We start from the raw sequence: 57,671 nt of genomic DNA on the forward strand, positions 1-57,671 counted from the left end.
TCATTAAACCATTCTAATGTGTTATTAATTGACTGTCAGAATGGATAGTATGAAATGTGATCAGAGATCGGTTTTTTAATCCTGATAATGGGGAATCTATTATATTAAATGCCAGAAAATCACGATAAGGATGGAGATATTATTTCCTTACGCCAGCCATGATTCTTTCAGTTTTTGCGTGATGGCCTCTGGCAATCGGGCCAGGGCAAGCTGCCACGATGAAAAGGCCAGTAGAAAATTTCATCATTAAAAGTAAGAGGTCGTAATGAAAGATTTTTTAAAGCAGGTAAAAAACGCAATGCTATACTGATATTGGAAGAGAAAATGTCAGGAAAAACGAGTTTTAAGCTGATAAAGGAGGTGACGAAATAATAGTATTAACCTAATAACAAGAATATGAGATTATATTAAAACCTTTTACAGGATTAACCAGATTAAGCAAATCGGCATCGATTAATGCCATATTTTTAACAGGGACAGAATGGTTAAAAACAGCTTATTCCTTTTCATCTTTAATCCATTCCTCATATCGCTCAGATGTTTTTTCATTATCAAAAAAATCATTATCCGGATCGACCAACCGACTTTTATAAAGTGAATCCAAAACGGCACTACCCAATTGGCTGTTAGTTATATCAGGAGATAAGATATGGTTATCTTCTAAAGGATTTAAATGCAAAGCACGATAATCGGAATAATTTATTATGTGAATCTACCATATAAAATGGTAAATTAATTTAATTCATATCTTTTAAATAAAATAGATTTAAAAATATATAGTTTCATAAGTTTTTGTAGCCCGGATAATATGGAGTTAAGCCATTGTAAATTTGGCAAAAACCTACCTAATAATCCGGGCATGGATTTTTATTATTTTTTTTAGACAAAAATCTTCCGGTCGATCCGATAGAAAATAATCGTATCTCCCTGATTAAGTCTTTATTTTCAAAAAAGAAGTTCTCACTAATTTACTAAAACCAGACTCTATTCTTTGGCCGACGCAATATTACTGCAAATTCTTTGCTAATCGTTCATTTAAGTTATCTGGAGGTAAAGTGAAAGCCTCTTTATTGCGTACTACTAAAAGAATGTGTAGTACCTAATTTTATTTTTCCCTGGTGTTGGGCAGATTTTGTTATCGGGAATAGCACTCGCTTTATTGGAGGTAAAGTTTGTGCAACCCGAAGTACTGTTCGAAACAGTATTCGCTTGATCATTGAGCGGTCGGCGGCATTTAGCGCGGTACGTAACGAAATCTCAACGGCTTCATTAGCATATGTCCGCATTTGTTGTTCATAATCTGAAATCGCCTTGATTAACTCTTCATGACCAGATGCTACGCGAGCCAGCGTCTGCGTGAGTAAAAGTGCGTCTCGAAGCGCTATGTTTGCTCCCATTCCTACCATTGGCGTCATGTTGTGAATAGCGTCGCCAAGTAGAGTGACAGCGCTGGAGCGCCAGGGTAAGAGATGCTCCATACTGCGTAACGGAATCACAGAGATGTTTTCCATATCACTCTGCTTAATCAGGGTATGCAGGTTTGGGTCCCATGAAGCAATACGGGAGCGGATCAGATCACACAGAGATTCAGCAGGAAAGTCAGTAATCGTATTCGGATAGCTATTCGTTGCTGCTGCATAGGCCCACATGACAAAATCACCAATTTCTGTCGATGTGGCTTTTACTTGAGTATTGATCGGAGCACGCCATAGAGAGACAAACAATCCACCAGGGCTTTTAGGCACAATATTGTTGGGCGATCCATCCAGCAAATATGGAGGTAATGAGGCAGCAAGAGCCGGAGTAAGTCGTACACGTCCAACGGTGAGAGTGACACCAATATCAAGCCTTTTTATCGCGGGGAGGTACTGCTTGCGTACTTTTGAATTGCTTCCATCCGCACCAATAAGAACATCAACATCTTCGTGACTTCCATCGGTGAAAAAAAGCCTGACTTTACCGTTTTGCATGTGTTCATAACGCTCGAACGTTTTGTTCCATTGAACGGTATCTGAGAGCCCCTCGTTTAGTACTTCTATAAGTTCAGATCGGCTGATTGACATCCGATCTTCGGTAATGATCTGTCCATCCTCCTGATGAATATCTCTCTGAGCTGCGAGAAGAAGACGCAGATGCTCATCATAGAATCTTGTCTGTCCACCAACAGGCTTTGAAATCTTTTGAAAGGTTAGCCAGTTGGTTTCCGGGAGGCATTCCTGCATTGCTTGTTGGCCGAATGTATCGACGTAAATTCCATAACCGGGAAGTATGGATAACGTAGCAGAGCCTCGTTCATAGACTTTCACCTTTATTCCGTTTTTGCGCAAGCCATGTGCCAGGCATGCTCCACCAATCCCTGAACCAATTATTCCAACGTTCATTTCTTTTTTCTCCATAAGTAGTACGATGTGATTCTGAAAGAATCATGGTGACTGTAGCTGGCCAGGACCATTTGATCACAGCCATCGGGTTGTGTTACTGCTATAGTCTTAATAATAGTATACCGTACCGTTCGGTACCAATAAAAATTTAGGTTTTTTTACATGACAAATCCACCTAAAGCCCAAACAGATCACAAAAGAACCCGTTCGTACTCTAGAATTTCAGGAGAACGAGTTAACGAGCTGTTAAAAATTGCTGCTCAAGTATTTGCAGAACGGGGTTTTGATGGTGCCAGTATCAATGAGATGGCGAAACGTGCTAATGCTTCGAAGGGAACCTATTATAGCCGATTCCCTTCTAAAGAAGAGCTGTTAGTCGCTGTTGTTAAGCAGAGAATAGAAGAAGTTGAAGGCGGTCTGGACAAGACCATGAATCCCGAACCAGATATTGGGAAAGCGTTAACCATTTTTGCAGAGGAAGTTTTCACGGTAATTCTTTCAGAAGCAATGATTGCGAATTACCGGGTGGTAACCCTGGAGGCTCAACGTTTTCCGCAACTAGGTAAAATCTATTATGAAAAGGGGGTCAAAAAGATAGTAGATTTTCTTGTCGAATATCTGGTACGAAAGGTGAAGGAGGGAAAATTGAACATAGCAGACCCAAAAATCTCCGCAGAGGTGTTTATCGATGGCATCATTGGAACGCCAAGGCTTAAGGCTACTTTGGGCATTGGTTTACCTACGCCAGAGGAGAAATCTCAGCGAATTGCCATCGCTGTTCAGTCATTTCTCGCTGCATATGGTACTGCCTCATGTGATAGCACTTCTTCATCATGATAGTCGCGCTGTAGTAAACCAGAAATTATCGTAGGAATAGCGTTGAATGAAGGGCCTGCCTGTTATCAGGTAGGTCTCTTTGCTGAGTTAAGAAAGCGGTTTAAATATAGACATAGACGAGACGCTTTGGCGTCTTTTTTGCTCTTGTGTGCTGGATTGATTGGCGATGGCTATATTTCTTTTGTAGGTAAATAGTTTACAATGTAAATAACTCGTTGTTTTTCTTTGATTAGAGTCTAAATTTGTCATAATTAAAATTAACTCATGAGAATGTTCTGAAGGTGGGTATGTTGATATGGTAAAAAGAGCGATAAAGCCACTGTGTATTTCGGTTATTTGTAGCGCATCAATAATAGCTGGATATGCTTTAGCTAATCATCAGAATAGGCTTATTGAAGGTGATATTCAAAATCTGCCAAAAATGCAGATTGAAAAGATATCTGAGATAACCACGCCTGAACAAGTACAAATTCAAACTACTACAATTTCAGAAACAGAACGTCGTAAAACGCTGCGAAGCTGGATACCCGCCCAAATTAAGCCCGTTTTCTTTGACCGGTTGGTTAATTTGTACTCCTCTAACCAGATGCAACCTTTGTGGCAAGATAAAATCGCGGTTCAACGCTTTGAACAACAACTTTCAGAACTTGCATTGGCTGGGTTTCAGCCGCAATTTGGTCAATGGCTGATTGAACTCAATGATGCTCAATTGAGCCAGATGGGACGTGATCTCATCTTATCGGATGCTATGCTAGGTTATTTACAATTTGTCTCAGATGTCGGCCATCAGGGCCAAAGCTGGCTCTATCGCACTATTCCATACAAAATACCATACAAAATTGTATTACCTTCACCAGTCGTTATAGATCAGTGGCAGCAAGCTATTATCGATCACAATGTGGCCGCTTATGTCGCAGCACTGGCACCACAACATCCTCAATATGAAAATATGCGTAAGGAGATGATGAAACAACTGGCTGATAGTAAACCGTGGTCACAGCTTGCTAACAAAAGTGCGCTAAAACCGGGACAGAGTAGCTCTGATGTCGCTGTGTTGAGGGAAATACTTATTCGTCTTGGTATGTTGAGCGAACTGACAACTCAATCAGATCATATCTACGATCCTGAATTGGTGACTGCGGTAAAAAATTTCCAGCATTGGCAAGGGTTGGCACCGGATGGCGTAATCGGTAAACGCACAAGGAATTGGCTAAATACTTCAGCTCAAACCAGAGCAGGATTGATGGCGCTTAATATCCAGCGTTTACGTATTATCCCAGGAGATGTGTCCACAGGAATTATGGTCAATATTCCCGATTATTCATTGCATTATTATCTTAATGATCAGGAAGTGTTGAGCTCGAAAGTGATCGTTGGTCGCCCAAGCCGTAAGACACCCATTATGAGTAGTGTGTTGAATAATGTGGTGATTAATCCTCCCTGGAGTGTGCCAACTAGTCTGGCAAGAAAAGATATCGCACCACGGGCGGTTGATGATCCCGGATATTTTCAACAGCGAGGATACGTTATCTTTTCAAATTGGCGTGCTGATGCCAGTGTAATCGACCCTTACACTATTGATTGGAGCGTGATTACGCCTGCTAACTTTCCTTATCGAATATGGCAAGCTCCGGGGCCGACTAACTCATTAGGTCGTTATAAATTTAATATGCCAAATTCTGATGCTATCTATTTGCATGATACGCCGAACCATAGTCTGTTTAACAAAGATATCAGAGCGATCAGTTCTGGTTGTGTACGGGTTAACAAGGCTTCAGAATTAGCAAGTATGTTATTGGAAGATGTAGGTTGGCATCAGAGTAGAGTGAATAATACCCTGAAACAGGGCAATACCGTTTATGTTAACATCCCACAGCGTATTCCAGTTTATTTGTATTATTTAACTGCTTGGGTAGATGAGCAGGGGGTACCTCAGTACCGTACCGATATTTATGACTACGACAATAGTGTGAGACAAGGCTCCCAGTTTTTGTCAAAGTTGTTACCTTTACAAAACTAAACGCAACTAATTTTTATTATTAATTGTCATAGTGACCAGTGACCAGTGACCAGTGACCAATTGCCTGTTGGCCTATTTTTTCCATAATTTGGGTAGATGTTTCTTCATGGATATAATCGATCATAATCGCCGCAAGTGGCTTGGTGCAGGAGCCGCTGCTTTAGGCTTGAGTTTGTTGCCGGGGCATACTTTTGCGACTCTAGCCACTCCACGCCCACGAATTTTACGTTTTGACAACTTACATACGGGTGAAACGATCAAAGCTGAGTTTTTTGACGGCTATCGTTACAACAAAGAAGAGCTGGCTCGCTTGGATCATTTGTTTCGGGATTACCGTCAAAATAGAGTTAAAACGATCGATCCTAAATTATTTGATCAGATTTATTTGCTGCAAATGATGATGGGTATTAATAAGCCTGTACAACTCATTTCTGGTTACCGTTCACTGGTAACCAACAATCAGTTGCGCAAGCAAAGTAAAGGCGTGGCTAAACAGAGTTACCATACTCGCGGGCGGGCGATGGATTTTCATATTGAAGGTATTGAGCTTAGTCGTATCTGTAAGGCTGCTCTGAAAATGAAAGCAGGAGGGGTAGGATACTATCCACACAGTAATTTCGTTCATATTGATACAGGTCCCGTCAGGACGTGGTAATCTGGTGAGTAACTATTTTGTTTTGACTATGGAGTAAATGAAATAATGAAATACCAAATTATTCCTGTTACTGCTTTTATGCAGAATTGTACCCTTATTTGGAACGAAGAGAGTAAGGAAGCGGCAGTTGTTGATCCGGGCGGTGAAGCAGAAAAACTGATCGCCGAGATAGAACGTCGTGGCCTGAAATTGACCCAGATTTTATTGACTCATGGTCATTTTGACCATGTTGGTGCAACGGCGGAAGTCGCTAAGCATTTTAATGTGCCGATCTACGGACCACAGCAGGAAGATGCTTTCTGGATCGAAGGCTTGCAAGCTCAAAGTCGGATGTTTGGCATTGAAGAATGCCCATCATTTGAACCTGATCGCTGGTTAAATGAAGGTGATGAGCTGCGGGTGGGGGGCGTTGATTTATCTGTATTGCACTGTCCGGGGCATACACCGGGGCATGTTGTGTTTGTGAATCATGCAGATAAGCTGATTTATATGGGAGATGTTCTATTTAAAGGGGGAGTTGGGCGTAGTGACTTTCCACGCGGTAATCACCGGCAGTTAATTAACTCAATTAAAGATAAACTGCTGCCACTTGGTGATGATTATGAATTTATTCCAGGGCACGGGCCAATGTCGACGCTAGGTTATGAGCGGCAGACTAATCCATTTTTACAGGATGAAGTACCAAGTTGGTGATGTGACGTAACGTTATAGTCAATAAGTGTCAATCTGAGGGCTGGCTGATAGTTGTTTGATAGCAACTATAATTGATTGGAGACTTCAATTAGATTTTGATCCGGATCACGGACATAATGGCTCCGTTTGCTCCGGTACGTTTAACCGGCCCTTCAAGGATTTCAACTTTAATATTGTTGCAGATGTTGAATAATCTCATCCATAGACGATAAGCTGATAAAACATAAATCAGCAGAACCGGGCAGTGGTGTTTGAGCTATAAGAGTCATATCGCAATTGTGTCGGACGTCGAATCTTCTAAATGATAAAAGCCGCTGAAATTCAGCGACTTTTTCATAAGATAAATATTAACTTAGAGTACTGCAACAATAGCTTCACATAATGGAGCCATATTTTCCAACGTCAAGCCAGCAACGTTAATACGACCGGAACTGACAGCGTATATACCAAATTCCTCACGCAGACGTTCTACTTGTTCTTTTGTCAGGCCACTGAATGAGAACATACCATTTTGGCTAATGATAAAGCTGAAATCCTGTTTTGCCCCTTTTTCCTGCAAAGTATTGACAAACAGTTGACGCATACGCTGAATACGTTCGCGCATGGTGGTCAGTTCCTGTTCCCAAGCTGCTTTCAGATCTTCATCTGACAAAATGGTGGTGACAACAGATGCACCATGAGCAGGTGGGTTGGAATAGTTAGCACGGATAATCGCTTTAGCCTGGCTAAATGCTTTTTCTGCTGTATCACCGTCACTAGCAACAATAGTACAGGCGCCGACACGTTCATTGTACAGGCCAAAGTTTTTGGAGTAAGAGCTGGCAACAATCAGTTCATCATGATTTTTCGCAAAAATACGTAGGCCTTCTGCGTCTTCGTTTAGGCCCTTGGCAAATCCTTGATAAGCGAAATCAAAAATAGGCAACCAGCCTTTCTCCGCAGACATTTCCGCCAGTTTGGCCCATTGTGCCGGGGTTGGATCGATGCCCGTCGGATTGTGGCAGCAGCCGTGGAACAAAACAACATCACCTGCTTGAGTTTCAGCCAGGCTTGCCAGCATGCCTTCGAAATTCAGCGTGTGTTTTTCAGTGTCATAGTATTTATATTCACAGACTTCCAGGCCAGCGGCGGAAAAAACGTTTTTATGGTTTGGCCAGGTTGGGTTGCTAATCCAAACTCGTTTAGCGTTAGTCTGTTTGGCAATGAAATCCGCAGCAATACGTAAAGCACCTGTACCGCCAGGGCTTTGTGCTGTGCGGGCACGTTTATCTGTGACGACTGGGTGATCTTTGCCAAACAGTAATTCCTGAGTTACGCGGCCAAATTCAGCTAAACCGCTAATCGGCAGATAATTCTTTGTTGTTTCGTTTTCCAGTAAATATTGTTCAGCTTTTTTAACACTGGTCAGGACAGGGGTTTTTCCTGTTTCATCTTTATAGACACCGATACCAAGGTTGATTTTATTTGTACGAGGATCAGAACGGAAACTATCGGCTAAGCCAAGAATAGGGTCGGCAGGCGCTGCGGTAATTTTCTCAAACATGTTTGTAATTCCAAAGCTCAGAGTTAAGCTCAAAAGGGTAGTCAGGTTAACGTTGCTAAAACAGTTTGCCAACTATTTGTCGTAAAAAGAAGATAATCTTGTGAGGCAGTTTGCGGAGTGAGAAAAAGTTGGAATAGTAGAGAGAAAACATAAGGCTAAAAAAGCAGCACATAAGCGCTGCTTTCTTTTCGTGATGCTTAACTTGTTCAGCTAAATCTATTTATTAACAGAGTAATTAGAACTGATAAACCATACCTACGCCAACAACGTTGTCAGTGCTGATACCTGTTGTTTTGGTGAGTTCATTGCTATCCAGCAGGTTGATTTTGTAATCAATATAGGTAGTCAGGTTTTTGTTGAAGTAGTAGTAACTACCAACAGAGATATATTTTACCAGATCGCGATTGTCGGATTCTTTCCCATCATGCTCAAGGTCACCGAACAGATTTTTACCTCTAGACTGAACGTATGCCAGAGATGGACGTAAACCGAAGTCGAACTGATATTGGGCGGTCAATTCGATGTTCTGGGTTTTGTTAGCGATATTTTCCATATTCTCTCTACCAACTTTTCCACCGAAGCGGGTCATGTTACGGGTTTCACCGTACATAGCAGCCAGGTAGATATTGTTAGCATCGTACTTGGCACCGATGTTCCATGCTTCAGCGCGATCACCTAAGGCAGTAGAACCTTCGTTTTTATCAATATTATAGGCAGTTTTTTGTGCAGAAGTACGGGCAGAGTTAGAGTATGCACCACCGACGCTGATACCATAACCTACGTCATAGGTTGCAGCGAAACCGTAGCCATCACCGTTGTCTTTGCGGACTTCACGGCTGTTAGCTGTGTTGTTGCTGTTCTCACCTTGATATTGTAGAGCAAAATTCAGGCCATCGACCAGACCGAAGAAATCGGTATTACGGTAAGTTAACAGACCAGTAGAACGGGCAGTCATGAAGTTATCAGTCTGCGCCATTGAGTCACCACCGAATACTGGCAACACGTCGGTCCAAGCGTTGACTTCATAAACTGCACCATAGTTACGGCCATAGTTCATTGAACCGTAGTCGGACAGTTTCAAACCAGCGAAAGCCAGACGAGTTTTAGTTTCTTCGTCAGTACCTTCTGCACGGTTACCTTTGATATTGTATTCCCAACGGCCAAAACCGGTCAGTTGGTCATTAACTTGAGTTTCGCCTTTGATGCCCAGACGGGCAAAGGAGTTATCGCCATCTTCGCCGCTTTTGTTGTTAGCGAATTTGTGCTGGACTTCAACTTTACCGTACAGATCCAGTTTGTTGCCGTCTTTGTTATAAATTTCAGCCGCATTTGCTGCGCTAGCAGCTAACAGAGCTGGGATTACTACTGCAAGAACATTGCGTTTCATCATTATTATTACCCTCATTGGTGTTATTCGGACACCTGCCACTGCCAAAAATAATTCTTTAAAAATCTACGGAACTATTTGTGAGAGTTTAGTGTCGTCTGTTTCGCTGTCAAGTGTTTCATTGGTTGTTATTTTTATCCACTCACAAAATGCTATAAAAAAGAAAATTTAGTAAAAATGTGAAACAAAGTGTTTCAAAATGTAAATATGAGATTATTTTTTAATCTCTGGTTGGTCCAGTTGATCAAAAAAATGAAAAATGACTCGCAGTCAGTGGCGGAAGAAAATTACCTGTTGATCTTAATAAAAAGAGTAAAATTGGTGTTTATTTCGCCAATCATATTTCTTATATGTAACTTACTGATATGCTTGTCGATGTGTTATATACCATTTTTTGACAGATACCTGATAATGATTATTCTTGAAAAAAGGGGTGCTCACTTTAAGTGAGCACCATAACATATTAATTGGATTTTCTATTAATCTACCTAATTTATTTCAGACCGTCAGAATTGATATACCAAACCTACGCCCACAGCGTTATTCGTGTTGACGTCGAGATATTTGGTGAAGTGGGTGTCATGTACTAAGTTGATTTTGTAATCAACATAGGCAGACAAACTTTTGTTAAAATTATAATAAGAACCAATAGAGATATATTTTACCCAGTCCTGATGAGTGAAAAAAGTTGTTCCCCTGGATTGAACATATGCCAGAGATGGGCGCAGGCCAGAATCCAACTGATATTGGGCAGTTAATTCGATATTACGCGTTTTGGCAGAGACAATACCTTGGTAGCCAAAAGAGGTCATATTGTGAGTTTCGCCATACATGGCAGCCAAATATAGGTTGTTTGCATCATATTTGGCACCAACGTTCCATGCCTCAGCCCTTTCACCGCGAGCGACAGATGTCACGAGCCTTTCATGTGTAATAGGGCGGTCAGAATTGGAGTAGGCTCCTCCTAAGCTGATACCATTACCGATATCATAAGTCATAGAGAGGCCGAAACCGTCGCCGTTACTACCCCCGTTGGGCTTGACGATATCACCGCGCTTACGATATGAGTTGCGGCCGTTTTTATTGTCTTCGTCGTTCTTACCTTGGTATTGCAGGGCGAAGTTCAGACCATCAACCAGGCCAAAGAAATCCGTATTACGGTAAGTCAGGACACCGGTAGCACGATTAGTCATGTAGGTGTCAGCCAGCGACATGGAGTCAGCACCGAATACTGGCAGTACATCAGTCCAGGCATTGACGTCATAGAGAACACCGTAATTACGGCCGTAGTCCAGAGAACCATATTTAGCCCATTTTAGACCAGCGAAACCTAAACGGGTTTGATTACCTTCGGAATTGTTTGCCTCAGCTTTGTTAGCTTGAATATTGTATTCCCAACGACCATAACCGGTCAGTTGGTCATTGATTTGGGTTTCACCTCTGAAACCCAGACGAACATAGCTTGCATCACCATCCTCACTATAGGTAGGGTCTGTATCTGATTTTTCGGTAATTTTGGCGAATTGATGACGTGCATCAACTTTGCCATAGAGATCCAGTTTATTACCGTTTTTGTTATAAATTTCAGCGGCATTTGCTATACCAGCAGTTAATAGTGCTGGAATGACCACGGAAAGGATACTACCCTTCATTATTGTTACCTTCATTTAATTACTATCGTTAATGACCAGTATTGGTGTTATTCGGACATCTGTTACTGACAGAAATAATTCCTTTAAGAAACTCGTTGAAATTATTTATGAAAATATTGTGTTGTCCGATTCGGGGCACAGTTTTTCATTAGTCGTGGATTTTATCCATCATTAAATTGATACAAAGTGACGGTTTTTGTAATAAAGTGAAAATAATATATTGCAAAATGTAAATGTAATAGAATTTTTGATCGTGTATTGAATTGGAAGAATAAAAAAAGCCAGCTTTTGCTGGCTTTATACATAATCATTTTTTAATGTTTATTTACGTATTCATTAGAAGTTTGCGCTTCTTGGCGTGCGCGGGAATGGGATGACATCACGTACATTTGGCACGCCAGTCACGTAAGCAACCAGACGTTCAAAGCCCAGTCCGAACCCGGAGTGAGGTACGGTGCCATAACGACGTAGATCACGGTACCACCAATAATCTTCTTTATTAAGCCCCATCTCTTCCATACGCTTATCCAGCATATCCAGGCGTTCTTCACGCTGTGAGCCACCGATAATTTCGCCAATGCCTGGTGCAAGCACATCCATTGCCGCGACAGTTTTACCGTCGTCGTTCATTCGCATATAGAAGGCTTTAATATCTTTTGGATAGTTTTTCACGACAACCGGAGCTTGGAAATGTTTCTCTGCCAGATAACGTTCATGTTCCGAAGAAAGGTCAACTCCCCAGAAGACTGGATTTTCAAATTTCTGGCCGCAGTTTTGCAGAATTTCAATGGCATCGGTGTAATCAAGTTGAGCAAAGTCAGAATTAATAAATTTTTCCAGGCGGGTGATAACATCTTTATCTACGCGTTCAGCGAAGAATTGTAGATCGTCAGCGCGCTCTGCCAATGCAGCTTTGAAAACATATTTCAGCATCTTTTCAGCTAGTGAGGCGGCATCGTTGAGGTTGGCGAAGGCAATTTCCGGTTCAAGCATCCAGAATTCTGCCAGATGGCGGCTGGTATTAGAGTTTTCAGCACGAAAAGTCGGGCCGAATGTGTAAACTTTGCTTAATGCACAAGCGTATGCTTCACCGTTCAATTGGCCGGATACAGTCAGAAAAGCTTCACGGCCGAAAAAATCTTGGTTGAAATCCACTCCACCGTTGTCAGTTAAAGGCAGGTTTTGCAGATCCAGTGTGGAGACGCGGAACATCTCGCCAGCGCCTTCTGTATCAGCCGCCGTGATCAATGGGGTAGAAACCCAGAAGTAGCCATTTTCGTGGAAGAAACGGTGTAGCGCTTGAGCAAGAGTATGGCGCATACGGGCAACAGCACCGATCAGGTTAGTGCGTGGACGCAGGTGAGCCACTTCACGCAGGTATTCAATGCTATGGCGTTTAGCCGCCATTGGATAGGTGTCGGGATCTTCAACCATACCGATCACCACGACTTTCGTCGCTTGCAATTCAAAGCTCTGCCCTTGACCTTGGGAAGCAACAACCGTTCCTGTCACTTCGACAGAACAGCCGGTAGTTAAATGCAGAACTTCATCCTGATAATTGGGTAAATTATTATTAACGACGGCCTGTAATGGATTAAAGCAGGAACCGTCATAGACGGTGAGGAAAGAGATGCCAGCTTTAGAATCTCTCCTTGTACGTATCCAGCCGCGAACGGTGATTTCACTATCAACCGCAACCCGGCCTTGCAGTACGTCGACTACAGGCGCTACGCTCATAGATTTCTCTCTTCTTTATCAGTTCAAGTTTATGAAAATGAATATCCCCACAAGGGGCAACTTATTCTATGTTACTTGCCCTGTTTCAGGAAACAAGGGGAAATCATCAATTTAAACGGTGAAATAGTAGAGAAAGAGTGCTTTTCAGATGTGCTGCTGCCTTATCTGCCAACAGCACAGTGGTATTTCTGAATGAAATCTGGGTTAACAAGCTTGTTTAACTTGGGGTATATCAAAAGCGGCACGTAGCCTGTTAACAAACTCGTTATCCTCACAAATGGTTTTACCAGGGCTGTCTGAAAGCTTTGCGACTGGTTTGCCATTACACTCGACAAGTTTGATGACGATGTTCAGTGGCTTAACCCCTGGAATATTGCAGGTGAGTTGTGTACCGATACCGAAAATCAGGTTTATTCTGTTGTGGAAATGACGATAGAGCGCTAGCGCTTTTTGGAAGTCCAAGCTGTCAGAGAACACTAGGGTCTTCGTCATTGGGTCGATCCCCAGTTTTTGATAGTGGGCGATCGCTTTTTCACCCCATTGAACGGGATCACCCGAATCATGGCGTAAGCCTTGATAATTTTTGGCAAACTGGGCATCAAAGTCCCGCAGGAAAGCGTCCATTGTAATGCAGTCAGTCAAGGCAATACCTAATTGGTTAGGATATTCTTTCAGCCAATTCTGTAATGCTTCTCGTTGGCTGCCAGCCAGATCCGGGCTGATTTGCTGATGAGCTTGAAACCACTCATGCGCTTGTGTTCCAACAGGAGGGAGCCCAAGCTGTTGTGCAAGTTGGTAATTGCTAGTGCCAATCAGATAAGGGAAATGCTGTTGTAGATCACTGACGACAGCGTGTTGAACACGGTGTGAGAAGCGACGGCGTGTACCGAAATCCATCAGTTTGAAACTGGAGAGATCGATTCTTTCATTTTCAGCATTTTGATAGAACAGTTTGATCAACTTGCGTAGCTGGTTGACTGCATTTTCCACTGCGTTATCTGGTAAGTGATGACGATGAATTAATTCACTGATTAACGCCAGTAATGGGACTTCCCACATAATCACTTCATGCCATAATCCTGAAATATGGATAGCTAATTGACCACCATTTGTAACAGAAATATTGACTTGCTGTGGATTAAAACGAAAGGTTTTTAACCAGCCCAGATAATCAGCCTTGAAAAAAGGCAGACTGGAAAGGTAATTAAATTCAGTATCGGTTAATGCCAGATCAGCCATCATATTAACTTGATGACGTAATTCTGTGGCATATTCACCTAGCAGTTCGTCGCCGCGGCAGCGAAACTCAGCAACAACAGGAATGTGGCTGTAGCGGTGGTACACTGCTTGTTGCATATGAAGTTTATAAGCGTCAGTATCAAGCAGTGATTTAATAATTGGAGTAGCGTCTAATGTCATAGCGCGTTATGCATCCTCACGGAGCGTATTCGTATTAGCTAAATCGATGAAGTTGGAAGAGTATACCGGGATTATTTTGTTATTGAAGTCACATAATGTCATATAGTTCACCAAAATATCGAAGCTAAAGAGAGTCTTTGGTTAAATGTTATCATGTTATTTGATCATTAAGTGATAACAAGCACCAGAGAGTAAACATATTCCTTACATAACATCATACTCGTTCTTAATGAATGTTAAACGCCAGAAGGTGCGTTTCCCTCTTGAAATTCAACCTCTTTCTATGGCAGCGTAAGACCTGGTATTGAATTAATTCTATCAGGCATGAAACAAAAAGGTTTCTTATGACACAACAGCGACAAGCTAAGTACCGCCGGGATTATCGCGTTCCCGACTATACGATTTCTGATATTGAACTCGATTTTAATCTTGATGCCGATAACACGGAAATCACCGCAATCAGCCAGATAAAACGTCTGAGTCACGAAATAACGCCATTAGTGTTGGATGGTGAAGACTTGACACTGAAAAGTCTTCATGTGAATGGTCAACCGTGGGCGCATTACCGTGAACAGGAGGGGGCGCTAGTCATTGAGCAGTTGCCGGCTCAGTTCACTTTGAAAATTGTCAATGAGATCCATCCATCGAAAAATACGGCGCTGGAAGGCTTGTATGTTTCTGGTGATGCACTTTGTACTCAGTGTGAAGCAGAAGGGTTTCGTCACATTACTTACTATCTCGATCGGCCTGATGTATTGGCTCGTTTTACAACGCGTATTACAGCCGATAAAGCCAAGTATCCGTACCTGCTTTCAAACGGTAACCGGGTTGAGCAGGGAGAAACCGATGATGGGCGTCATTGGGTGAAATGGCAAGATCCATTCCCAAAACCATGTTATCTGTTTGCTCTGGTCGCGGGTGATTTTGATGTGTTGCGCGATACTTTTACGACGCGTAGTGGCCGTGAAGTTGCATTGGAGTTGTTTGTTGATCGTGGCAATCTCGATCGGGCTGATTGGGCAATGACTTCCCTGAAAAATGCGATGAAGTGGGATGAAACCCGTTTTGGCCTTGAGTATGACCTCGATATTTATATGATTGTTGCGGTGGATTTCTTTAATATGGGCGCTATGGAGAATAAAGGGCTGAATGTCTTTAACTCCAAATATGTGCTGGCAAAATCTGAAACTGCGACTGATAAAGATTACCTTAATATAGAAGCGGTGATCGGCCACGAGTATTTCCATAACTGGACCGGGAATCGCATTACTTGTCGCGATTGGTTCCAACTGAGTTTAAAAGAGGGATTGACGGTATTCCGTGATCAGGAATTTAGCTCTGATCTTGGCTCTCGTTCTGTTAATCGTATTAATAATGTGCGTGTTATGCGTTCGGCACAGTTTGCAGAAGATGCCAGCCCAATGGCCCATCCAATTCGCCCGGATAAAGTGATTGAGATGAATAATTTCTATACCCTGACTGTGTATGAGAAGGGCGCGGAAGTTATCCGTATGATTCATACCCTGCTAGGCGAAGAGCAATTCCAGGCAGGGATGCAGCTTTATATCCATCGTCATGATGGTAGTGCTGCAACATGTGATGATTTTGTTCAGGCAATGGAAGATGCATCAAATGTGGATTTGTCACTTTTCCGCCGCTGGTATAGCCAGTCTGGTACACCAGTATTAACAGTCCGCGATGAATATGATGCAGAAAAGCAGCAATATAAGTTGCATGTCAGCCAGATGACACCACCTATCGCCGATCAAAAAGAGCAGCAGCCTCTGCATATTCCCCTGGATATTGAGCTTTATGACAGCAAAGGTCATGTGATTCCGTTACGTTATGATGGTCAACCGGTTCACCATGTATTGAATGTGACTAACGCAGAGCAGACGTTTGTATTTGATGATGTGCCATCACTGCCGGTTCCCTCTTTATTACGGGAATTCTCAGCACCAGTGAAACTGGATTACAAATTCAGTGATCAGCAATTGGCATTCTTGATGAAACACGCCCGCAATGCGTTTTCACGTTGGGATGCGGCTCAGTCGTTGATGGCAAACTATATCAAACTGAATATTATCCGTTACCAGCAGAAGCAGCCGATCGAACTGCCAATGCATGTAGTGGATGCTTTCCGCGCGGTGTTATTGGATAACGATATTGATCCGGCTTTGGCGGCTCATATTCTGGCTTTACCATCAGAAAGTGAGATAGCAGAACTGTTTACGATTATTGATCCTAAAGCGATTCATGAAGTTTTGGATGCAATCACCCGTACTTTGGCTCAGGAAATGGCTGATGAATTTGCGGTGGTTTATAACGCTATCAATATCGGTGCATATCGCGTCGCTCATCAGGATATTGCTAAGCGCTCTCTGCGTAATATTTGTCTCTATTATCTGGCTTTTGGTCATCAAGAGCAGGCTGATAAAGTGGTATCAAATCAATATCATCAATCTGACAATATGACCGATGCACTGGCGGCATTATCTGGCGCGGTGCTGGCAGAGTTACCTTGCTGTGATCAACTCATGGCGGAGTTTGATGAACAATGGCATCAGGATGGCCTGGTGATGGATAAATGGTTTAGCTTACAGGCAAGTAGCCCGGCGGCAGATATTCTGGCTAATGTACGCAACCTTCTGAATCATCGTTCATTTAGTATGAGTAACCCAAACCGGGTGCGTGCTCTGATTGGGACATTTGTTAACAATCCGGTTGCATTCCATGCTGAAGATGGCACGGGTTACCAATTCCTGATGGAAATTTTGACTGATCTTAACAGCCGTAACCCACAGGTTGCTTCCCGTTTAATTGAACCGCTGATTCGTCTGAAACGTTATGATGAAAAACGTCAAAACATGATGCGTAGTGCGTTGGAGCAGTTAAAAGGATTGGAAAATCTGTCTGGTGATCTGTTTGAAAAAATTACCAAGGCATTAGAAAGCTGATATACCCAATGGATTTCAAGATGCATCGCGACGGCAAGGGAGCGAATCCCCAGGAGCATAGGTAACTATGTGACTGGGGTGAGTGAAAGCAGCCAACAAAGCAGCAACTTGAAAGATAACGGGTATAACTATTTATCGGGCTAATGGTTATTGGCCCGATATTATTTCTGACTTACTTTTTCCGGATAATAAATTTCTTCACTTATTATGGATACACATACAGCAGTTAAGGCACTCAAAGCGTCTGGTTTTAACGATGAGCAGTCTGAAAAAATCGTTGAAGTTATTACAGAACTGCAAAACATAAGTGTTGTCACCAAAGCAGATCTAACAGTTGCTACTGAGAGCATTAAAACCGATATTGGTACTATAAAAACAGATTTAGATTGGATTAAGAAACTGACATTAGCAGTTGGTATTGCTGTTGTTATTGCGGCATTGAAATATATTTTTATTGGTTGATGCTTATACCTATGGTATGAAAATTGCCCAAGGTATTAAAGAGCATCCATTGGTTTGCTCTCCTTTGAGTTGTTTGAGAGAAGAAAAGTATCTTGGGCAAGAAATGCCAACGATTATAGTCACCAATGTATTCTTGCTATACCAATGCATTTCTCCCGACTTTCACTCGCAACATATGGGAGAAATTTGCTTCTAATTAGCATATTTCTGTAGATTCAGCCCATGTTATTCGGTTACCCTACTTGCCGAAATGTTTTGGAGATTAAAAATGCGCGTTTTTTAGCTCAAAAACCTCCAAATGGTACATGAATGTGTATAGAAACATGTGTAGTTTAATGTTTATAAATTAATTAATGGGTTTAGAATTATGTGCTACCCACTAGTCAGGAAAGCGTTGTTCCAGCTTGATCCGGAACGGGCACACGAATTAACCTTCCGCCAGCTCAAACGTATTATTGGTAGTCCTTTCGAATTTCTTATCCATCAGTCAGTTGCTACAAAACCCGTTACTTGTATGGGACTGTCATTTAAAAATCCTCTTGGTCTGGCCGCGGGCCTTGATAAAGATGGCGATTGTATTGATGCATTTGGTGCAATGGGATTTGGTTTTATTGAAATTGGTACTGTAACCCCACGAGCTCAGGCAGGAAACGATAAACCCAGATTATTCCGTATTGTTGAAGCTGAGGGGCTAATTAACCGCATGGGTTTCAATAATCTTGGTGTTGATAACCTGGTGGAAAATGTCAAAAAGGCAAAATATGGCGGAGTTATTGGGATCAATATTGGTAAAAATAAAGATACACCAGTAGAACATGGGAAAGATGATTATTTAATCTGCATGGATAAAATTTATCCTCACGCCGGCTATATTGCGATTAATATCTCTTCACCAAACACTCCGGGTTTAAGAACACTGCAATACGGCGAAGCGTTGGATGATCTATTATCTGCGATTAAAAATAAACAGGGTGAACTTCAGCAAAAATACCAAAAATATATCCCTGTTGCGGTAAAAATCGCACCGGATCTTTCTGAAGAAGAGTTGATTCAAATTGCAGATAGTTTAATTCGTCATAATATTGATGGTGCTATTGCCACTAATACAACGTTAGATAAGAGATTAGTTGAAGGGCTTAACTATTGCCAACAAGCTGGTGGGTTAAGTGGCCGACCGGTTCAGTTACGTAGTACAGAAGTTATTCGTCAGCTCTCTCAAGAATTAAGAGGTAAAATTCCTATTATCGGTGTTGGCGGAATAGATTCACTCACCGCAGCCAGAGAAAAAATAGCAGCGGGGGCTTCTTTAATACAGATTTTCTCTGGATTTATCTATCATGGTCCAAAATTAATCAAAGATATCGTCAATCATATCTAAATCTTGTTGTTAATTTATCATTGGGGGTTTATTTTTGCCCCCAACTCGTCTATATTCATTCTGATCACCTAAATTTTATCTGTATCTTCGCATATCTCTTAATTATGGCAGGACTTATTTCACTGAATAGCGGGCAAGTTATTTACAATCTGTTTGGCGATGTAAACTTTCCTGGCATAAAAGGATAACTCATGAACATTAAACCCGATGACCAATGGCGCTGGTATTTTGATGCTGACCATGACCGTGTCATGCTCGATCTGTCTAATGGTATGGTTTTTCGTTCCTGTTTTCCTGCTAAGATGCTGATACCCCATGCAATGGGAGAAACTTCGTTTTCTGTAGAAGATGCGACGCTTTATTATTGTTTTGAAGAACAGACACGCCGAATTAATATTTCAGATGAATCCAGGGCTGAATTAGTTCTTAATGCGTTAGTGGCTTTCCGCTTTATTAAACCACAGATGCCAAGAAGCTGGTATTTTTCCCGGTTTGCCATGATAGAAAAGCCAGTACAAGGAGAACTGATTCAGGTACAGCTCCAGGATTGCGGGACAGGTGCTATATTCTTAGTAGTAGAGGCTGGGGATAGTGCGAGCCTTTGTCTGCTAGCTCAACCGCAATTGACGTTATCTGATCGGGTAATGAATTTTTGCGATCCAATTAAGATTATGAATGATCGATTGATGCCATTTGTGGAACCTATTTATATGCCAATTTATGGCACTGCGATTTGATTTGGGTTTAAGATCCCATTGTTCTGTGATTTCCAAGCGTAAAGACACTTTTTGAAAATAGAGCGACAAGTCAGAAGATAATCACGGTTTTTAATTGAAAAAATTGTTCTTTATCATTTGAGGAAATGTTATCGCATTCACATCTTCCCATCTGATTATGAGTAAGTCACTTTTTTCTTGTATTCTAAAATCTCCTGTTGGCTATTATCACAGAAACTAGCCTCTTATATGTAATAGCTATAGCTCGCTCATTTGAAGCAGGCGTGAAAAATAGAATAAGAAGCATTTTTATAATTTCCTCCCCCTCTGGATAACATGAGTTCCGAGATGGGGAGGAGAGATAATGAAGTTAATTAGCACGATTTTCGAGGATTAATTGTTCTGCATGGTGGGATATTGCTGCTAATGCGTCGTGACTGGAGTAATCGTCTTGGACGATTTGTGCGCGTTGTTTAAACAAGTTTGTACGTAGCATATTTTCCACTGTTTGCTTAAGCTGAGATTCAGTAGGTCGTGCTGTATCCAGATTTATACCGCATCCAGCCCATACGACGCGAAACGCTGTTTCCTGTTTGCCTTCTCCTGTATCGGCAATAAGCACTGGTGTACCGTGGTTAAGGGCATAATTAATGGTTCCGTAACCCCCGTTGGATATTAGCAATGAAGCTTTTGGTAGCCAGTGCTCAAATGAGATAAATTCTTCGATACGTGCGTTGTCGGGTATGTTTTCTGGCCGTATTTCTACTGATCTACCACCGGTAGTTGCTAATACACGGACGGGTAATGTAGCCAGTGCCCGCAATGTGGGGAAAACTAACTGGTTTAGATCGGTATTAGACATGGTACCTTGGGTGACTATAACCAATGGGCGTGGATCACCTTCTTCCCATAATTGAGGTGATTCTGTTATCGGTGCGGGGTTGGGGAGTGGGCCAATAAAATGGACTGTATCAGGCAATCCTTCTCGTGGGTATTCAAATGCCAGGGTTGAAAGTTGCAAAAAGCGATCAGAGCCCAAAATGACTTCATCGTTGAAAAATCGGGTTAACGTAGCGCATCCTGACTGCGCTAATGCATCATTGAAGCTATCCTGCACTTCGGTGATTAGTTGTCGGGTTTCCTCATCCACGAGTTGTTCATGTGTCAATTCTGATGGTAATAGTGCGGGTGGGATACGTGGCCCCCAGAAAATTGAATCTTTCGAAGAGTAAGCTAGAGGCGTTATGCCAATTATGATAACGGGAAGGCGATGAGCTTTTTCTTTTTGCAGCAGTGGCAATATGCCATAAAAGCAATTCTCAGCTATAAGTAATTCTGCTTGCTGTTCATGGATGATTTGTTGTAGTTGGCGGTTGAGGAATGGGATTGGACTACAGAAGAAATCTTTAAACGCGAGTGCCATTTGCAGATTTCCTGGCTGAAGGTGCGCTCGGTCAGGAAAACGTTGCTTTAAGTGGCGGTAATCAAAGTCTATTTGCTCATCAAAAGGGATAAATTGTGCGTTTAAAGCTTCTACTTGTTGGCGAAATAACGCGCCAGTGAAGACAGTTACCTGATGTCCTTGTGTTATCAGTGATTGAGTTACCTTTAACATCGGATAGACATGCCCGGGTGTTGCAACCGCTGCAATGACAATTCGTGCCATAACTTGCTCCTCTATATTGTTTTGATTTAATTACGCTAGCTAGCTCCTGACTCAGGGTGTGATCATTTTATGACTACTGTCATAAATTCATTGTAGTAATAATAATGTATTATGCAAATAATAACTGTTATTGATTTTTTTATGATGTAATGAAATGTGCCGATTTCCTCTCCCCGTCGGTCTGTGTTAGCACCAAAACGGAGAGGAAAGACGGAGGTATCTAGGGTTTAATTAATGCGGCTTTGTTCAAGAATTAATTGTTCTACGTGACGGGATATTGCTGCTAATGCATCATGTTTTGCGTAATCTTTTTGGACAATGTGTGCCCGTTGTTTAAATAAATCTGTACTCAGCATATTTTCCACTGTTTGCTTAAGTTGAGATTCAGTGGGATGTGCTGTATCCAGATTAATACCGCATCCAGCCCATACGACACGAAAAGCGGCTTCCTGCTTGCCTTCTCCTGCATCTGCAATGAGTAATGGTGTTCCGTGGCTGAGAGCATAATTAATGGTTCCATAACCCCCATTGGATATTAGCAATGAAGCTTTCGGCAGCCAGTGCTCAAATGAAATAAATTCTTCGACGCGCGTGTTTTCAGGTAGATCTTTACTCAGTGTTTCTACCGATCTACCACCGGTGGTGGCCAATATACGTACCGGTAATGTAGCCAGTGCATGCAATGTGGGGAGGATTAACTGATTTAAATCGGCATTGGAGATAGTACCCTGAGTAACTATAACCAATGGACGTTGATCATCTTCTTCCCATAATTGAGGTGATGTCGTTGTCGGTGCAGGGTTGGGAAGTGGCCCAATAAAATGGACTGTATCAGGCAATCCTTCTCGTGGATATTCAAATGCCAGAGTTGAGAGTTGCAAAAAGCGATCAGCACCAAAGATGACTTCATCGTTGAAAAGTCTGGTTAATGCAGAGCCTCCTGACTGGATTAATGAATCATTGAAGCTATCCTGCACTTCGGCTATGAGTTGTTGGTTGGCTTTATCGACGAGCTGTTCATGTGTCAATTCTGGTGGTAATACCGCAGGTGGGATACGTGGTCCCCAGAAAATCGAATCTTTCGAAGAGTAAGCTAGAGGTGTTATGCCAATGACTATGACTGGAAGGCGATGGGTTTTTTCTTCTTGCAACAGGGGTAATATGCCATAAAAGCAGTTCTCGGCTATCAGCAGATCTGCTTGTTGTTCACGGATAATTTGCCGTAATTGGTGGTCAAGAAGTGGGATTGGAGCTGAGAAGAAATTCTTGAATGCCAGTGCCATTTGTACATTTCCCGGAGGAAGTTGAGCACGGTCGGGGAAATGCTGTTCTAAATGGCGGTAGTCAAAATCTATCTGTTCATCAAAAGGGACAAATTGTGCGCTTAAAGCTTCTACCTGTTGGCGAAATAACGCACCAGTGAATACGGCTACCTGATGTCCTTGTGCTATCAGTGATTGAGCAATCTTCAACATCGGATAGACATGTCCGGGTGTTGCGATTGCAGCAATGATGATACGTGCCATGACTTACTCCTTTTGTGTTTTGGTTGAGTTGCTTTAGCTCCTGATTAGAGTGTAATCATTTTATGATAGTAGTCATAAATTCATTATTGTAATAATTAATTCATTATTGCAATAATCAAGATGATTGATTTCTTGGTGAAATTATGAAACATGGTTCATTAATCTCCTCCCTTTAGGCTATGTTAGTGCCAAAATAGGGAGGATGATAACGGAGTTAGGGTTTAGATAACGCTTCTTTGTTGAAGAATTAATTGTTCTACATGCTTAGATATTTCTGCTAATGCGTCATATTATTAAGAATAAGGTTATTCTTTGGGATACAACAGCAGGCCAGGATTTGACCATTTTCTTTAATTGCTGTGGCTTTTAAAGGAAAAACATCTCCTTTAATTAAAGAAATTTTACAACATCCACATATGCCTGCCCGACATGAATAAGGGACTCTTATTCCTTGTTGTTCCAGTTGCTCTAAAATAATTTGTTGATTGTTACCTGTAAAAGTTTGTCCGTTATATTCGATAATGACGGATTGCTCATTTGTTTTTGGTATATCAATATCTTCAGCTTTTTCACTGCTGCCATATTGATGCGGATCTTTTTTAGCTAATACTGTGACACTATCCCCGATTCGAATAATACCACTTGAACGGGCAATGAGATTCTGACCAAAATCGACATCACCGTTTTCTGCTGTACGGAATGATTGTAATGTCGCTAATGGCTCTCCGTTTGGGTTTTTAATGCCTTTATCAATGCTGATGGTGGTCAGAATACAGCGGCTGCATGGTTTAGGTAAATCAAAAATAACATCCCCAATTTGAATTGATTGCCAGCTATCTTCCGCAAATGCTTCTGCGCCAGTAATGACGATATTTGGGCGAAATTGCTCTAGTTTAATACTAGCCGGGCAACGTTGTTGTAATAAATGAAATGAGGCTTCATTAATAAGCAGAAATGGATAACCATCCGCAAATGATAATGGAATCTCAGGGTGTTTTTTTACTCTGCGGGTTAATTCATGGCTTAACCAGCGTAATTGCACCGGAATGTCAAAGAAACTACTTAGCCATTGGTTAACGGTTTCTGGTGCAATGAGGGCTGTAAAATGGTTGCCCCATACTTCCGTGGGTTGCTGTTCAGGTAGGAAATCACGGTAAAGTATCGTGGCGTTTTCTCCGTTGGGTGCGCGCAAATAAATACCATTATTTAACATAGCAGGAGTAAATAACAGCATCTGAGGGTACTTACGGGCAGTGATAAAAGTTCCATCTGTCGTTGTGACCATAAAATTGCGATCAAATATGAGGCCACTTTCACTGACTAATGCATGGGAAAGTTGCAAACCACGCATAGATTTCACTGGGTGGGTATACAGGCGAGACAGCGTGATCATCCATTAATCTCCACAAAACATTTTTCTGACATGAGCAACTTTATGACATGTCACCCGGATTGGCTATAATGCGTAACAATTTTCTTTTTGGTGATATGTCATATGAACTCTTTGTTTGCCAGCACGGCGCGTGGATTAGAAGAATTGTTGAAGAACGAACTGGAAATGCTGGGTGCGCAATCATGCAAGATTGTGCAAGGTGGAGTTCATTTTCAAGGTGATGGTCGAGTGATGTATAAAAGTCTGATGTGGAGCAGGCTGGCATCACGTATTTTACTACCGCTAAACGAATTTAATGTTTATAGCGATTTAGATCTCTATCTTGGGGTTCAGTCTATTGATTGGAGCCAGGTTTTTTCTGTACATAGCACTTTCTCTGTGCATTTCAGTGGTACAAATGAAGAGATACGTAACACGCAATATGGTGCGTTAAAAGTTAAAGACGCCATTGTCGATAGTTTTATTCGTAAGTTGGATCAACGCCCGAATGTGGCAAAGCAGCAGCCGGATGTTCGTATTAATGTTTTCCTAAATAAAGAGAAAGCCAGTGTTGCATTGGATTTGAGTGGTGATGGTTTGCATATCCGGGGTTATCGCGATCTTGCTGGTCAGGCTCCGCTGAAAGAAAATCTGGCGGCGGCGATTATTTTACGTTCAGGCTGGCAGATTGGTACTCCGATGGTCGATCCTATGTGTGGTTCAGGCACATTATTGATTGAAGCCGCAATGATGGCGGCTGATCGTGCTCCGGGTTTACATCGTGATCATTGGGGCTTTACTGCCTGGTTAAAACATGATGAAGCAATTTGGCGTGAGGTGACCACAGAAGCGCAGATCCGTTTTCGTAAAGGTCTTCAGGAGACCACTTGCCGTTTTGTTGGTTCTGATATTGATCGCAGAGTGCTGGATATGGCTCGGTCAAATGCTCGTAGAGCAGGGGTTGGGCAGTTGATAACTTTCCAGCAAGGTGATGCCAGTCGTCTGGAAAATCCGTTACCAGAAGGCCCTGCTGGAACAGTCTTAAGTAATCCACCTTATGGTGAGCGTTTGGAAAGTGAGCCGGCATTGATTGCACTATACAGTTTGTTTGGGCGGATCATGAAAAGCCGTTTCCCTAGCTGGCGCCTGTCTCTATTCAGTGAGTCACCTGAATTGCTGAGTTGTCTGCAATTACGGGCTGAACGTGAGTTTAAAGCTAAAAATGGTCCACTGGATTGCGTACAGAAAAATTATCAGTTGTCGGATAAACCTCATTCATCAGAGGTGAATGTGGCGGAAGATTATGCCAACCGTCTGCGCAAAAATGAAAAGAAATTAACTCATTGGGCAAAACAGCAAGGAATTAATTGTTATCGTCTGTATGATGCTGATTTGCCAGAATACAATGTGGCTGTTGACCGTTATGCGGATAAAGTAGTGATTCAGGAATATGCTCCGCCGAAAAGTGTTGATGCTAATAAAGCGCGTCAGCGTTTATTCGATGTTATCAGTGCAACGATGCAAATTCTTGGACTCTCATCAAATCAATTAATACTTAAAACTCGTCAGCGTCAGAAAGGCAAAAGCCAGTATGAAAGAATGGCAGAAAAACAGGAATTCTTTCTGGTAAATGAGTATGACGCAAAATTCTGGGTCAATTTAACTGACTATTTGGACACTGGCTTGTTCCTTGATCATCGTATTGCCCGGAAAATGCTAGGTGAAATGAGTGAAGGAAAAGATTTTCTGAATCTGTTTGCCTATACCGGAGCAGCGACGGTACATGCTGGATTAGGAGGCGCGCGTTCAACAACGACGGTTGATATGTCTCGCACTTATCTTGAATGGGCTGAACGGAACTTACAGGCTAATGGATTAACAGGGCGTCAGCATCGGTTAATTCAGGCAGATTGTCTCGCTTGGTTGGCACGAGCCAATGAACAGTTTGATTTGATTTTTATTGATCCGCCGACTTTTTCCAATTCTAAACGAATGGAAGATACATTTGATGTACAACGTGACCATATCATGTTGATGAGACAGCTTAAGCGCTTGTTGCGTCGTGGGGGAACGCTGATGTTCTCTAATAATAAACGTGGTTTTAAAATGGATTTTGCTGAGCTGGAAAAAGTTGGTTTGGTGGCAGAAGAAATCACCCGTAAAACCCAGTCGCAGGATTTTGCCCGTAACCGTCAGATTCATAACTGCTGGCTATTACGTCATGCTGGTGAGGAAAAATAATTACTATGTCATTGATCAATTTATCTGGTGCGTGGTTGTCGTTCAGTGATGCGCCATTACTTGATAATGCAGAATTGCATATAGAAGAAAATGAAAGGGTTTGTCTGGTTGGCCGTAACGGTGCTGGAAAATCTACTTTGTTACGGGTATTAGCAAAAGAGCAACCGCTGGATGATGGCCAGGTTATTTACGAACAGGATCTGGTTGTCGCCCGCTTACAACAGGATCCCCCCCGTGATGTAGAAGGGACGGTTTTTGATTTTGTTGCCGAAGGTGTTCAGGAGCAGGCCGAATATATTAAATCTTTTCATCTGGTTTCCCGCTTGGTGGAGCAGGAGCCAAATGAGAAAAACCTTAATCGCCTGGCGGAATTGCAGGAGGTACTGGATATCCGTGGGTTATGGTCACTGGACAGCCGTATTAATGACGTATTGAAACAGCTCTCTTTACCTGCGGAAGCGAAGCTCTCTTCTCTTTCAGGTGGTTGGTTGCGTAAAGCAGCATTGGGAAGGGCGTTGGTTAGTTCGCCAAAAGTCTTGCTTCTTGATGAACCAACTAACCACTTGGATATTGATACTATTGAATGGCTAGAGAATTTCCTGAAAGATTTTCAGGGTAGCCTTGTTTTCATTTCTCATGACCGTTCATTTATTCACAATATGGCAACCCGTATTGTCGATTTGGATCGTGGCAAGTTAGTATCGTGGCTGGGTAATTACGATAAGTTTCTTGAAGGAAAAGAAGAAGCGTTGCGTGTGGAAGAGATGCAAAATGCTGAATTTGATCGTAAGTTGGCTCAGGAAGAAGTGTGGATCCGTCAGGGGATTAAAGCGCGTCGTACTCGTAATGAAGGGCGTGTTAGGGCATTGAAGGCATTACGTATTGAGCGTTCACAACGCCGTGAAGTAATGGGAACCGCTAAAATACAGATGGAAAAAGCGAGTCGTTCCGGCAAAATTGTCTTTGAGCTGGAAAATGTTAACTATCAAATTGGTGACAGGAAACTGGTCAATAATTTCAGTGCGCAAATTCAGCGTGGGGATAAAATTGCACTGGTGGGACCAAATGGTTGTGGCAAAACAACCTTACTGAAACTGATGTTAGGTGAGCTGCAATCTGATAGTGGCCGTGTTCATTGTGGTACTAAATTAGAAGTTGCTTATTTTGATCAGCATCGTATAGCACTTGATCCGGAAAGAACGGTAATGGATAACCTGGCTGAAGGTAAACAGGAAGTGATGGTGAATGGGCGCCCTCGTCATGTTCTGGGTTATTTACAGGACTTTCTGTTTCATCCCAAACGGGCAATGACACCGGTTAAAGCGCTTTCTGGTGGTGAAAGGAACCGGTTGTTACTGGCGCGTCTGTTCCTGAAACCCAGTAATCTGTTGGTACTTGATGAACCGACCAATGATCTGGATGTAGAAACATTAGAGCTGCTGGAAGAGCTGGTAGACAGTTATAAAGGTACTGTATTGCTGGTGAGTCATGATCGTCAATTTGTTGATAACTCTGTGGCAGAATGCTGGATTTTTGAAGGTAATGGTGAGATCAATAATTATGTTGGTGGTTATTACGATGCTCAGCAACAGCGTGAACAGGCTGTATCGTTGCGTCGGCAAAATGAGAGAAAACTTCAAACGGATGTTAAAGTAGAAAAGATTAAAGAGCCGTCAAAAAGCTCTCGTAACAAAATGAGTTATCATTTATTGCGAGAATTAGAGCAGTTACCATCATTGCTGGAGAAACTGGAAGAAGAGTTTGATCAGTTACAATCTCAAGTGAGTGATCCTGAATTTTTTAATCAGCCTCATGTAGTGACCCAAAAAATATTGACTGAACTGTCTCAAAAAGAGCAAGCGTTAGAAGTTGCTTTTGATCGCTGGCAGGAATTGGAAACATTGAAAAACAGTTAATAGTTAACATAATTAGCAGAATCATACTGCGAAATTCTTCTGAGTATGATTCTGTGTATATTCCCGATTTCCTTAACAGGAGAAAGATCTTGTGTTCCGGTAACCATCATCATGAAATGGTATTGTGCCCTCAATGTGATTTGCTGGTGACATTGCCAGAATGGGTCCAGGGAACGAAGGCGGTTTGTCCTCGTTGTAAGACGACATTAGTCACATGGTGGAAGGAACCTAAACATCAGCCAATAGGTTATGCAATCAGTGCATTATTTATGTTATTAATGGCTTGCTTGTTTCCACTTGTCAGTATGAGTGTGGCGGGAATTGGCAGTGAAGTTACCTTATCTCAAATCCCTCAAGTGATGTTTAATGAAAATTACGCCAGTGTGGGAACATTTTTTTTGCTCTGTGTTCAACTAGTGCCTACGTTTTGTATGGTAGCGATTATTCTCTTGTGCCAGGGTGTTGTTATTTCTCAGAAGATAAAAATCTGGTTGGCCAGAGTTTTATTTCAGATGAAAAGCTGGTGTATGGTTGAAATCTTTCTGGCAGGGGTATTAGTCAGCTTCGTTAAGTTAATGGCTTATGGTGATATTGGGTTAGGTTTAAGTTTTTTGCCATATTGTCTGTTTTGTCTTCTCCAGGTGAGAGCATTTCAGTGTTTGGATCGTCACTGGTTATGGAATCAGATAGCGCCCGCACCTAAGGTGAATATACCGTTACAGGCAGGGAGAGCGGGGTTAGTGCAGGGTGTTCGATTATGCCAGTGTTGTACGGCTATTTTACCGGCAGATCAATTAGTATGTTCACGTTGTTATACTCATGGGCATGCCCGTCGTCGTAACAGTCTGCAATGGACAATGGCACTGATGGTGACAGCTTTAATGCTTTATATTCCTGCTAATATCATGCCAATGATGGTGACAGAATCGTTAGGTAATCAGAGTGATTCTACTATTATGGCTGGAGTGATATTACTATGGAGTGTAGGTTCATACCCGGTCGCTTTAGTCATTTTTATTGCTAGTATTATGGTGCCATCCCTGAAAATGCTGGCAATTGGCTGGTTGTGTTGGGATGCTAAAGGTCACGGTAAACGGGATTCCGCCCGAATGCATTTTATTTATGAAGTTGTCGAATTTGTTGGCCGTTGGTCAATGATTGATGTATTTGTTATCGCAATATTGTCATCACTGGTACGTATGGGGAAATTAATGAGTGTCTACCCTGCTATGGGGGCAGTTATTTTTGCTTTAGTTGTGATCCTGACTATGTTTGCGGCAATGACATTTGATCCGCGTTTAATTTGGGATAGAACCAACGTTAAACATTCGTTATAAGGCAATGAAGGAGTGTCAAGGTGACGGATAAAGTTGAAGACCAGAGTCAGGCTAAAATCGATAAAATTAAAAGTTGGTCGCCAGTCTGGATTGTACCGATTGTGACGGTGCTTATTGGTGCTTGGATATTGTTTTACCATTTCAACCATCAAGGGCCGGAAGTGACATTGATTACCTCCAACGCGGAGGGCATTGAAGCCGGAAAAACTAAAATTAAAAGCCGTAGTGTGGATATCGGCGTGGTTGAGAGGGTCATGCTGAGTGATAATCTTAGTCAAGTTATTATTAAGGCTCGGCTGAATGATGGCATGGAAAACCTATTGCGTAGTGACAGTGCTTTCTGGGTAGTGAAACCGCAGATTGGCCGTGATGGAGTATCTGGTCTTGGTACTCTTCTGTCCGGGGCTTTTATTGAACTTCAACCGGGAACGAATGGTGATGAAGAAGATAAATTTAATTTGTTGGACTCACCACCATTGGCTTCACCTGATGCAAAAGGTATTCGTGTCATTTTGGTTAGTGATAAAGCGGGTCAGCTCAATCCGGGTGATCCGGTGCTGTTTCGTGGTTATCGGGTTGGTTCTGTTGAAACCAGTGAGTTTGAACCGAAATCTCATCTGATGAGATATCAGCTATTTGTTAATGCACCTTATGATGGTTTGTTGACAACCAATGTCCGCTTTTGGAAAGAGAGTGGTATTACCTTTGATATGTCTTCTCAGGGGGTACGTGTTGAAATGGCTTCGTTATCAACACTGTTTGGTGGTGGTGTCAGTTTTGATGTGCCTAAGGGTTGGGAATTGGGTGAGCCAATTAAAGAACAAGCCACTTACAAACTTTTTGACAACCAAAGAAGCATTCAGGATTCTTTATATACCGAACATAAAGATTATCTGTTGCTCTTCTCCGATTCCGTTCGAGGGCTACAGCCGGGGGCGCCAGTAGAGTTCCGTGGTATCCGTATGGGGACTGTGGCAAAAGTACCGTTCTATTCAGAGGGAATGAGACAGCGGCTGGATAACGATTTTCGTATCCCAGTACTTATCTCCATTGAGCCGGAGCGCTTTGAGAAGGAGTTGGGAGAAGGGTTTGATGTTGAGAAAGAGCTGAATAGCATAACTAAACGTGGTCTGAGGGCGTCTCTCAAGTCAGGTAACTTGCTGACAGGGGCACTATTTATTGATTTGGATTTTTATCCAAATGAAAAAGGGTGGGCTGGTCCGTATGAAGTTGCGGGTTATCCGCTATTGCCAACAATCAGTGGTGGCCTTGCTCAAATTCAACATAAGGTTATTGCAGCGTTAGACAAAATTAATAATATGCCGGTTGAGCCAATGTTTAATCAGGCTATTCGCACTTTGGAAGAGAGTCAGAAAGCGATCAGAAAAGCCCAGCGGACCCTTGATGAATTGAATAAAGTGCTGGCGAATCCTGAAACCAAAGATCTGCCAAAAGATATACAGAAAACATTGCAGGAGCTTAGCCGTAGCATGCAAGGTTTCCAGCCCGGTTCACCGGTTTATAACAAGATGTTGGATAATATGCAGCGATTAGATCAAGTGTTGAGTGAACTACGACCTGTTCTGAGAACGCTGAATAATAAGAGCAATGCATTAGTTTTTGAGTCTAAGCCAATTGAAGATCCAGAACCGAAAAAGGCTAAAAAATGATGAGAAGATTGGCATTAATTTTAGTAATTTTTATTTCTGCTTGTAGCCGTCAGCCAGAAAAAACTTACTATCAATTGCCGGTAGTAGCAATAGCATCACAAAAGAGTGCTATCGTGCAGCATGATCGCCAATTATGGGTACAACGGGTTATGTTGTCCGATTATCTGTCATCCTCCGGTGTGGTGTATCAAGGTAGTGATGTTAGTTATGTCAGCGCGGAGAATCATTTGTGGGCAAGTCCACTTGAACAGCAGTTACAGCAAGTGCTGGTAACTGAGTTAACTATGGCGTTGCCTCAGCGTTTAGTTTCTGCTCAATTATTGGTTAATAAGCCAGATACTTTAGACGTGACAGTCACCAGTTTTCATGGTCGTTATGATGGTAAGGTGATTTTGCAAGGTTATTGGACATTAACTCATCAGGGGAGTGTCGTTAAACAGCCCTTTAATCTGGAGCTAAAACAGGAAGAAGATGGTTACGATGATTTAGTCCGCACATTGGCAAAAGGATGGAGTCAGTTAGCGCAAATTATTGCCAGTCAATTAATTTCCCAATCGTAACCCTCTGTCATTCTCCGAGTGTAAAACTCTTGCGCTCGGAGAAAATTAGTATTATCAGTAGGATAAAAATTTCTCTTTATTATTAATACGTTATTGTTTTTTTTGTACTGATATAACAAATATTACATTAATATGAATTTCTTGACTTGATTTTCAAAATTTATAGGGGTATTTCTAAATCGTGGTTGGATAAATGATGACCACTGTTTTCTTTCTACTGATCTAGCTTATGAGGTAAATAAAAGCATGAAGAGACAGAAACGAGATCGTTTAGCACGTGCGTTATCGAGAGGGTACCATGCAGGTATTTTGGGGCGTCCAAGGGAGCATTGTCCCTATTATTCATTAGATGCCCGTTCTCATTGGTTAGGAGGATGGCGTCAGGCTATGGAAGACAGGGCGATAATGGCTTAGTCTGCCAAACTGATGGTATAGGTTAGGTGAGAAAAAACCTCCATTCCTTATCAACGTGGTATATATCCCAAATTTAATCTGACAGTGACTGATTGTTTATACAGATATCTGTCAGATTGAATCCTGTAAGTTTTCTTTGTCCAGATTTCCCTTTGGCTGTGACGAAAGTAAAAATGCCGTACCGTATAAAATAAGTTTTTCCCGACGTTAGTGGCTTACCAACTATTTATTGAATTATTAAAGCATCTTATTAAATTATTAAAGCATCGTGTGATGAAAGCCTTGATGCATCGCATGTAATAAATCGATAAACATTAGCAATGTCAGGATTCTAATTCTTTTATGTTGTTGTGCTGTTATTTGCGAATTCGGTAACATGTGAATGAGTGGCCGCTAGGTGACATATCTTATTTAACCTATTCAACATGACAACTGATATTGCGGCCATTAAGTAATCTACGTGCTAATACGAGGGATGATTGTAATTCAATAATTGCAGTAAGATGGGTTTGATAAACATTTATGATGTAATTCAACCCAAAAGAGACGGCTATATTCTTCAATCCCATCGACTGATATGGTTATAGTTTCATGACTTGTATAGGCTGTTTGAAGCAATGATAATAGCGTCGATCCGCCATTAATAGTACATACCCACCTAAATCCTTGGACACGAGTAGGAGTCGCTATTTTTCCATAGCAATCTCCATTTGTGTTAGGCGCTTTTAGCATTTCGACAGTACCGTCAATCTTATCGAGTTTTGCAATGGCAGTTGGTGTAAGAGTCAATGCTATGATTATGAGCAGTATTTTTCTGATGTTCATATAATATTACCTCGGTGTGTTTGTTAATATTAATCATCAATCTTAATCATTATTAATGTTTTTACCTGTTATCAGTATGCTTTGGTGAGCTTGTTTGATATATCAGGTCAATTTGATCATAGCACAATTTGCCAATTGTATACTGATTGGTCAGCGACAATTGGGTGTTTATAATGCAGATATTCAGGTGTGGATTTGTGTTATTTCTAATCGAGATAGGTCAAAGTTAGAACTTGATTTGATTTTTTTCTGTATGGATATCGAATCTTATACTCTGAGATATAACCGGAATTGCCTTTGAGGGAGCAAAAATAGCACCAGGTATTTTTTTAAGATATTGGTTACTTGGTGGTGTGCTTTTAGTGAAAAAGGTGAAAAGCAATTAGCCAGTCACCTTCCTTTTCGATATGTTACTGATTATTTATTAGAAAGAGCTGGTATTTTTAAACAAGCCTACTTTCAAATCCGTTGCCGTATAGATGATTTTACCATCTACTAACACTTCACCATCAGCCAGTCCCATAATCAATTTACGGTTAATGACACGTTTAAAGTTGATACGGTAAGTGACTTTTTTAGCCGTTGGTAATACCTGGCCGGTGAACTTAACTTCACCAACACCAAGGGCACGGCCTTTGCCTTCACCACCTAACCAACCAAGGAAGAATCCAACCAATTGCCACATGGCATCAAGGCCAAGGCAGCCGGGCATTACCGGGTCATTAATAAAATGGCAGTCGAAAAACCATAAATCAGGGGTAATATCCAGCTCGGCTTCTATGTAGCCTTTATCGTAGGTACCACCGTTTTCTGTCATCTCAATGATGCGATCCATCATTAACATATTACCAGATGGTAATGGCGGCCCATTTTTCCCGAACAGCTCACTGTGTCCAGACGCGATAAGATCTTCTTTTGTGTAGGATTTACGTTTATCAACCATATTATCAGATAGCCTTATATTTAGTGTAGGGTAAATAATAGAGTACACTTGTACGCTGAACAACTCCGATCAGACATTCTAAATTAACCCAACCAGCGAAGAAACCACGGGAATTTAGGTCGCTCCTGATTATTCGCCTGTGTTATACGTTCTTGTATCATAGCTAACAAGTGTGTTTCTTGTTGATCATAATAAGGGATACCTGTCAATAAAGGCAGCGCTTCAGAAACATGTTTTACTGACCATAAATGAAATTTTTGTGCTTTTACCGCATCCACAACGGTTTGATTAAGACATAAATGATGGATGTTCGCTGCTGGTAGGATGACCCCCTGTTGACCCGTTAGTCCTCTGCGGTGGCATACTTCAAAGAAACCTTCGATTTTTTCGTTAATACCACCAATTGGTTGAACATAACCAAATTGATCTACTGCACCTGTGACGGCCAGTTGTTGATCAATGGGTTGCAGGGAAAGAGCACTTATCAATGCGCATAATTCGGCAAGAGAAGCGCTGTCGCCGTCAACTTCACTATAGGACTGTTCAAATACCATAGATGCAGAGAAAGGTTGTGGTTGATCCAATTTTAGCTCGGAAATTAAAAATGCTTGCATAATCATCATGCCTTTCGCATGGATATTACCACCTAACTCAACTTTGCGTTCAACATCAACAAATTCCCCATCTCCCATATGCGCCACGCAAGTGATACGGGATGGCTCTCCTACTGGATCAGGATGGCCGGGATACTCTAGCACAGATAATCCATTAATTTGGCCAATGACCATGCCTTGGGTGCGGATAAGAATCTGGCCTTTGTGAATTTCCTCTAAACCACGTTCAGGCAGATAATTGTGACGCCAGCGGCGATTTTCCTCTGCTTGTTTAATTGATTGAGCTGTAATCTGATTTTCTTGCTGATAGAGTGCCGCAGTAGTCAGTTGCCGTTGTAGCCAGAGAATATCCAAAGGCAGGTGGTGTTGATCTTCTACATGGCGGATTGCTTGTTGGACAAGCTCAGGCCAGGCATTATGATTCAATGGAGGTAATTGCCATTGTTGAATGAGTCCATTGATATAATTGCACCACAGGCTCAAATCCTGCTCATTATGAAATGGCATATCCAGCTCAAATTCGCCATATAGAGCGCTTTTTGCTAATTCAGGTTCTATAGTCTGAAACTCTTCAAGGCTTAGACGATCTCCAACCAAGATCAGACGTAGCTTTAATGGCATAGAGGGGATAGGTAATGGTAACGGCTTGTTGCCATCTGGAGACAACCATTCAAAGCGTTGCTGAATAATCATCTGTTTCAGGCGAACCCACATTAATGGCTGAGACAATAGGGTACGTAACGGCAGAATAAGTACACCGCCATTTACCTGATGAATCAGACCGGGTTGTAAGTGAATTTCTCCGTTGTGAGAATGGAAGCAGCCAAATAGTTGCTCTGCTTCTATCCATTCACGATAGGCGACGCGTAACTCAGGTGTGAAATGGCTTGCTGTTGATGGTTGCCAGCTAATTTTCTGTTGCTGTATGTGATAATTGCCACCAATTTGGGGAAGTTCTTTCGTGAGTAATGGACGGAGAGATTCAGCTAATGCTGACAAATAAATATCACATTCTTCAGCTTTCAATAGCATAAAAGGCTGGCAGGAATCCATCCGGCAAAAAAGTTTCAAACCACTATATAGCCGTGATTGAACGGCTTCCATACTGGCAGACGCCTGTTGGGAAGCGGAATGAAAAAGTGCATCATAAGGAGCGCAATTCGGCAGTAATGCCTGCCAGTCTAGTTTGTTAGTGGTCAAAGTGATCGCTGTATATTGTAAAGTAGGAAAGCGTCGATTATACAAGATTAAGATATAAACCAACATGCTTGAATGTTTGCTATTGTAGACACTTCATGTAAAAAATAATTTTATTAAAAAACAGATATTAGTTAGTTTGGCTATAAGCAATTTACTAAAATAGTTGTTATGCTTATTTTTAGTTACGCTGTCACTGAGAAAGTAAGATGAAATATCAACAACTGGAAAATTTGGAATGTGGCTGGAAGTGGGCTTATCTGATGAAAAAACATCAAGAAGGTGGGCCAATTACTAAATATATTGAAAACAGTGCGGCTCATGCAGCAGTTGATAAACTCATTGAACTTGAGAGTGAACCGGTAAGGGTACTGAAATGGATTGAGCAGCATATGAATCCTGATTTATCCAACCGGATGAAACAAACTATCCGCGCTCGGCGTAAACGGCATTTTAATGCGGAACATCAGCATACTCGCAAGAAATCCATCGACTTAGATTTTCCCGTGTGGCATCGCTTATCTGCACTTTCTCAGCGACGGGGTAATACGCTGTCTGAAACTATTATCCAGTTAATTGAAGATGCTGAGCGGAAAGAAAAGTATGCTAATCAGATGTCCAGCTTGAAACACGACTTGGAAGCTATTCTGGGTAAGGAAGAGTAATTTCAGTTGTGATAGGTTGGTATCGCAACAAGCTCCTTAATCAGTTTGATATACCCGTCATCTTTCAAGTTGTCTCTTTGTTGGCTGCACTCGCTCACCCCGGTCACATAGTTATCTATGCTCCCGGGGATTCGCTCCCTTGCCGTCGCGATGCATCTTGAAATCCATAGGGTATATAAAATTTCACTATCGGTAAAAGAAAGCCCCATTTGACAATGGGGCTTTCTGAGCTTTTGATGATTAATTATAACCAAGAAAGGCTATTATTGAGCAGATTGTTATTGAGCAGATTGTGCTTGAGTAACAACCTCTTTAGTACCTTGAATTTCGATCTCTACGCGACGATCTGGTGCCAAGCAGTTGATTAAATTAGGTTTGTGAATCTTATCACAAGTAGAACCAGTGACTGGATTTGCTTTACCGTGACCTTCCGCGCTGATGCTGTCGGTAGGGATACCTTTAGATACCAAATAGTCAACTACGCTTTGAGCACGTTTCTGAGACAGTTTCTGATTGTAAACGTCTTTACCGATACGGTCGGTGTAGCCTAAAACCAGTACTTTGCCCTGATTTGGGTCGATATTTGCTAACTCAGTATAGAGTTGATCCAGATTGTGCTTACCTTCGGCTTTCAGCTCAGAACTTGCAAATTCGAACAGAACGTCAGAACGCAGGGTAAAACGTTTATTTTCAACAACGGGTGCTGGAGCAGGTGTTGGAGCAACAACCGGAGCCGGAGCAACAACTGGGGCTGCTGCTTCATCTTGGCCGAAGCGGTAAGAAACACCTACGCTCAACAAACCGTTATCAGGACGTGCACCTACTGAACCTGCATCACCGACATTGTTAACCCACTGGTAATCCAGACGAGTAGCCCAGTCTTTAGTTATCGCATACTCAACACCGATAGCGGCCAGTGGAGAAACACCGGTGTCATGATTTTTCAGATGAGTATTGGTTGTGCTGTAAGTTGCTTTGGAATCTGCCCGCCAAACCATACCACCCAGGCGAGTATAGATATCCAAGTCATCCATAATTGGATAGCTCAGTTTGGTTGCCAGTTGGAAACCGTGGGCTTTGAAGGCACCATTATTGACGCTGCCTTTGTAAGACATACGACCTAACCAGTCATAACCTATTTCAAAACCTAGGTACGGATTGGCTTGATAACCTAAGAAAGCACCTGCACCCAATTGGTTTTTGTGAGTAGGGCCATTACCGATTGCACTGGTATAGCCGTTACCGTAGAAATTTACGTCATGGTATTGGGACCAACCCAACTTACCACCGGTATACCAAGTGTTGTCTTTTGGAGCTGCTTGCGTTGCAGTTGTGAAAGCGGCCACTGCCACTGCTACCGCGATAGCTGTCTTTTTCATTTTAACGCCTCGTTATTATCATCACCCAATAGGCAATTGGCTTTGGGAGCCTTTTTACTTACTGCCTACCCCATTAGGCTATTTCATTTGCCATTCTTTGTAATAAAAGCAAACACTGAGTTGTGTTCAAATTCTTCGGTACCGTTATTGTGTGTACGCTTTGGAATTTTGCGCATTTCCGTGTTCACTATTTATCCATAAGAATGGCCTGCACTAATTTAATATCTACGAAGATAGGCTGTTGAGCCATATTGATTAAAAAACTCAGTTAGGAATACTGCACTTTCATAAAACCGATGGACCAAACAATACAAGGGTACTAAGTGCAGTAACCTTTAATGGTGTAAAGTCTACAACGAAGTTAAAAAGTTACAAGTGCCCCTTGATTAATAGAGTAAAAAATTTAAAAGATAATGTATGATTTCAGAAAAACTTTACTATTCTTTACAACTAATCTTACCTTAATTAATTGATTTTAACTGTGATTAGTGACTCTTGGTCTAAATTGGTTATTTTGTGTTATGAATATTGCAATAATTCTTAGTTTTGGTCAATGATAGTGAATGGAATGGATTTTTAGTAAATCTGATCGCGATTCAGCACGGTTGGTTTCTTTACTTACATCTTGTGGGCGCATAATAAAGCCCAGTGCATTACCTTTTTGTGCCGCAGTCTGTAATCTTACGGTATCTTTTTCCGATAACTTTGGTAACCAGCCAAGTACCACGCTGTAATTACCACTCGCTAATGCTCTTTCCATTGCTTCTACCGTTGTAATGGAGCTAATGTGATTTAATTGAATAATTTTATCTAGAGGTAATCCGGAGTTAATTAACCATTGGCGGCTCAATTTTTTATGTGGACTAACCCATAGCAACCAACGGGCTTCATTTCCTGATTGGCGTAACAAAGGTAGCAATATACGATTAATGACCGCTTGGTTATCGCTATATTGGTTATCACTATAAATCAATTCACTCACTATACCCTCTTTCACTATACCCTCTCTTTTGGCTGAATTATCTTGTGCAGGTGAAGAGGGGGATAGCCGCTTTTTGGTTGACTGATGTTTAGAAGGGTAAACCCAGGATGATTGAATGCCCATAATGAACCTCGCCACAATTAACTGTATTAATATACAGTATCTTCATATCAGGCTGAGATCAAGCCTATTTTTTCAAAGAACTTCGCAAATATTGACTGTAAATGGCTGTAAACTCATTTAACCATTGGCAGATAAAATTGGATTGCGTATGTTTTTAATTGCTTGTTCCTGTTATTTATTTTACTAATAATTGGGACAAATCTATGGATAAGAGATTTATTTGCACAAAACTCATGGAGTGATCTGTATGTTTTTGTCTGAGGTGCGTTTTACTCAACTCAAAAATGGTTTTTCTTCGTTTGGGGCATTGACAAGGAAGCCACAGTTCGGCGGTTACAGCCTGTTAGCTGATGGGATTATGTTCGCTATTATTGCTGATGGAGAATTATATTTAAGAGGAAATGGCCATGCTGAAGTATTATTTAAAGCCAGAGGAATGAAAAACTATATTTACTCGAAAAAAGGAGTGCCTGTAACTTTGCGTTATTACCAAGTTGTTGAGTCCCTTTGGCAAGATCAAGAGTTGTTATCTCAATATGCGTATTTGGCTTATCATTACTCATTTATTGAAATGGCAGGTAAAAAGAAGATGCCAGAGCGTTTGAAGGATTTGCCTAATCTTGGAATGTCTTTGGAACGTCAGTTATGGAAAGTCGGAATATGTAAAGTTGAAGATTTGCGGTTGTTAGGTGCGAAAGCCAGTTATTTAAAGCTGCATCAATATAAAAGAAATTCTAATGTTAGTTTATTACTTGCTTTGGCTGGTGCAATTGAAGGGTGCCATTCAGCCGTTTTACCGGTACAGATCCGTAATGATTTATTACTCTGGCACAAGGAATTGGCTTATTAGATCTTTATCGTGAACAGCTAAAGGAAGGGGCAGTTAACTGCCCCAGTATGTCAATCTGGTTATAATTGATTAATTTGTTTAATGATATTGACGATTTCAGGTAGCAATTCTATTAATAAACTGATTTGTTGCAATACCAGTTGTTCTTTACTATTTCTTTCTGTCGGAGCTTGCTCAATTCTTTTCACTATGTTGACAGGTATTTGCTTAATTCTATCATCGTCTATTAATATCGATTTTAATGCTGTATCGACATAACAAACAGCATCATTAAGAATATCCAGAATAGCTTTATTATCCAATTTATCTCGATGTGCTCCCAGCGCAGAGATGTAACTTAGCATGGTGTGATTTAGGCACAATAGCCGGAATGCTTTTTCTTGAGAAGTCTGGTCACTTTTCGGCTCGGCAGACATGTTTGAAATAACGGATACCAGTTCTGCATCACTATTATGGGCATCACGGCGGGCAATTCGATAGGTCAATCCATTATCTTTTCCCTGATAATATTGAACTAAAATAGCATCCAGGTAGCGACAGTTGGTGTTCATCGTCCGGTTTATCACTTGTGATAACTGGCGGAATCTCCAGTCTGGCCAAATGAAATTTACGGCTAACCAGGCGCTACCACAACCAATTAATGTATCAATGATTCTTGGTAATGCGACTTCAAAGCCTTCACCTAACAAATTGAAGCATAATAATACCAGTAATGTGATAAACAGGGTTGCATGTGCATATTGGGTGTTACGGAAGACGAAGAACAATACACCAGAAATGACAATTAACACCAGTTGCCCCTCAATAGATGGCACAAAGTAAAGGATTGGCAAGCCTATCAAGACGCCGGCAAGGGTTCCTATTATTCTCAGTGTCAAACGGCGGCGAGTAGCGCTGTAGTTGGGTTGGCAAACGAATAGACTGGTTAGTAAAATCCAATATCCATGTTGTAAGTCCAACAACTGGATCATGGTGTAGCCACTACATAGCAGAACAGACATACGGATTGCATGGCGGAACAGGGCTGATTGTGGGGTTAGGTGACGGTTGAGTCTTAGACAGATATCACGCCAGCCCGTCAAAGTTTCGTTGGATAGTTGAGTTTCATCTCTTCTGTCTTTGGAAAGATGGTATTGTCCAGAACTCATGCTTGCTAATTGTGCATCAATTGCGCGCAGGTTTTTTAGCAAATGACATAAGGCGGAAATCTTGAGGTTATGTTTCTGTTGTTTACTGAGTTGTTGTAGGGAACTTTCCAAATAGTTAAATGCACGTTCGATACGCGGATTGTGCTGGTATGGTTTGTGCCAAAGTATCGATTGAGCAATCTGTTCACATACACGGGCTTGCATAGAGAGAAGACGTTGAAAGCGGAACAGAATATCGTTGTAACGGAAAGTATGTAGTAGGCTCTGATATTGCACATGAGATGAACTTGCCCGTTCGTGAATATCTTGTGCAACAAAGTAATAATGCAGAGTGTGGTGGATTCCACGTTGGCTGCTATCGCCTTTCAGACGGGTCAGTAGGGAGGTTTTGGCTTGATTTAGCGTGTTAACTAAGACACTGTTTGCCATTGCCACATTAACGACGGATTGCTGGTATCCTTCTTCTATTATATCGGGATCAAACAGGTTAGCTTTAGCATCAAGGTAAACTGCGAGTTGTTGGTAACAACGTGCTAGATTGTCTTGTAATGGGCGAATAGGGAACAGTAAATGGCCCGTTAGGGTTAGCAGGTTATACCAGATTGCACCTGTCAGCAGTAATAGGGGTTGTTGATACCATAGTGGGAAAATAGACGAGCCAAGCATAGTATAAATTGCGATCAGCAACGCACCAAATGCAATCGTGGCATAACGTTGTCCGAGGGCTCCCAGTAAGATAAAACTGCAAGTGGATAACGCTAGTCCAATAGTAAAAAACCAGGGATAAGGGAACAGTAATTCAATAGAGGTTGAAGCGATAAAGAAAGAAATCAGCGTGATCACTAGATTACGTAGACGACCAGTCAGACGATCATCAAGATCAGCGAGTGCTGCGGCAACAACGCCCAAAGTCAATGAGATAGTTATTTTAGGCTCTTTATCCAGAAACCAAGGCACTAGTGTTGTTCCAGCCAAGGCTATTAGGATACGGTTATAATAGAGAAAATGACTGTTATAAAGAAAACGGCGCAGACCGGAGAAAACAGTTAGCACAAAATACCTCTGAGGTAATAATAACGGTCATAAATAACTATTATGATAAAAGGTTTATTAGTGATAAAAAACTCTTATAAGACATAATTCAACTATTTTTTAGGTATGGCGCTCGATAATGGAACTTAAAGCAACACAAATTGGTCAACGTCTTGCTCAGCATCCTTATAATCGGGTGCGTTTGCTGAATGCGGGTATTGAAGTCAGTGGTGAAAAGCATCAATACCTGATCCCATTTAACCAGTTAATTAATATTCAGTGCAAACGGGGTATCATCTGGGGTGAGCTAGAGTTTGAACTATCCGATGGACAAGCGGTTCGCCTTCACGGTACTGAATGGCAGCAAACTCAGCATTTTTACCATTATCTGCTTGGTGAATGGCAGAAATGGAGCCAGGAAATGAGTGATATTAGTGCTAATGTACTGACAGCTCAGGTTAGTGAAATCAACAGAATTGGACAACAGAATCGCTGGTTGAAAAAAGCTGATTTGTTCCAATTACAACAACAGATTCAAGCAACATTTCAGGCTTTACCATTGCCATTACAACGTCTGGAACAATTTGATCATTGCCGGGATGGGTATCAAATTTGTTTGCGTTGGCTTGAGAATGGCGAAAAGTGTGCTGAGAAAATCAATCTGCAATGGACAGAACGTATGTTGGAGCAACATCGTGACTTTTTTCAGCGGGTAGAAACATCTCCTTTAAACCTTTCTCAGCGTCTGGCTGTTATTAATGGTGAAAATTCAGTTCTGGTTCTTGCTGGCGCGGGTAGTGGAAAAACATCGGTGCTAGTAGCAAGAGCTGGTTGGTTATTACTTCACCAACAGGTGATTTCCGAACAGATATTACTGTTAGCTTTTAGTCATCAAGCCGTAAATGAGATGAATGAGAGGATTCAGACTCGTCTTGGTGTGAATGATATTAAAGTAAAAACATTTCATACTTTGGCGTTGCGTATCATTCAGAAAGGGAGCAATAAAGCGCCAAAAATCAGTGTGTTGGAAACGGATGGACAAAAAAGAAAAGATTTTCTGATTAAACACTGGCAACAACAATGCAGCGGGAAAAAAGCGCAGGCCAAAGGTTGGCGGGAATGGCTGACAGAAGAGTTGAGATGGGAAGTGCCGGAAGGTGAATTTTGGCACGATGAGCAGCTTGCTAACCATTTGTCAGATCGGCTTGAGCGTTGGTTGGGGTTGATGCGTATGCATGGTGGTAGTCAGAAAGCAATGATAGAGCAAGTTCAGGAAGAGTATCTAGATCGATTTCAAAAATGTATTCGCTTGATTGGGCCTTTATTAAAAGCGTGGAAATCTGAATTGAAAACAGAAGGTGCTGTTGATTACTCAGGGTTAATCCATCAGGCAGTGAATATTCTGGATAAAGGGCGGTTTATCAGCCCGTGGAAGCATATTTTGGTCGATGAGTTTCAGGATATTTCACCATTAGAGGCCAAATTGCTCACTACATTGCGAACCCAAAATAGCCAAAGCTGTCTGTTTGCCGTAGGGGATGATTGGCAGGCAATTTATCGTTTTAGTGGCGCTGAGCTGATGTTGACTACCGCATTTGCTAATTATTTTGGCAAAGGTGCTGAATGTGTACTGGATATCTCTTATCGGTTTAATGATAGGATTGGTAAGATTGCTAACGCGTTTGTGCAACAAAACCCAAATCAGTTAAGGAAGCCACTAAATGGTTTGACTAAAGGTAATAAAAAATCAATTGTTATCCTGCCAGAAGACCAGCTTGAACCTTTGTTGAATAAAATGAGTGGCTATGTCACTGAGCAGGAAACGATTTTATTGCTGGCGCGTTATCACTATTTAAAACCTGAATTACTGAAAAAAGCAGCAACTCGTTGGCCTAAATTGAAAATAGAGTTTATGACTGTCCATGCTTCCAAAGGGCAGCAAGCGGATTATGTGATTATTCTTGGTTTGCATCAGGGGCAAGATGGTTTTCCTGCACCAGCAAGGGAATCTGTGATGGAACAGGTTTTACTGCCACCGCCGGAGGATTTTTCGGATGCAGAGGAGCGTCGCCTTTTGTATGTAGCATTAACACGGGCGAAGAAGCAGGTGTGGTTGATGCAAGACAAGAAGAATCCGTCGGTGTTTGTACATCAGTTAGAGCAGTTAAGTGTGCCTGTTCAACGTAAACCTTAAAGTTTTGCGTTGACTGAAATATTCAGTGCTATCATGGGATACCTTTCCTGGAAATCCCACTCTGTTTTTTCTAAGTATCTGACTTGGAGAAAGTATGTAGTTACAGGTATATGTATTATAAAGACTTATTTCAGACGTTCATTCAAATAGTGTTGATAATCAGGCACTTGAATATCTACTGATTCAGAAAACAGAGGAGAACCAACAATAAAATCCGCAGATGTCAGATTGGTTGCAACGGGGATATTCCATACTGTAGCAAGGCGTAGCAGTGCTTTTACATCAGGATCATGAGGCACGGAATTAAGTGGGTCCCAGAAAAATATCAACACATCAATTTTCCCTTCTGAGATTAGAGAACCAATTTGTTGATCTCCCCCCATTGGGCCACTAAGCATATTGGTAACGGGTAATCCGGTTTCATTCTGAATCAGATTACCGGTTGTGCCGGTAGCGTATAAATGATGTTTCTTGAGTAAATTCTTATGTTTTTTGGACCAGGTTAATAGCGAAGTTTTACAGTGGTCATGTGCAATAAGCGCTATATTTTTAGCGGTTGCCATTGTGCGGGTTGTCAATTCCATGAGAATACCTTTGGTAATCGTTATTGTGTTTTTGATCGTAGTGAGCTCAATTGATAACAATGTTTATCATATACATTGATATAAATAAACAAAGTAAAAATATCGAATTTTAAGGAGGAGTAAATGAGTGACCAGAAAATTGCAGACATACTAAAACGAGTAAAAACTATCGCTCTGGTAGGTGCGAGTGAAAAAACGGCTCGTCCAAGTTATAAAGTTATGGCTTATTTATTGGAACAAGGCTATCAGGTGATTCCTGTCAGCCCGAAGCTTGCCGGGCAAACACTGCTTGGGCAACGAGTGTATGCACAACTGGCAGATATTCCACAGACTGTTGATATGGTTGATGTATTCCGTAATGCTGAAGCTGCATATGACATTGCGCAAGAAGCTATAGATATCGAAGCAAAAGTGCTCTGGTTGCAACTTGGTGTTATTAATGAGCAAGCAAAAGTGTTGGCAGAGGGATCAGGTCTGGATGTTGTTATGGATCGCTGCCCAAAAATTGAAATTCCAAGATTGGGGCTCGAAAAATAATATTTTCCAGCTTGTAATTATTTGGTTTTTAATCAGTGGATGAAGGGATCTTGGCACCAGTATCTAATACAAACTTAAGGCATTGGGTGAGAAACGGTGCCCGGGTTCCAAGTGTTCAAATAATGTTTGAGTTGGACATTTAGTTGAGTGTACTTTTCTAGACTTCTTATAAAATCTATTTTTACAGTTATTACAATATTTTAAGGAAAATTTAGTTGTTCTTATAGCGGCTAAATTTTGCCGGAATCTACATTTTTATTGCTATAAGATATGGTGCTTTTGCTGTACCTCAGTTTTGACCCTTTTTTATCATCAAAAAATAACATATTGATTTAAAATAAAAATAAAATATCTCCTGAAAAAAGGGTTTTTTCATTTTTTATCACTATATTCTTTGACAGTCAGCAACTTAAAGTTAATATGTAACTTGTGCACTGCCGTACAGGCAGCTTAGAAAGATCGGGGTAGCAATAATGGTTAAAGTACCAAGTGCACTGCCGTACAGGCAGCTTAGAAAATACGACTACTATGCAACAAGCATGATCCCGGGTGCACTGCCGTACAGGCAGCTTAGAAATGCTCCGTCGTTGCTAACTTTTGTTGCCATTGGTGCACTGCCGTACAGGCAGCTTAGAAAGACACTTGCATCAGATGTGCTGTTAATACGCAGTGCACTGCCGTACAGGCAGCTTAGAAAGAATTGGACAAATTAGAAACCCTGACTATTACGTGCACTGCCGTACAGGCAGCTTAGAAAGGTATCTGTATTTCAGCCTGGTGAAAAAACATGTGCACTGCCGTACAGGCAGCTTAGAAAATCTAGCACGGACAGAAAAGCTGCAATCTGTTGTGCACTGCCGTACAGGCAGCTTAGAAATGTTACGGGCAAAAAGCACTATTCAGGAGAGTGTGCACTGCCGTACAGGCAGCTTAGAAAGATGATAATGGAAATGAATTCGATGAGTTTTAGTGCACTGCCGTACAGGCAGCTTAGAAAGTTACCTTTAGATTCGGGTAATGAGGCATAGTGTGCACTGCCGTACAGGCAGCTTAGAAAAGCTATTTTGCGTGGCTCTTAAAACAACCCTGAGTGCACTGCCGTACAGGCAGCTTAGAAATTCAATAGTCATTTGCGATATACTGTCCAATCGTGCACTGCCGTACAGGCAGCTTAGAAATTGATGCAATTCACTGCCAAGAACGGAGTAGTGTGCACTGCCGTACAGGCAGCTTAGAAAATCCTGATCAATTGGCATGGCCAGGTCATCCCGTGCACTGCCGTACAGGCAGCGTAGAAATGCAATGCATTAGTTATCATTCAAACTGCGGTGTGCACTGCCGTACAGGCAGCTTAGAAAGATTTTATGTGCCGTATGACACGGTATATAGTGTGCACTGCCGTACAGGCAGCTTAGAAAGCTTGGATGATGCAGCCAGCCCCAGATTGGAAGTGCACTGCCGTACAGGCAGCTTAGAAAATATCCGCGCCGGGCAAAGGTACGCAGTCAGAGTGCACTGCCGTACAGGCAGCTTAGAAAACAATTATACAACATCCTTTAGAACAAACCTGGTGCACTGCCGTACAGGCAGCTTAGAAATCCTCCATTACGCCTGAGTTGGAATCATTAAAGTGCACTGCCGTACAGGCAGCTTAGAAAAATAAATAATGTAGTGTTAATTGGGATAATGAGTGCACTGCCGTACAGGCAGCTTAGAAATTCAACATCCAGCAGAGACAAGGGCCGTATTGGTGCACTGCCGTACAGGCAGCTTAGAAATTCACCAGCAACCCAAGATGATATATCACGCCGTGCACTGCCGTACAGGCAGCTTAGAAACTTCCGTGGCGGTATCGTTGAGCAGATGGGTTGTGCACTGCCGTACAGGCAGCTTAGAAAAAAAACCAAGGCGCAAGCATCAAGTAAAAAAGGTGCACTGCCGTACAGGCAGCTTAGAAAATGATTCATGCCGAAAGAATAACCCAAGAACAGTGCACTGCCGTACAGGCAGCTTAGAAATATTAAAAGCATTATTAAATGTAGAAAACCAGGTGCACTGCCGTACAGGCAGCTTAGAAATGCATGATATTGTCCTTTGTGATATCTATTACGTGCACTGCCGTACAGGCAGCTTAGAAAAACCCTAACTCATCACACTCGGCAATCCACATGTGCACTGCCGTACAGGCAGCTTAGAAAGTATGGGCTTTGCAAGTCGGGCGATTCACGATGTGCACTGCCGTACAGGCAGCTTAGAAATATACGGACAATAAAATCACTGACAACAATAAGTGCACTGCCGTACAGGCAGCTTAGAAAACAACTCTATAACTTCTCTCTTTTCTTTCATCGTGCACTGCCGTACAGGCAGCTTAGAAAAATGACCGATCGCTCCCTGAGTTTTACCTAGCGTGCACTGCCGTACAGGCAGCTTAGAAAAATGCGTTTGTTAATAGCACGGATAGCCATTTGTGCACTGCCGTACAGGCAGCTTAGAAAATCAGTTTTCCAGTCTCACTGCTATCCTTCTGGTGCACTGCCTTAGGTTGTTTAGGTATAAATGGTGGTTAATTGCGTAGTCTTGGGGCCAATAGTTGATGGCGGATGGATTCTGCCAGCTCATCTAGAGAAGGTTGCTCTGGATGTTCATCGGATGTTTCATAGGCTAATTGTGCTTCAGCCAGATAAGTATGTACAGGTTGACCGTTGTCATCTTCCATCACAACGTGATACCAGGGAGCGGAACGCAGGGTAGCATTGGATGCAATGTCATCCTTTTGGGGTTGTTCCAGAGAGTATTCCACATCAATATCCACGATGACTCCCAAATAACCCAGAAGTTTGTGACGTACTTGTTGGCCGATACCGAATTTGCTGGCGATAATCATAGTCACCTCCAAAGAAGTCTTGTCTTGACATTGATATAAGGGCAGTAAGGTGAATTACAAGAGCCGTACCCGGTAGTTGAAGTCATTTTTTGCTTTAAATTGCAAACGTGACTTCATGTATTTCAGGTTAGCTGTAGTAAATATAAAACACAACCAAGAGTCGCGTGCTTAACTATATATGTGAGCGATACCGCAAGGTGACTGGTTGATTAGGGGTAATTATGATTAAATATGGGGTAACAATTTATGTTTATGGCCGGGTTCAGGGAGTTGGATTTCGTTATCAAACTTTTCGTTGGGCGAAACTTAATAAGCTGACAGGTTATGTCTGTAATTTGCATGACGGTAGTGTTAAAATCGTAGCTTATGGTGATAGTGAACAACTAAATAAATTAACCCATTGGTTAGAACAGGGTGGTCCACTGGGAGCTCGAATAGATAACTTTTCATCTCAATCCTGCGCAGTGGAGGATGCTGTAGATTTTAATGTCCGCCACTGAGCTAGTTTATTGATTAGATACATTTTACCGGTTTTGGCAGACCGGCAATCTTAGTTGCCTGCTTTGCCGGCCCTTTGGGAAACAGACGGTAAAGGTAGCGGCTGTTGCCTTTTTCTTCGCCATACTTTTGTGCGATTGCTTTTACTAACATACGGATAGCCGGGGATGTATTAAACTCCTTATAAAATTCTCGGATAAAACGGATGACTTCCCAATGTTGTTCAGTCAAAGTGATTTCTTCCTGTTCGGCTAGGAGTAAAGCTATTGCTTCCTGCCAGTCACTACTGTTTTTCAGATAACCTTGCGCATCGGTTTCGATTTTTTGACCTTCGAATACCAGCATAATCATTAATAACCATCAAAGAAAAGTAGCCGTAATTTAGCAAAAATCACTTCCATACCCAAGGATGGTCTGTATATATGCGGAGAAAATAAGCCAATAACAGTGAGAAAGAGTAAATTTACGGCAATCGAACAATAGGGGGCTTTACATCTGTCCTAGTGCTGTTTATAGTGCACCCCATTGCGGAGGGGTGGCCGAGCGGCTTAAGGCAGCGGTCTTGAAAACCGCCGATGGGAAACCATCCGAGAGTTCGAATCTCTCCTCCTCCGCCAATTACACTTCTATTAACACTTCTTAAAGTCTACTTTTATCAATAAAATCAAAGAGATTGAAAAAATAAGTGTCCTAAAGACCCCTGACGTCTCCTAAAATCGATAGGAATTTGTGTATCGTTTTTCCTATACACATTGGCGAGATGATGAACTGGCAGGCATGGTTATACATCTACGATGCTGGCATAAGCCAATGCAGCTATCCTTGCTGATGCGTAATAGAATCTATACCCTTCATCTTTCAAGCTGCTGCTTTGTTGGCTGTTTTCACTCACCCCAGTCACANNCGAAATCTATTAGGTATAGTTATATTGATATCCGTTAGTTCTGTTCCTTTTTCGGATATTTTTTTGAACTATTTCCTTAGCAGCTTCAATTCTGAATTGAAGCTGCCTAGTTGTTTCCGTAGCTTCTGTATCTGCTTTTTGAGTGCATATTTCTATATCTATCTCTTTTGAATAGAAATTATATACACACTTAAAATTGTCATCTGTGTTTGTATCTTCTTTAAGGTATTTCTTAACTGAATCTCTTTTAACAATTTCCGATTCTTCAGTTAAAGACGCTTCTTTAGAACATCTATTCCTAATATCTTTAAGAGTTTTATAGTCTCTGTAAAAAGCCTTATAAATTTTTCCGTTCTAATACATTGGATAACAATTGCCGATATGATAAAACCGAATTCCTCACCTTTTAATGCCTTGTTTAGGGCAGGAAATGAAGGTCTTGCTTATTAATCCCAATCAGGATCAGATGTTAACACAATAAATTCAATTTCTGCGGGTTCGTTATTGCTGAGATTGATAGCTTCAACTTTATAATAGTAAATAAGGTTAGGAGGTGCTGGAAGCGTTCTTGTTTCTCCGGGCGGGATATCTATAGAAATATATTGATTATAATTCCCAGATGGAGGTGCCCAGTAATTTACAAGCCTAACTGGTGCTGGACCATTGTTTTTTATAATTGCATCATTGTGTATGAAAGGGATTACTACATTGCCTTTATTATAAATTTCAAAGGTCTGATTAGGGTTTATATATATTATTGCCATTTTATTGTTTCCTTATTGTTACGGTTACTTAACTACCTACATAGCAGGTAATTTATCGATGAGATTTAACTTAACACTTATATCAAACAGTTAAATATTGAATTTTATCAGTGATGTAAAAGGAATAAGGTAAACATAAAGGTGGTAAGCAGAATTTCTGCAATATAATTAACATTCAGTAAATTCTCATTATGTTGTGGTAAAGTGGTTAAATCCAATATCAGCTAAAATCTTATCCTAATTGGAGTAATTGTTGCACGTTATTCTTATAAATGAACAGCGAAGAGAACCCGGAACGTACACGTAGTACGTAAGGAGTGATTCGTTTCGTTCATCCACTACTCTGTACTCAAGTGCATTCAAAAGCTATCGCTTTTGTTGGAGTATTGCTTGGATTCGCTCTTCTTTATAGAAAAGAATGGCAAATAGAATAGCTCTAATTGGGATAGGGAATTAAGATGGATATATTAAATGATATTTATAATCAGGAGATAAATTTGGTCATGAAAAGATTGGATAATTTAATATGAAAAATGTGGGATAGTAAAAAGCGTAATGAATTATTTAAAGGGATTCGAGTTTTATTTGTAGGGCAATAATATTACATTTATTACTTTAATCCAGAGTCATTTAATTCTATTTTTATATAGTAATTATACAAGAAGAGAGTGAAATATGATGTATTCAGTTAAAGGTGTTCAATAACACACGTTGGTAAATGCACTTAAAAATATTAGGTCAGCATATTCTAAATAGAGTGAGAGTAAAGTTTATCTTATTTGATAGCTCTATCATGGCTGAACGTTTTGCGATCAATGCTTTCACTTACTGCATAGACATTAGAACGGGTGATTTAAGTGTGTGATGGTGTTTTTGTTAAACCCTATTTTTACCCTTTTTTTGAGGGGAATTATAACTGGTTGATTTTATAGTAAAATTAATTATCTCTTATAAAAAGGGTTTTTCACTTTTTAACAGCTATGCTATTTAAAAATCATCAGGTTAAAGTTAATATGTAACAGTGTGAACTGCCGTACAGGCAGCTTAGAAACCGCTTCAATAATGATTTCTGGCTCAAACGTGGGTGAACTGCCGTACAGGCAGCTTAGAAAATTAGGCACTCAGAGTCCCAAGAACACACAACATGAACTGCCGTACAGGCAGCTTAGAAATTGTACTGTTCGCAGATGTACATAGTAGTTTTGTGAACTGCCGTACAGGCAGCTTAGAAATATTCCCCAGAGATTCTGTGATGCGTTTTTATGTGAACTGCCGTACAGGCAGCTTAGAAAATTCCGTGAGTGTTGAGGGTTTTAATAAAGTGGTGAACTGCCGTACAGGCAGCTTAGAAATTCACAAGATAATCTGGAATTTCAGAAATAAAGTGAACTGCCGTACAGGCAGCTTAGAAAAGGCACATCAGCAATGGCATATTGCAGTTCTGGTGAACTGCCGTACAGGCAGCTTAGAAAATGTCGGAACGACATGGCGACCTTAGCGCCCGGTGAACTGCCGTACAGGCAGCTTAGAAATGGTGAGACTCATCGAGCTTTATCTGATGTGCGTGAACTGCCGTACAGGCAGCTTAGAAAGGAAATGGTGGTTGAGGCTCCCGCTCTTTCTGGTGAACTGCCGTACAGGCAGCTTAGAAAGATAATATGGCCGGGTAACGGGATCTGCCCTTGTGAACTGCCGTACAGGCAGCTTAGAAAAGTAATCAATACAGCCGCACTACGCGGTTTTTGTGAACTGCCGTACAGGCAGCTTAGAAAAACAGAGTGCCGATATTGTGACGGACGCGTAAGTGAACTGCCGTACAGGCAGCTTAGAAATGAATGATTTTACTGCATCGGCTTACTGTCGGGTGAACTGCCGTACAGGCAGCTTAGAAACACGGAAAATTTTAATATACGTCACTGAAGTTGTGAACTGCCGTACAGGCAGCTTAGAAAACGAACCGCACACGCGACCAGGATCTACTCCTGTGAACTGCCGTACAGGCAGCTTAGAAAGTTTGGTATATTCATCCCATTTAATGAACCAAGTGAACTGCCGTACAGGCAGCTTAGAAAGGATCGACACCCCGGCTATCATCCCATCCCCGGTGAACTGCCGTACAGGCAGTTTAAAAATAGAAAGTTTCCCTTATTCTCCTAAACTATCAAGTGTGCTGCCACACAGATAGCTTAGAGTATAATTATTCCTGTTTAGGGCAGGCACTATGCTATGAGTTGGTAAAGAATTGTAAATTCTTTTGATTTACATCTGTGATATTTTACTTGTGTAAAATTTATGCATAATATTTACCATAAATGAAATTAATTATTTAGGTAATTCTTAAATTATGGATAACAACTTTTCTCCGAGTGACCTTAAAACTATTTTGCATTCCAAACGCTCGAATATTTATTACCTGCAATATTGTCGAGTATTAGTTAATGGTGGCCGTGTTGAATATGTCACTGATGAAGGAAAGCAATCACTGTATTGGAATATCCCAATTGCAAATACCACTGTTATTATGTTGGGAACGGGGACTTCTATTACTCAGGCAGCAATGCGTGAATTCGCTAAGGCGGGTGTTTTAATCGGTTTTTGTGGTGGTGGAGGTACACCGCTATTTGCGGCTAATGAGGTTGAGATTGATGTGTCTTGGTTGACACCACAAAGCGAATATCGTCCTACAGAGTATTTACAAGATTGGGTGAGTTTCTGGTTCGATGATGAAAAACGATTAGCGGCAGCGATTGCTTTTCAAAAAGTTCGCATTGCACAAATCCGTGAACATTGGCTAAGTAGTCGAATGCTTCGAGACAACTCTTTTATGTTTAATCGTGAGAGTTTATTGTCGTTACTTACACGTTATGAGCAGAATCTTGCAAATTGTCGCGATAATAAAGAATTAATGGCACAAGAAGCTGTGATGACTAAAGCATTATACAAACTAGCGGCCAATGCAGTAAGTTACGGCGATTTTGTCCGGGCAAAACGCGGCGGTGGTGTCGATTTGGCAAACCGTTTTCTTGATCACGGTAATTATCTGGCTTACGGATTGGCGGCTGTTGCAACTTGGGTCATTGGTTTACCACATGGTCTGGCGGTGTTACATGGTAAAACCCGTCGAGGGGGTCTGGTCTTCGATGTTGCGGATCTAATTAAAGATGCATTGGTATTGCCACACGCATTTATTGCGGCAATGGCTGGAGAAGATGAACAGGAATTTCGCCAACGCTGCATTAGTGGATTTCAAAAAGCTGAGGCATTGGACACCATGATTGATGCCTTGCAAGCAACTGCTCAACAACTGAGTCAGGTGGCACGATGAATATTCTCCTAGTATCTCAGTGCAACAAACGCGCGCTAACAGAAACCCGCCGAATTTTGGATCAATTCGCTGAACGTAAAGGTGATAGAACTTGGCAAACGGCTATCACACTGGAAGGTTTAAATACTTTGCGTAAGCTATTGCGTAAAACGGCACGTCGTAATACGGCGGTTGCTTGCCATTGGATAAAAAGTGGCGGCCAAACTGAGTTGTTATGGATTGTCGGGAATTTGCGACGCTTTAACTCGCGAGGAGTTGTACCCACGAATACAACACAGCGTGATGTACTAAAAAGTCAGGATGAGAATCATTGGCACAGTGTCGAAGCTATTAGTTTGCTGGCAGCGATTGCCGGACTATTCCATGATTTTGGCAAAGCTAATGTGCTATTCCAGCAAGGTTTACAGGGTAAAGGGCGATTCCAACCGTACCGACATGAGTGGATATCTTTGCGGCTGTTTCGGGCATTTGTTGATACGCAAAATGATAAGGAGTGGCTGACTTCGTTGAGTCAAATTGAGCCTGGTGATGAGGATAAGGTACTTTCCCGTTTGGTTAAGGACGGTATTGATTCTGATGAAAAACCTTTTGCTAACTTACCTCCATTGGCAACTACTGTCGCTTGGCTAATCCTCTCTCATCATCGTCTTCCTGTTTATCCTGCTTATGACAGTAATTATTCAAACGAGCCGCAATTGGAATACATTGATAATTGGTTGACTAAATACTTAGAACCATCGTGGAACTCAATCAACATGGATAAGGAGGGCTGGAGTGATCAGGATAAGCGTGATGTCTGGACATTCCCAAATGGTACACCTATCCGTAGCCAGACTTGGCGTCAGAAAGCCCAAAAATTTGCGCGAAGAGCGCTGCAATCAACGTCGTTGTTGCAATATGGTGATCTGAACCAGCGTTTTACTAGCCATATGTCTCGGTTGGTTTTAATGCTGTCCGATCATCATTATTCATCATTGCCTGCAACTTTGGGTTGGCAGGATATCAACTATGATGTATTTGCTAATACTGATAGAACCACCGGCAAGTGCAAACAGCGGTTAGATGAACACAATATTGGCGTTGGGCAGAATGCTTTATTACTAGGGAGAAGCTTGCCACATATCCGTAAAACGCTACCTGCGATTACCCGGCATAAAGGATTTAAACAACGCAGCAAAGATGAAAAATATCGCTGGCAGGATCAAGCGTTCGATGTCGCATGTGCTTTGCGTGAGCGTTCAGTGGAGCAAGGCTTTTTTGGCATTAATATGGCTTCTACAGGTTGCGGTAAAACTTTTGCTAATGCACGCATCATGTATGGATTAGCTGATGAAAAACAAGGATGCCGTTTTTCTATCGCTTTGGGGCTAAGGACGTTAACGCTACAAACCGGTGATGCATTACGTAAGAAATTGCATTTAGAAGAAGATGACTTGGCGGTACTGATTGGTTCGCAGGCAGTGAAAGAGTTACACCAACTTCGTCAAAAGGAACTTGAGCCTGATGTAGGTAGTATGTCCGCAGAAGCGTTATTTGCAGAGCATCAATATGTTAGTTATGACGGCAGCTTGGATGATGGGCGTCTGAGTCATTGGCTACGTAAAGATAAAAATAAAAATAAAGATAATAAACTTAATAAGCTGCTTAGCGCACCTGTGCTAGTAGCGACCATCGATCATTTAATTCCAGCTACTGAAGGAATTCGTGGTGGAAAGCAAATTGCACCTATGTTGAGATTGCTCACTTCTGATTTAGTGTTAGATGAACCCGATGATTTTGATATTAACGATTTGTCGGCTTTATGTAGGTTAGTGAACTGGGCAGGGTTATTAGGTTCGCGGGTATTGCTTTCATCAGCCACATTACCGCCTGCGTTGATTCAAGTGTTGTTCAACGCTTATCGGGCTGGACGCCAAGATTACCAGTTAGCATGTGGTCAGCCGGGTGCTCCGGTTAATATCTGTTGCGCTTGGTTTGATGAATATGAAACAACTCAACAGGATGTGGTCAATGCATATCAGTTTCAGGAACAGCATAATATTTTCGTTAATAAGCGTATTGGCAGGCTTAAAAAAATAGTGCCATTGCGTAAAGCTGAACTTGTACCGATTATTTCTGAAAGTCGTAAAGTTGATAATGTTATTAATACTATCGCCGAAGTGATGCATCACTCTATATTGAAGTTGCATGAGGAGCATCATCAAACCCACTCATCGGGTAAAACTGTCTCTATTGGTTTAATCCGTATGGCAAATATTAATCCACTGGTTGCTGTTGCACAGCGGTTATTGCAGATACCATCTCCTGAAAATGTGCGCATTCATTATTGTGTCTATCACAGTCAGCACCCTATGGCGATACGTTCTCATCTTGAACATCGGCTGGATTCAACGTTGACACGTTATGATGAAGAAGCGTTGTGGCAGGTGGCAGAAATTTGTAAGGCATTGGAGAAGATGCCAGAGAAGCATCATATTTTTGTGGTAATAGCAACCTCTGTAGCAGAAGTAGGGAGGGATCATGATTATGACTGGTCCATTGCTGAACCCAGTTCAATGCGCTCTCTGATACAACTTGCCGGTCGTATTCAACGCCATCGGCAAAAAGAGCCACAGGTGCCAAATTTGCATATTCTGGCAAAAAACTATAAGGCACTTAAATCGACTAATTTAGAGCATCCGGCTTATTGTCGCCCAGGGTTTGAATCAACAAGTTATCGTCTTACCAGCCATGATTTACATGAATTACTGGAGCCTTATCAATATGAACTAATTAGTGCATTGCCAAGAATAAAAGAACGCGATAATGCTGGAGATAGTTCACCTTTTGAGAATTTGGTTGATCTTGAACATCAACGTTTATGGGAAGAGCTTCAAGGAGGCTCTGATAATGAACACGGTTATTGCTCAGCTCTTTGGTGGCGTGAACAGGCTTCGTGGTGTGCGGAACTCCAACGTCATAAACCGTTTCGTCAGTCAGAACCTGACGAATTATATTATTTGTGGCTTGAAGAAGAAGGTGAAAAACCGAAGTTTATGGCTCTGGATAGTGGCCAGGCAGGGATAAAAGAAAGCGGGGCGTTTGACTATGTGCCAGAATTAGAGTTCGCACCAGGTGTGAGTGCTTGGATTGAACTTGATACTGAGACAATTTACCAGTATTTGGCTGATACTTATGAAATGGAGTTAAAAAACGTAAGCCAACATTTTGGTGAGATTTGCCTCAGGAAAAAAGATAAGAAAAAGGATGGTGGAGAAGCATGGCGCTACCACCCATTTTTAGGGGTGTTTAGAGAAGTTAGCTGAATAATATGCGGTGTTTTTAGGTAATGATCGTGGTGATTATCGTTCGATTCGATTACACTAAACTAATCGAACGATATTTGCGAGGTTACAAACATGTATGCACTTTCTGCCAATGAAGCTAAAACTCACTTTGGTGATATGTTGTTAAAAGCGCAGCGTGCTCCAATCCAGATTAACAAGAATGGCAAGCCGGTTGCTGTTGTTCTATCAATGGATGAATATGAAAACATTGAAGCGCTTAAGATTCAGCTTTTGAAATCCAGAGCAATCCAAGCCAAAGCTGATATTGAAGAAGGTAACCTAGTTGATGGTGAATCATTTTTTGATGAACTAGAGGCAGGTAAATACGACTAATGCCGATCCTCTATCGTTTAAC

The 57,671-nt window shown here is 41.6% G+C and carries 43 protein-coding genes, 1 tRNA gene and 2 CRISPR repeat arrays (1 of these 46 running past the window's edge); of the genes, 24 read left to right on the forward strand and 20 right to left on the reverse strand.

Annotation, left to right across the window (positions count from 1 at the left end):
* Nucleotides 1–496 precede the first annotated feature (496 nt).
* Together KZ793_RS04595 and KZ793_RS04600 are read right to left on the reverse strand one after the other, a co-directional pair.
* Nucleotides 497–712: a contact-dependent growth inhibition system immunity protein gene (locus tag KZ793_RS04595; protein ID WP_225814327.1), complete on the reverse strand. Its 216-nt coding sequence runs from the start codon at nucleotides 710–712 to the stop codon at nucleotides 497–499.
* Between the two features lie 355 nt (nucleotides 713–1,067).
* Nucleotides 1,068–2,381: an FAD-dependent oxidoreductase gene (locus tag KZ793_RS04600; protein ID WP_225813931.1), complete on the reverse strand. Its 1,314-nt coding sequence runs from the start codon at nucleotides 2,379–2,381 to the stop codon at nucleotides 1,068–1,070.
* A gap of 162 nt (nucleotides 2,382–2,543) precedes the next feature.
* Between KZ793_RS04600 and KZ793_RS04605 the strand changes: the two genes are divergently transcribed.
* The 4 genes from KZ793_RS04605 to KZ793_RS04620 all read left to right on the forward strand — a co-directional run bounded on the left by KZ793_RS04605 (nucleotide 2,544) and on the right by KZ793_RS04620 (nucleotide 6,586).
* A complete protein-coding gene (locus KZ793_RS04605) occupies nucleotides 2,544–3,218 on the forward strand; it encodes a TetR/AcrR family transcriptional regulator (RefSeq protein WP_225813932.1) in 675 nt (224 codons plus the stop codon).
* 295 nt (nucleotides 3,219–3,513) lie between these two features.
* Nucleotides 3,514–5,238 (forward strand): L,D-transpeptidase, encoded by a 1,725-nt coding sequence (gene ldtD, locus KZ793_RS04610; protein ID WP_225813934.1) that lies wholly within the window; start codon nucleotides 3,514–3,516, stop codon nucleotides 5,236–5,238.
* A 106-nt stretch (nucleotides 5,239–5,344) separates the two neighbouring features.
* Entirely contained in the window at nucleotides 5,345–5,893 is a 549-nt protein-coding gene (locus KZ793_RS04615) for a YcbK family protein (protein WP_225813936.1), read from the forward strand.
* 45 nt (nucleotides 5,894–5,938) lie between these two features.
* Nucleotides 5,939–6,586 carry an MBL fold metallo-hydrolase gene (locus KZ793_RS04620; protein ID WP_118984495.1) on the forward strand — a complete coding sequence of 216 codons (648 nt, stop codon included), beginning with the start codon at nucleotides 5,939–5,941 and terminating at the stop codon, nucleotides 6,584–6,586.
* A gap of 352 nt (nucleotides 6,587–6,938) precedes the next feature.
* Here the strand turns inward: KZ793_RS04620 and KZ793_RS04625 are convergent, their stop codons facing one another.
* The 5 genes from KZ793_RS04625 to pncB form a co-directional block, all read right to left on the reverse strand.
* Nucleotides 6,939–8,129 (reverse strand): amino acid aminotransferase, encoded by a 1,191-nt coding sequence (locus KZ793_RS04625; protein WP_225813938.1) that lies wholly within the window; start codon nucleotides 8,127–8,129, stop codon nucleotides 6,939–6,941.
* 235 nt (nucleotides 8,130–8,364) lie between these two features.
* On the reverse strand, nucleotides 8,365–9,519 hold the full coding sequence (gene ompC / locus KZ793_RS04630; RefSeq protein WP_317987442.1) for a porin OmpC: 1,155 nt from the start codon (nucleotides 9,517–9,519) through the stop codon (nucleotides 8,365–8,367).
* Between the two features lie 503 nt (nucleotides 9,520–10,022).
* On the reverse strand, nucleotides 10,023–11,168 hold the full coding sequence (locus tag KZ793_RS04635) for a porin (protein ID WP_225813939.1): 1,146 nt from the start codon (nucleotides 11,166–11,168) through the stop codon (nucleotides 10,023–10,025).
* Between the two features lie 336 nt (nucleotides 11,169–11,504).
* A complete protein-coding gene (gene asnS / locus KZ793_RS04640; protein WP_225813940.1) occupies nucleotides 11,505–12,905 on the reverse strand; it encodes an asparagine--tRNA ligase in 1,401 nt (466 codons plus the stop codon).
* A 204-nt stretch (nucleotides 12,906–13,109) separates the two neighbouring features.
* Nucleotides 13,110–14,324, reverse strand: a complete 1,215-nt coding sequence (pncB, locus tag KZ793_RS04645) for a nicotinate phosphoribosyltransferase (protein WP_225813941.1) — start codon at nucleotides 14,322–14,324, stop codon at nucleotides 13,110–13,112.
* A gap of 344 nt (nucleotides 14,325–14,668) precedes the next feature.
* Between pncB and pepN the strand changes: the two genes are divergently transcribed.
* From pepN to KZ793_RS04665, 4 genes are all read left to right on the forward strand, one after another.
* Nucleotides 14,669–17,281: an aminopeptidase N gene (pepN, locus tag KZ793_RS04650; RefSeq protein ID WP_225813942.1), complete on the forward strand. Its 2,613-nt coding sequence runs from the start codon at nucleotides 14,669–14,671 to the stop codon at nucleotides 17,279–17,281.
* Between the two features lie 207 nt (nucleotides 17,282–17,488).
* Nucleotides 17,489–17,743, forward strand: a complete 255-nt coding sequence (locus KZ793_RS04655) for a CCDC90 family protein (protein ID WP_225813943.1) — start codon at nucleotides 17,489–17,491, stop codon at nucleotides 17,741–17,743.
* 367 nt (nucleotides 17,744–18,110) lie between these two features.
* Nucleotides 18,111–19,121, forward strand: a complete 1,011-nt coding sequence (gene pyrD / locus KZ793_RS04660; RefSeq protein WP_225813945.1) for a quinone-dependent dihydroorotate dehydrogenase — start codon at nucleotides 18,111–18,113, stop codon at nucleotides 19,119–19,121.
* A 191-nt stretch (nucleotides 19,122–19,312) separates the two neighbouring features.
* Entirely contained in the window at nucleotides 19,313–19,858 is a 546-nt protein-coding gene (locus KZ793_RS04665) for a cell division protein ZapC (RefSeq protein WP_225813946.1), read from the forward strand.
* 349 nt (nucleotides 19,859–20,207) lie between these two features.
* Here KZ793_RS04665 and KZ793_RS04670 read toward each other — a convergent pair whose 3' ends face one another.
* From KZ793_RS04670 to KZ793_RS04680, 3 genes are all read right to left on the reverse strand, one after another.
* Entirely contained in the window at nucleotides 20,208–21,503 is a 1,296-nt protein-coding gene (locus KZ793_RS04670) for a nucleotide disphospho-sugar-binding domain-containing protein (protein WP_225813947.1), read from the reverse strand.
* A 227-nt stretch (nucleotides 21,504–21,730) separates the two neighbouring features.
* Entirely contained in the window at nucleotides 21,731–23,029 is a 1,299-nt protein-coding gene (locus tag KZ793_RS04675) for a glycosyltransferase (protein WP_225813948.1), read from the reverse strand.
* 277 nt (nucleotides 23,030–23,306) lie between these two features.
* Nucleotides 23,307–24,422 carry a YcbX family protein gene (locus KZ793_RS04680; protein ID WP_225813950.1) on the reverse strand — a complete coding sequence of 372 codons (1,116 nt, stop codon included), beginning with the start codon at nucleotides 24,420–24,422 and terminating at the stop codon, nucleotides 23,307–23,309.
* A gap of 102 nt (nucleotides 24,423–24,524) precedes the next feature.
* On the opposite strand from KZ793_RS04680, the gene rlmKL reads away from it, so the two are divergent.
* The 6 genes from rlmKL to rmf all read left to right on the forward strand — a co-directional run bounded on the left by rlmKL (nucleotide 24,525) and on the right by rmf (nucleotide 32,539).
* On the forward strand, nucleotides 24,525–26,642 hold the full coding sequence (gene rlmKL / locus KZ793_RS04685) for a bifunctional 23S rRNA (guanine(2069)-N(7))-methyltransferase RlmK/23S rRNA (guanine(2445)-N(2))-methyltransferase RlmL (protein WP_225813958.1): 2,118 nt from the start codon (nucleotides 24,525–24,527) through the stop codon (nucleotides 26,640–26,642).
* Between the two features lie 5 nt (nucleotides 26,643–26,647).
* A complete protein-coding gene (locus tag KZ793_RS04690) occupies nucleotides 26,648–28,558 on the forward strand; it encodes an ABC transporter ATP-binding protein (protein ID WP_225813959.1) in 1,911 nt (636 codons plus the stop codon).
* An 89-nt stretch (nucleotides 28,559–28,647) separates the two neighbouring features.
* Nucleotides 28,648–29,895, forward strand: a complete 1,248-nt coding sequence (pqiA, locus tag KZ793_RS04695; protein WP_225813960.1) for a membrane integrity-associated transporter subunit PqiA — start codon at nucleotides 28,648–28,650, stop codon at nucleotides 29,893–29,895.
* 20 nt (nucleotides 29,896–29,915) lie between these two features.
* On the forward strand, nucleotides 29,916–31,565 hold the full coding sequence (pqiB, locus tag KZ793_RS04700) for an intermembrane transport protein PqiB (protein WP_225813961.1): 1,650 nt from the start codon (nucleotides 29,916–29,918) through the stop codon (nucleotides 31,563–31,565).
* Nucleotides 31,562–32,125 (forward strand): membrane integrity-associated transporter subunit PqiC, encoded by a 564-nt coding sequence (pqiC, locus tag KZ793_RS04705; protein ID WP_118984480.1) that lies wholly within the window; start codon nucleotides 31,562–31,564, stop codon nucleotides 32,123–32,125. The genes pqiB and pqiC overlap by 4 nt, the downstream gene beginning before the upstream one ends.
* 246 nt (nucleotides 32,126–32,371) lie before the next feature.
* Entirely contained in the window at nucleotides 32,372–32,539 is a 168-nt protein-coding gene (gene rmf / locus KZ793_RS04710; RefSeq protein WP_225813962.1) for a ribosome modulation factor, read from the forward strand.
* 486 nt (nucleotides 32,540–33,025) lie between these two features.
* On the opposite strand, the gene KZ793_RS04715 is transcribed toward rmf, so the two are convergent.
* From KZ793_RS04715 to KZ793_RS04725, 3 genes are all read right to left on the reverse strand, one after another.
* Nucleotides 33,026–33,364: a hypothetical protein gene (locus KZ793_RS04715; protein WP_118984479.1), complete on the reverse strand. Its 339-nt coding sequence runs from the start codon at nucleotides 33,362–33,364 to the stop codon at nucleotides 33,026–33,028.
* A 424-nt stretch (nucleotides 33,365–33,788) separates the two neighbouring features.
* Nucleotides 33,789–34,307: a bifunctional 3-hydroxydecanoyl-ACP dehydratase/trans-2-decenoyl-ACP isomerase gene (gene fabA / locus KZ793_RS04720; RefSeq protein WP_225813963.1), complete on the reverse strand. Its 519-nt coding sequence runs from the start codon at nucleotides 34,305–34,307 to the stop codon at nucleotides 33,789–33,791.
* 83 nt (nucleotides 34,308–34,390) lie between these two features.
* Entirely contained in the window at nucleotides 34,391–36,121 is a 1,731-nt protein-coding gene (locus KZ793_RS04725) for an AAA family ATPase (protein WP_225813965.1), read from the reverse strand.
* A 206-nt stretch (nucleotides 36,122–36,327) separates the two neighbouring features.
* Here KZ793_RS04725 and matP point away from each other — a divergent pair, with 206 nt between their 5' ends.
* Nucleotides 36,328–36,783, forward strand: a complete 456-nt coding sequence (gene matP / locus KZ793_RS04730; RefSeq protein WP_225813967.1) for a macrodomain Ter protein MatP — start codon at nucleotides 36,328–36,330, stop codon at nucleotides 36,781–36,783.
* Nucleotides 36,784–37,061: 278 nt separating this feature from the next.
* Here the strand turns inward: matP and ompA are convergent, their stop codons facing one another.
* Both ompA and sulA read right to left on the reverse strand, forming a co-directional pair.
* Complete coding sequence (ompA, locus tag KZ793_RS04735) at nucleotides 37,062–38,162, reverse strand: porin OmpA (RefSeq protein WP_225813969.1); 1,101 nt, start codon at nucleotides 38,160–38,162, stop codon at nucleotides 37,062–37,064.
* 550 nt (nucleotides 38,163–38,712) lie between these two features.
* On the reverse strand, nucleotides 38,713–39,267 hold the full coding sequence (gene sulA, locus KZ793_RS04740) for an SOS-induced cell division inhibitor SulA (RefSeq protein WP_225813970.1): 555 nt from the start codon (nucleotides 39,265–39,267) through the stop codon (nucleotides 38,713–38,715).
* A gap of 247 nt (nucleotides 39,268–39,514) precedes the next feature.
* Here sulA and KZ793_RS04745 point away from each other — a divergent pair, with 247 nt between their 5' ends.
* Nucleotides 39,515–40,117 (forward strand): TfoX/Sxy family DNA transformation protein, encoded by a 603-nt coding sequence (locus tag KZ793_RS04745; protein WP_225813972.1) that lies wholly within the window; start codon nucleotides 39,515–39,517, stop codon nucleotides 40,115–40,117.
* A 59-nt stretch (nucleotides 40,118–40,176) separates the two neighbouring features.
* Here KZ793_RS04745 and yccS read toward each other — a convergent pair whose 3' ends face one another.
* The gene (gene yccS, locus KZ793_RS04750) at nucleotides 40,177–42,318 is read right to left on the reverse strand and encodes a YccS family putative transporter (RefSeq protein ID WP_225813974.1); all 2,142 of its coding nucleotides are present in this window, start codon (nucleotides 42,316–42,318) and stop codon (nucleotides 40,177–40,179) included.
* A gap of 118 nt (nucleotides 42,319–42,436) precedes the next feature.
* On the opposite strand from yccS, the gene helD reads away from it, so the two are divergent.
* Nucleotides 42,437–44,491 (forward strand): DNA helicase IV, encoded by a 2,055-nt coding sequence (helD, locus tag KZ793_RS04755; RefSeq protein ID WP_225813976.1) that lies wholly within the window; start codon nucleotides 42,437–42,439, stop codon nucleotides 44,489–44,491.
* Between the two features lie 125 nt (nucleotides 44,492–44,616).
* Here the strand turns inward: helD and mgsA are convergent, their stop codons facing one another.
* Nucleotides 44,617–45,075: a methylglyoxal synthase gene (gene mgsA, locus KZ793_RS04760; protein ID WP_225813978.1), complete on the reverse strand. Its 459-nt coding sequence runs from the start codon at nucleotides 45,073–45,075 to the stop codon at nucleotides 44,617–44,619.
* A gap of 123 nt (nucleotides 45,076–45,198) precedes the next feature.
* Between mgsA and KZ793_RS04765 the strand changes: the two genes are divergently transcribed.
* Nucleotides 45,199–45,612, forward strand: a complete 414-nt coding sequence (locus KZ793_RS04765) for a CoA-binding protein (protein ID WP_225813980.1) — start codon at nucleotides 45,199–45,201, stop codon at nucleotides 45,610–45,612.
* Nucleotides 45,613–46,041: 429 nt separating this feature from the next.
* Nucleotides 46,042–48,110: a CRISPR direct-repeat array (repeat unit 28 nt; unit sequence GTGCACTGCCGTACAGGCAGCTTAGAAA).
* A gap of 68 nt (nucleotides 48,111–48,178) precedes the next feature.
* On the opposite strand, the gene hspQ is transcribed toward KZ793_RS04765, so the two are convergent.
* Nucleotides 48,179–48,499 (reverse strand): heat shock protein HspQ, encoded by a 321-nt coding sequence (hspQ, locus tag KZ793_RS04770; protein ID WP_225813981.1) that lies wholly within the window; start codon nucleotides 48,497–48,499, stop codon nucleotides 48,179–48,181.
* Between the two features lie 221 nt (nucleotides 48,500–48,720).
* On the opposite strand from hspQ, the gene yccX reads away from it, so the two are divergent.
* Nucleotides 48,721–48,999, forward strand: a complete 279-nt coding sequence (gene yccX / locus KZ793_RS04775) for an acylphosphatase (RefSeq protein WP_225813982.1) — start codon at nucleotides 48,721–48,723, stop codon at nucleotides 48,997–48,999.
* 13 nt (nucleotides 49,000–49,012) lie between these two features.
* On the opposite strand, the gene tusE is transcribed toward yccX, so the two are convergent.
* On the reverse strand, nucleotides 49,013–49,342 hold the full coding sequence (tusE, locus tag KZ793_RS04780; RefSeq protein WP_225813983.1) for a sulfurtransferase TusE: 330 nt from the start codon (nucleotides 49,340–49,342) through the stop codon (nucleotides 49,013–49,015).
* A 184-nt stretch (nucleotides 49,343–49,526) separates the two neighbouring features.
* On the opposite strand from tusE, the gene KZ793_RS04785 reads away from it, so the two are divergent.
* Nucleotides 49,527–49,614, forward strand: a tRNA-Ser gene (locus tag KZ793_RS04785).
* A gap of 733 nt (nucleotides 49,615–50,347) precedes the next feature.
* Here the strand turns inward: KZ793_RS04785 and KZ793_RS04790 are convergent.
* Complete coding sequence (locus tag KZ793_RS04790; protein WP_225813984.1) at nucleotides 50,348–50,665, reverse strand: hypothetical protein; 318 nt, start codon at nucleotides 50,663–50,665, stop codon at nucleotides 50,348–50,350.
* A gap of 1,023 nt (nucleotides 50,666–51,688) precedes the next feature.
* A CRISPR array of direct repeats spans nucleotides 51,689–52,797; the repeat unit is 28 nt; unit sequence GTGAACTGCCGTACAGGCAGCTTAGAAA.
* Between the two features lie 212 nt (nucleotides 52,798–53,009).
* Between KZ793_RS04790 and cas1f the strand changes: the two genes are divergently transcribed.
* The 4 genes from cas1f to KZ793_RS04810 form a co-directional block, all read left to right on the forward strand.
* Nucleotides 53,010–53,990 (forward strand): type I-F CRISPR-associated endonuclease Cas1f, encoded by a 981-nt coding sequence (cas1f, locus tag KZ793_RS04795; RefSeq protein WP_225813985.1) that lies wholly within the window; start codon nucleotides 53,010–53,012, stop codon nucleotides 53,988–53,990.
* Entirely contained in the window at nucleotides 53,987–57,295 is a 3,309-nt protein-coding gene (gene cas3f, locus KZ793_RS04800) for a type I-F CRISPR-associated helicase Cas3f (protein ID WP_225813987.1), read from the forward strand. The genes cas1f and cas3f overlap by 4 nt, the downstream gene beginning before the upstream one ends.
* Nucleotides 57,296–57,388: 93 nt before the next feature.
* Complete coding sequence (locus tag KZ793_RS04805) at nucleotides 57,389–57,649, forward strand: type II toxin-antitoxin system Phd/YefM family antitoxin (RefSeq protein ID WP_225813989.1); 261 nt, start codon at nucleotides 57,389–57,391, stop codon at nucleotides 57,647–57,649.
* A protein-coding gene (locus tag KZ793_RS04810) for a type II toxin-antitoxin system RelE/ParE family toxin (RefSeq protein ID WP_225813991.1) crosses the window boundary here: on the forward strand, nucleotides 57,649–57,671 show its start. It continues 289 nt past the right edge of the window; 23 of the gene's 312 nt are visible here — the first part of the coding sequence; its start codon is at nucleotides 57,649–57,651; its stop codon lies off the right edge, out of view. The genes KZ793_RS04805 and KZ793_RS04810 overlap by 1 nt, the downstream gene beginning before the upstream one ends.

It is taken from the genome of Photorhabdus antumapuensis, from assembly GCF_020387775.1.
GTDB classification, from domain to species: domain Bacteria; phylum Pseudomonadota; class Gammaproteobacteria; order Enterobacterales; family Enterobacteriaceae; genus Photorhabdus; species Photorhabdus antumapuensis.

Excerpts from the sequence above, each read along its gene's own strand:
- cas3f (WP_225813987.1), top strand. The coding sequence starts at position 53,987 with ATGAATATTCTCCTAGTATCTCAGTGCAACAAACGCGCGCTAACAGAA.
- KZ793_RS04635 (WP_225813939.1), bottom strand. The coding sequence starts at position 11,168 with ATGAAGGGTAGTATCCTTTCCGTGGTCATTCCAGCACTATTAACTGCT.
- tusE (WP_225813983.1), bottom strand. The coding sequence starts at position 49,342 with ATGCTGGTATTCGAAGGTCAAAAAATCGAAACCGATGCGCAAGGTTAT.
- mgsA (WP_225813978.1), bottom strand. The coding sequence starts at position 45,075 with ATGGAATTGACAACCCGCACAATGGCAACCGCTAAAAATATAGCGCTT.
- ldtD (WP_225813934.1), top strand. The coding sequence starts at position 3,514 with ATGGTAAAAAGAGCGATAAAGCCACTGTGTATTTCGGTTATTTGTAGC.
- pqiC (WP_118984480.1), top strand. The coding sequence starts at position 31,562 with ATGATGAGAAGATTGGCATTAATTTTAGTAATTTTTATTTCTGCTTGT.
- asnS (WP_225813940.1), bottom strand. The coding sequence starts at position 12,905 with ATGAGCGTAGCGCCTGTAGTCGACGTACTGCAAGGCCGGGTTGCGGTT.
- matP (WP_225813967.1), top strand. The coding sequence starts at position 36,328 with ATGAAATATCAACAACTGGAAAATTTGGAATGTGGCTGGAAGTGGGCT.
- rmf (WP_225813962.1), top strand. The coding sequence starts at position 32,372 with ATGAAGAGACAGAAACGAGATCGTTTAGCACGTGCGTTATCGAGAGGG.
- KZ793_RS04625 (WP_225813938.1), bottom strand. The coding sequence starts at position 8,129 with ATGTTTGAGAAAATTACCGCAGCGCCTGCCGACCCTATTCTTGGCTTA.
- KZ793_RS04680 (WP_225813950.1), bottom strand. The coding sequence starts at position 24,422 with ATGATCACGCTGTCTCGCCTGTATACCCACCCAGTGAAATCTATGCGT.
- pyrD (WP_225813945.1), top strand. The coding sequence starts at position 18,111 with ATGTGCTACCCACTAGTCAGGAAAGCGTTGTTCCAGCTTGATCCGGAA.
- hspQ (WP_225813981.1), bottom strand. The coding sequence starts at position 48,499 with ATGATTATCGCCAGCAAATTCGGTATCGGCCAACAAGTACGTCACAAA.
- yccX (WP_225813982.1), top strand. The coding sequence starts at position 48,721 with ATGATTAAATATGGGGTAACAATTTATGTTTATGGCCGGGTTCAGGGA.
- pncB (WP_225813941.1), bottom strand. The coding sequence starts at position 14,324 with ATGACATTAGACGCTACTCCAATTATTAAATCACTGCTTGATACTGAC.
- KZ793_RS04600 (WP_225813931.1), bottom strand. The coding sequence starts at position 2,381 with ATGAACGTTGGAATAATTGGTTCAGGGATTGGTGGAGCATGCCTGGCA.
- KZ793_RS04615 (WP_225813936.1), top strand. The coding sequence starts at position 5,345 with ATGGATATAATCGATCATAATCGCCGCAAGTGGCTTGGTGCAGGAGCC.
- ompA (WP_225813969.1), bottom strand. The coding sequence starts at position 38,162 with ATGAAAAAGACAGCTATCGCGGTAGCAGTGGCAGTGGCCGCTTTCACA.
- KZ793_RS04790 (WP_225813984.1), bottom strand. The coding sequence starts at position 50,665 with ATGGCAATAATATATATAAACCCTAATCAGACCTTTGAAATTTATAAT.
- KZ793_RS04665 (WP_225813946.1), top strand. The coding sequence starts at position 19,313 with ATGAACATTAAACCCGATGACCAATGGCGCTGGTATTTTGATGCTGAC.
- KZ793_RS04690 (WP_225813959.1), top strand. The coding sequence starts at position 26,648 with ATGTCATTGATCAATTTATCTGGTGCGTGGTTGTCGTTCAGTGATGCG.
- KZ793_RS04805 (WP_225813989.1), top strand. The coding sequence starts at position 57,389 with ATGTATGCACTTTCTGCCAATGAAGCTAAAACTCACTTTGGTGATATG.
- helD (WP_225813976.1), top strand. The coding sequence starts at position 42,437 with ATGGAACTTAAAGCAACACAAATTGGTCAACGTCTTGCTCAGCATCCT.
- KZ793_RS04605 (WP_225813932.1), top strand. The coding sequence starts at position 2,544 with ATGACAAATCCACCTAAAGCCCAAACAGATCACAAAAGAACCCGTTCG.
- KZ793_RS04670 (WP_225813947.1), bottom strand. The coding sequence starts at position 21,503 with ATGGCACGAATTGTCATTGCAGCGGTTGCAACACCCGGGCATGTCTAT.
- rlmKL (WP_225813958.1), top strand. The coding sequence starts at position 24,525 with ATGAACTCTTTGTTTGCCAGCACGGCGCGTGGATTAGAAGAATTGTTG.
- pepN (WP_225813942.1), top strand. The coding sequence starts at position 14,669 with ATGACACAACAGCGACAAGCTAAGTACCGCCGGGATTATCGCGTTCCC.
- KZ793_RS04655 (WP_225813943.1), top strand. The coding sequence starts at position 17,489 with ATGGATACACATACAGCAGTTAAGGCACTCAAAGCGTCTGGTTTTAAC.
- KZ793_RS04675 (WP_225813948.1), bottom strand. The coding sequence starts at position 23,029 with ATGGCACGTATCATCATTGCTGCAATCGCAACACCCGGACATGTCTAT.
- fabA (WP_225813963.1), bottom strand. The coding sequence starts at position 34,307 with ATGGTTGATAAACGTAAATCCTACACAAAAGAAGATCTTATCGCGTCT.
- sulA (WP_225813970.1), bottom strand. The coding sequence starts at position 39,267 with ATGGGCATTCAATCATCCTGGGTTTACCCTTCTAAACATCAGTCAACC.
- cas1f (WP_225813985.1), top strand. The coding sequence starts at position 53,010 with ATGGATAACAACTTTTCTCCGAGTGACCTTAAAACTATTTTGCATTCC.
- KZ793_RS04620 (WP_118984495.1), top strand. The coding sequence starts at position 5,939 with ATGAAATACCAAATTATTCCTGTTACTGCTTTTATGCAGAATTGTACC.
- KZ793_RS04715 (WP_118984479.1), bottom strand. The coding sequence starts at position 33,364 with ATGAACATCAGAAAAATACTGCTCATAATCATAGCATTGACTCTTACA.
- KZ793_RS04765 (WP_225813980.1), top strand. The coding sequence starts at position 45,199 with ATGAGTGACCAGAAAATTGCAGACATACTAAAACGAGTAAAAACTATC.
- ompC (WP_317987442.1), bottom strand. The coding sequence starts at position 9,519 with ATGATGAAACGCAATGTTCTTGCAGTAGTAATCCCAGCTCTGTTAGCT.
- KZ793_RS04745 (WP_225813972.1), top strand. The coding sequence starts at position 39,515 with ATGTTTTTGTCTGAGGTGCGTTTTACTCAACTCAAAAATGGTTTTTCT.